Here is a 55,930-nt window from a genome sequence, read left to right on the forward strand (position 1 = left end):
CGCCGGGCTATCGATGGACGGCAAGGCGCTGCGGTCCAGAAAATTGCGCGCCACCCAGCCGCGCTGCACCAGGATGGCCGTGGCGCTACCCGCCAATTTGAACGGTGTGACAGCGTAAAAACCGGTCCGGTCGTGCATCTGGCGGTTGTCCAGAAACACGGTGTGCTGCGGCACCCACTGGCCACGCAGGCGGACCTGGCGGTGCAGCAGGTCTTGCGTTTTGGACGCGTCGCTGAGTTCGGCCACTGCGACCGGCGGGCGGGTGTTCTGCGACTGGATCGCTGCGGACAAGGCTTCTTTTTGGGCCGCGCGCGACAACTGCCAGCGGCCCGCAGCAAAAGTTACCACCAAGCCAATCACAGCCCCGGCGGTCAGCAAGGCAAAGCGCAGTTTGGGGCTCACGGGATAATACCGGTCATGACTTATCTCGCCCTTGTCGCTTTTGCGGCCATCTTCGCCAGCCTGGCGGCTGCCCTGTACTTCATGCTCAAGGGAGGCGGAAAAACCGAAGACGAACAGGCGGCCAAATCCGGCCGCATGGCCAAGGCGCTGGCGTTTCGCATCGGATTTTCGGTGGTGCTATTCATCTGCATTTTGGTAGGTTGGAAGCTGGGGTATCTGCACCCGACAGGCATACAGGCCGGTCAATAAAAAAGCGCCGGGTGGCGCTTTTTTATAGGAAGCCCTGGTGCCGGTCCATCAAGTCCAGTAGACGATGACGTACAGGCCCAGCCATACCACGTCGACGAAGTGCCAGTACCAGGCCGCACCCTCAAAGCCAAAGTGCTTGGAGGGCGTGAAGTGGCCCTTCATCAAACGCAGGGTGATAAACAGCAGCATCAGCATGCCGACCAGCACGTGGAAGCCGTGGAAACCGGTCAGCATGTAGAAGGTGGAGCCGTACACACCGGACGTCATCTTCAAATTCAAATCGTTGTAGGCATGGACGTATTCATAGCCCTGCACAAACAAGAATACCGTGCCCAGCAACACCGTGGCCCACATAAAGGCAATGGTTTTGCCGCGCTCGCCTTTGACGAGTGCGTGGTGGGCAATAGTCAAGGTGACACCTGAGGTCAACAGCAACGCCGTGTTGATGGTGGGCAGCCAGAACGGGGTCATGGTCTGGAAGGGTTCAATGATGTTGGCGGGCGATGCAGTCACACCCGCAGCAATACTCGGCCAGACGGCTTTGAAGTCGGGCCAGAGCAAGGCGTTGTCCAGGCTGCCCAGCGCAGGCACCGAATGGCCACGCGCCCACCACAGGGCGGTGAAGAAGGCACCAAAGAACATCACCTCGGAGAAGATGAACCAGCTCATGCTCCAGCGGTACGACAGGTCAATCTTGTAGCTGTACAGGCCGCCTTCGCTCTCATTGATGGCATCGCGGAACCATTGGTACAGCACACCCCACCAAAACAACAGGCCACCTGCCAGGGCGTACTTGCCCCAGTCTTCGCCGTTGATCCACTGGCTTGCGCCCAAGATCACAAAGAACAGACCCAGGGCGGCCATAGCCGGATGGCGCGAAGGGCCAGGTACAAAGTAGTACGGTGTTGCAGCGTGTGCGGTTGAACTCATGTCAGCTCCTTGCTCTCATCATTCTTGTGAAATCCATGTGGCAAAAATTTACTTTGCCACCACCCAATTAACCAAAAAAATCAACCCTAAGACGATCAGCAGCACCGCCACCAAACCCACCGCAATCACATGCAACGGGCTGATTTTGGCCAGATCGTCCTCGTAGCCGCTTTGCTTGCGGATACCCACAAACGACCACGCCACGGCTTTGACCGTTTGCAACACACTGGCTTGACCGGTGGGCGAACTCATGACCCCTGCCCAACGGATACATGGCGACTTGCATCCACCGTGGACGCAGGCGCAGGCGGTGTCTTGCCGCCCACTTCAAAGAAGGTGTACGACAAAGTGATCGTCGTCACATCTTTTGACAGCTTGGGGTCGATCACAAAGGCCACCGGCCATGCTTTCTTCTCGCCCGGCTCCAGCGTGTACTGGTTGAAGCAAAAGCATTCCAACTTATTGAAATGCGCCGCCGCCTGGCGGGGGGCATAACTGGGAATCGCCTGGGCCGCCATGCGCCGGTTTTGCGTGTTCTGAAATTCGTACATCACCGTGGTCAACTCGCCAGGATGCACTTGCACCGAGCGCTTGGCAGGCTTGAACTCCCAGGGGCCACGGGCATTGGCATCGAACTCCACCGTGATGGTGCGGCTCAGGTCCACCTGGGTATTGGCAGGCAAAGAAACATTTTTGCCTGCCGTGCCCACCCCGGAGGCTTGGCGCTCGGCAATCGACAAGATGTTGATGCCCGTCATTTCACAAATGGCTTTGTACAGCGGCACCAGCGCGTAGCCAAAAGCGAACATGGCTACGGTGATGACGGCCAGCTTGCCGACCATTTTGAAATTTTCGCTACGGACGTTCATACCCACTTAATACTCATTTATGGGTGGTTCAGCAGATACATCTTGGCGAAGAAACCGATGAAAAAAACCACTGCGATGGAGGCCAGGATCAGGCCGGTACGCAGGTTGGTTTTTTTTTGCTGGGGGGTCAACATGTTTAACCAATCACACGGGTTGCGGTGATGTCCAGCTTGGGCGGAGTCTCAAAGGTGTGGAACGGTGCGGGCGAAGGCACTTCCCATTCCAGACCTTCGGCTGCTTCCCAAGGCTTGGCGGAGGCTTTTTCCCCCTTGCCCAGCATGGCGGGCAAGACGATGAAAAAGAAGAAGTAAATCTGCGCAAAACCAAAGAAGAACGCGCCCACCGAAGCCACGGCATTGAAGTCGGCAAACTGTAACGGATAGTCGGCATAGCGGCGTGGCATACCGGCCAAGCCCAAGAAATGCATGGGGAAGAAGGTCACGTTGAAGGAAATCAGCGACCACCAGAAGTGGATCTTGCCGCGCCGTTCGCTGTACATCACACCGGTCCACTTTGGACACCAGTAGTAGAAACCGGCAAACATGGCATAGAGCGAGCCCGCCACCAACACGTAGTGGAAATGCGCCACCACGTAATAGGTGTCTTGCAGCTGGATGTCAATCGGTGCCACAGCCAGAATCAGGCCGGTGAAACCGCCCATGGTGAACACGAAAATGAAGCCTACCGCGAACAGCATCGGGGTTTCAAAAGTCATGGAGCCCTGCCACATGGTGGCGATCCAGTTGAAGATTTTCACGGCAGTCGGCACGGCAATCAGCATCGTGGCGTACATGAAGAACAACTGGCCCGTTACCGGCATGCCGGTGGTGAACATGTGGTGCGCCCAGACGATGAAGCTCAGAATCGCAATCGAGGAGGTGGCATACACCATCGAGGCGTAGCCAAACAGCTTTTTACGGGCAAACGCTGGCACGATGTGGCTGATGATGCCGAAGGCCGGCAAGATCATGATGTAGACCTCGGGGTGGCCAAAGAACCAGAAAATGTGCTGGTACATCACCGGGTCGCCACCGGCGGCAGGGTTGAAGAAGCTGGTGCCAAAGTGGCGGTCGGTCAGCGTCATGGTGATCGCACCGGCCAGCACGGGCATCACGGCGATCAGCAGGTAGGCAGTGATCAGCCAGGTCCAGCAGAACATTGGCATCTTCATCAGGGTCATGCCGGGGGCGCGCATGTTCAGGATGGTGACGATGATGTTGATCGAACCCATGATCGACGAGGCACCCAGCACATGCATCGCGAAAATACCCGCATCCATCGACGGACCCATTTGCAGGGTCAGCGGCGCATACAGCGTCCAGCCCGCTGCGGGTGCGCCGCCGGGCATGAAGAACGAGCTGACCAAGGTCAGTGCCGCCGGAATCATCAGCCAGAAGCTGAAGTTATTCATGCGGGCAAAAGCCATGTCAGACGCGCCGATTTGCAGCGGAATCATCCAGTTCGCAAAGCCCACAAAGGCCGGCATGATGGCACCGAACACCATGATCAGACCGTGCATGGTGGTGAGCTGGTTGAATAGCTCGGGGTTCACAAATTGCAGACCGGGCTGGAACAGTTCGGCACGGATGATCAGCGCCAAGATGCCGCCAATCACCAGCATCGTGAAGCTGAACAGCAAATACAGCGTGCCAATGTCCTTGTGGTTGGTGGCGAACACCCAGCGCCGCCAGCCGGTGGGGGCGTGGTGGTCATGGTCGTGGCTATCGTGGCCATGTCCGTCATGTGCGTGGTCGTGGGGATGGAGAACTGCACTCATCTTGGCTTTCCTTGGGGATCTTGTACGTTAACGAGAGCAGCTTACTTGCCGCGCTGGGCCAAGACATCGGCGGGCTGCACCAATTGGCCGGTCTTGTTGGACCAGTTGTTCTTGGTGTAGCTGATCACAGCCGCAATATCGGTATCGCTGAGTTGCTTCCAGGCAGGCATGGCACCGTTATTTTGGCCATTGAGCAACACGTGGATTTGCTTGCTCAGGTCGGTATCCAGCACGACAGCTGCGCCATCCAGCGGTTTGATCGGGCCAGCACCTTTGCCGTTGGCCTGGTGGCAGGCGGCACAGTTGGCGGCGTACACCTTTTCGCCGCGCTTGGAGATGTCGTCGAGGGTCCACACTTTGGCAGGATCGTCTGCCTTGGCGGCCATTTTCTTTTTCTCGCCATCCACCCAGGCGGAATAATCTTCGGCCGACAGCACCTTTACGTGGATGGGCATGTAGGCGTGCTCTTTGCCGCACAGCTCGGCGCACTGGCCGTAGTAGCTGCCGATTTTTTCGGCACGGAACCAGGTGTCGCGCACAAAGCCGGGAATCGCATCCTGCTTGATACCGAACGCAGGCACCATGAAGGCGTGGATCACGTCGTCGGCAGTGGTGATGATGCGGATTTTCTTGTTGACCGGCACGACCAGGGCGTTGTCTACCTTGAGCAGGTAGTCATCGCTCGCCTTGCTCACGTCGCCACTGTTGGACATGGCGCGCTGGCTGCTATCGAGCGTGGACACAAAGCCAATGCCTTCGCCCTCGCCCTTGATGTAGTCGTAGCCCCATTTCCACTGCATGCCGGTGGCCTTGATGGTCAGGTCGGCGTTGGTGGTGTCCTTCATGGCGACCACCACCTTGGTAGCGGGTAAGGCCATCAGGATCACGATAACAAACGGCACGATGGTCCAGATGATTTCTACCGTGACCGACTCATGGAAGTTGGCCGCCTTGTAGCCCTTGGACTTGCGGTGCTTCCAGATGGAATAAAACATCACGCCAAACACCGCGATAAAGATCACCGTGCACACGATCAGCATGAACCAGTGCAGCCACTGCTGCTCGGCAGCAATCTTGGTGACAGCAGGAGGCAGATTGGTCTGCATCACCGCAGGCCCACCGGGCAAATCATTGACCGCATATGCAGCAGTGCTGAGCCATGCGCCCGTCCACACGCCCAGCGTGGGAAGCAGTGAAGCCAACTTGTTAGGGATCATCTTCATCGTTTTCACTTATTCAACACCTCAATTGAACCAATCTTCCTGCGCCAGCCATCTGCCCCAAAGGGCTTGTCTCATGCGCTGCGCAGCGCCATCCGAATTTCCCGTGCCAAAGCCGACCGTAGCTCCGGGCTCACGTACCGCCCTACCTCCACTGACCGCCCCTGGCCAGACACCTCGATCAAGGAACGATCTCCCGTTTTGGGTTCGATACGGACCCATTCACGGCGAAATTCAGCCCGCTCCAGGCGACCTGCGTTTTCCAACTCAACCACCAGTTGCGTGCCTTGCAGCGAAATCCTCTCGCCATCGGTAGCGTGCCGGGAATAAACCAAAAATGCGGCCCCCACTGCAGCCAACTCTAGCCAGGCAAAAGGCAGCACCAGCTTGGCACCCTGAACCCAGAAAAACGTCGCAATACCCAGGGACACCACACAAATGGAGGCATACATCCAGCCCAACTGGGCCGGTGTCACCGAGCAGTTGCGCTTCAGGAACCAGTGGATGTTCTGGCCCGAAACTGTGGCGAAGCGAAATACCAGGTTCGGCACGTTTGGCACTCACAAAAATTAGGCAGACGTGCTGACGTGCGGGGCGTCTGGCAATCTGCCTAGCTGCGTGGGGGAATACCCAAATATTTATGTTTCTTGGCGTGAATTGTAGCCTTGCTTTCCGCAGCCAAGCCCCGTAGAGGGCTGGAAACACAGGGGGTCAAACCCCATGTGCCTTGCCCTGTTGCAGCATGTCGCGCATATCGCGCAGCGAAACCGCGCTGTGGGCGCTGACCCGCAGCTTCGGGCGGGGCTTGAGGGCATGGCCGTAAATCAGCTCGAAAGTCAGCGGCAAACGGCCGTTTTCCGCCGCATCGGCCAGTTGCAGGGCCAGTTCGCGCTCCAGCCGGTCACGCCACTGCCGACCCCGCAGACCCGCAAAACGCTGCGGATGCAGGTTGCGCCCGACCTCGCGCAGCTCTTGCAGCAAGCGCGCCGGGCTCTCATAAGTCAAGCGGATGCGCTCCATGTCCATCACCGGCTCGGCAAATCCGGCATGCACCAGCATGTCGCCCCAGTCGTGCATATCGGTGAACTGGTGGCCGGGCAGCGGCCAGCCCAGCGACCGGTACACGCCGCGCAGTTCTTGCACCGTGTCCGGCCCCAGGCACGAGAACATCACAAAACCATCCACCGCCAGCGCCCGGTGCCATTGGGCGATCAGCGCCTGCGGGTCGGCGGCCGAATGCAACACCATGTTGGCCCACAGCATCTGCACGCTGCCGTCGGGCGGCATCTGGGCCTGCTGCGCGGGCGCACGCCAGCCGCTGGGATTCCACCACGGTTTCGCTACAGATTGAATAGCTGCCTGTGCTTGTTCTATATGCGTTTCGACCACAAAACATGCTGAATTGGGATAGCGCTCGGTCAATTTCGCGTGCGCCTGCAAGCCACCGCGCGTGGGCTCCCAGTGGGCCCAAGACTCGGGTTGCAGCTTGATCCACTGCAAGCGGTCCTCCATGCGCCGGGCCACCTCTTCGTGTAGCCAGGGGGATTGGGCTGTGCGCAGGTGGGCCCAGCGGGCAGCGGCAGCGGGGTCGATAGTGGGTGGGAGTTGGGTCGTCATACGCTAGCCCGCGAGTATATTGATGCGATGTTCCGCGCGCTTTTACACAAAGCTGTAACCCTGCTCCCCAGCCAGTGCGCCGTCTGCCGCGCCTGGCCCAGCCAGCCGGTGTGCGGGGCCTGCGTGGCGCGCTTTGCCCAGCCCGTGCCGCGCTGCCGCAGTTGCGCGCTGCCCGTACCCGAGGGCGTAGCCCAGTGCGGCGCCTGCATCCGCCACCCGCCCGCGCTGGATGTCTGCTTGGCCGCCGTGGCCTACGCCTACCCGTGGTCGATGTGCATTGCGCAGTTCAAATTCAACCAGCAGGTCGGCTGGGCCGGCACCCTGGCCGACCTGCTGCGCCACAGCCCCTGGGTGGAGCCCGCCATCGACCAGTGCGACAGCGTACTGCCCATGCCTTTGTCGGCCCAACGCCTGCGTGAGCGCGGGTTCAACCAGGCGCTGGAGCTGGCCCGCCAGCTGGCCCCGCACAAAACCCGGGCCCACCTGCTGCTGCGCACCCGCCACACCGCACCCCAACCCACTTTGGGCCGGGCCGAGCGTCTGCGCAATGTGCAAGGCGCGTTTGCACTGGAGCCGCTGCGGGCCAACGCACTGCGCGGCCAGCGGGTGGTGTTGGTGGATGACGTGATGACCAGCGGCGCATCCCTGTTTGCAGCGGCGGCGGTGCTGCGGCAGGCCGGTGCCGCGCACATCACCGGGCTGGTGGTGGCCAGAACGCCAGTGGATTAAAACGCCCGAATCACCTCGGCCACGCGCCGCATGTCGGCCTCGCTCACGTCCAGATGCGTCACCAGGCGCAGTTTGTACAGGCCGGTGGCCAGCACTTGGTGGGCTTGCAAATGTGCCACCAAGGCCTCGGCCCGCGCGGGGTCGATGTGCAAAAAAACCATATTCGTGGGACCCGCTTCCACCTGCAGTCCAGGCACATCGGCCAACAAGGCCGCCAGCAGCCGGGCATTAGCATGGTCGTCGGCCAGGCGCGCCACGTGGTGCTCCAGTGCGTACAGGCCTGCGGCGGCCAGCACCCCGGCTTGGCGCATGCCGCCGCCCAGCATCTTGCGCCAGCGGCGGGCCTGATGGATGAAGTCCTTACCGCCCAGCAAGACCGAGCCCACCGGGGCGCCCAGGCCCTTGCTCAGGCAAATGCTGACCGAGTCAAAGCCCGCAACCAGGCGGCTTTCGGCCTGCGCCAAGCCTTCGCCCACTTGCTGGGAGGCCACCACGGCGTTGAAAAACCGTGCCCCGTCCAGATGGCATTGCAAACCCCGGCTATGGGCCAGCGCCAGCGCCGCCTCCACGTAATCTTGCGGCAATAGCTTGCCGCCGATGGTGTTTTCCAACGCCAGCAAACGCGTGCGGGCGTGGTGGAAGTCATCGGGTTTGATGGCCGCAGCAATGCGCTCTAGCGGCAGGCTGCCGTCGCTGGCGTGGTCCAGCGGCTGGGACTGCACGCTGCCCAGCACCGCAGCGCCGCCCGCCTCCCATTTGTAGCAATGCGCCTCCTGGCCGACGATGAACTCGTCGCCGCGCTGGCAGTGGGTCATCAGCGCCAACAAATTGCTTTGGGTGCCCGTGGGGCAAAACAGACCGGCCTCGAAGCCCAGGCGCTCGGCCAGCGTGGCCTGCAGCAGGTTCACGGTCGGGTCGTCGCCAAACACGTCGTCGCCCAGCGGAGCGTTAGCCATGGCGGCTTGCATGCCGGGGGTGGGACGGGTCACGGTGTCGCTGCGCAGGTCAATGGTGTGCATGGTGTCCAATCGTTTGAGGGAAGTGCCCGAGTCTCTCGGAGAGTCTCGGATAATGCACCCCTATGTTTAACATCGTCCTGGTCGAACCCGAAATTCCGCCGAACACCGGCAACGTCATCCGCCTGGCGGCCAACACCGGCTGCAACCTGCACCTGGTCGAGCCGCTGGGCTTCTCGATGGACGACAAGCACATGCGCCGCGCCGGGCTGGACTACCACGAGTACGCCACCCTGACCCGGCATGCCAACTGGGCCAGCTTTCTGGCCACCGCCCAGCCCGACCCCCAGCGCCTGTTTGCCCTGACTACACGCGGCACCGGCAGCGTGCATGGCACGGCATTCGCGCCGGGTGATTGGCTGGTGTTTGGCTCGGAAACCAAGGGCCTGGCCGACAGCGTGCGTGCCGCCTTTGCCCTGGAGCGCTGTTTGAAGCTGCCGATGCGGCCCGGCCAGCGTAGCCTGAACTTGTCCAACGCCGTGGCCGTCACGGTGTTTGAAGCGTGGCGGCAGTGCGGGTTCGAGATGCTATAAATTAAATAGCTACTAGCGCAGTTGAAATATGCGCCAGAGGCTTATTTCTTATAAATTTACGCGTCCAACCATGCCGCCAGTGGATGCCACTGCTCCAGGTCTTTTTCGACCCGGCTTGGGGCCACGTCAAACAGGCTCAGCCCGGCCGCTGCCAAGTGCACGTAGTTTTGCGTGTCGCGCAGGTTGGTGATCACCGGCACCTCCAGCCCGTCCAGGTATTCGCGCAGGCGGTCGGCGGCAAAGGTGCGCTCGTCCACCCGCATGCCGACCAGGCCGACCTGCATTTTGTCGATACGGCGGTGCTCGGCCAGGCGGTCCAAAAATTTGCGCGTGGCAAAGATGTCGAACACGCTGGGTTGCAGCGGCACCACGATCTTGTCGGCCAGCCGCATCACGTCTTTGAAGCGCTTGCCGTCCAGCCCGCCGGGGGTATCCAGCACCACCACGTTGCCCGCTTTGCCACCTTTGGGGGGTTTGGCGATCTCGTCCGCGCCCACGTCCCAGGCCTGGATGGGGTTGGCCGTGACCGGGCGCAGGCTCAGCCACAGGTGCGACGACTGCTGCGGATCGGCATCGCCCAGCAGCACGGTGTGGCCCTGCGCAGCGTAATAGCCCGCAATCTGGGTGGACAGCGTGGACTTGCCGACGCCGCCTTTGGGGCTGGCTACAACGACGATGGGCATGGGGAACTCCTCAAAAAGACGAACGGAAAAATTTTGCTATGTTAGCGGGATGCATCCAGCACCACTTTCCACACCGTTCTCACACCCCCCGAAGATCTACCTGCTCGCCGCCCACCCGAACTGGCGCGCCTCCCGCGTCAACCAGCGCCTGCTGGCAGCGGCCCGCCATCTGGCCAGCGACAACCCGCAGCTCGACGTGCAAGACCTGTACGCCAACTACCCCGACTACGCCATCGACGTGGCTGCCGAGCAAGCCCGCATGGAAGCCGCCGACCTGCTGGTGCTGGTGCACCCGATCCAGTGCTACTCCATGCCCGCGCTGCAAAAGCTCTGGCTAGACGAGGTGCTGACCTACGGCTGGGCCTTTGGCGCGGTATCGGCCGAGACCACCGAGTCCGCCCCCACCGGCGCCCCCGGCACCGCCCTGCGCGGCAAGGCCCTGTGGCTGGTAGTGACCACCGGCGGGCAGGAAGACTCGTACCACCCCGACAGCTACAACCGCCACCCGTTCGACGCTTTCCTGCCGCCCTACGCCCAGACCGCCGCCCTGTGCGGCATGCGCTTTTTGCCGCCGCTGGTGCTGCACGGTGCGCACAGCGCGGGCAAGCAAGAGGTGTTGGAACACATCGCCCTGTTCAGCCAAAGACTGCAAACCTATCTCCACTGGCCCACACTGGCTGCCGATTCCGCTTCTCATTCAGTCCGAGATTAGGCGCGAAGCCGCAGACAGTGCTTCAGCACGACAAGGCAAAGTAACGACATATCGGATTGAATGAGAAACGGAATCTATGGAACACGCACCTGCTTGGCTGATCAACAGCTTCATCTATCTGAGCGCCGCCGTCATCGCCGTGCCGCTGAGCAAGGCCCTGGGCCTGGGCTCCATCATTGGCTACTTGGCGGCGGGCATGGCGATTGGCCCCTGGGGTTTGGGGCTGGTCACCGAGGTGCAGGACATCCTGCATTTCGCCGAATTCGGCGTGGTACTGATGCTGTTTTTGATCGGCCTAGAGCTGGAGCCCAAGCGCCTGTGGAGCCTGCGCCGCCCCATCTTTGGCTGGGGCACGGCCCAGGTGCTGGGCTGCACGGTGGTGATTTTTCTGGGCGCTATGGCAGCGGGCGTGCCGTGGCGGATTGCGCTGGTGGCGGCGCTGGGCCTGGCCTTGTCCAGCACGGCGATTGCGCTGCAGGTATTTGGCGAGCGCAACTTGCTGCCCACGCGCAGCGGGCAGGCGGGGTTCTCCATCCTATTGTTCCAGGATGTGGCGGCCATCCCGATCCTGGCGTTGGTGCCGCTGCTGGGCAGTATTTCTGAACAAAATGAGGCTATAGCGCATACACCACCTGCGCTACAAGCTATTAAAACAATAGCAGTTATTGCGGGCATTGTGCTGGGCGGGCGCTTGCTGTTGCGACCTTTGTTCCGATGGATAGCGCGCTCCAAAACACCCGAAATCTTCACCGCCGCGTCCTTGCTGCTGGTAGTGGGCATTGCCTCGCTGATGCTGTCGGTGGGCCTATCGATGGCGCTGGGGGCCTTTTTGGCCGGAGTGCTGCTGGCCGAAAGCGAGTACCGCCGCGAGCTGGAAACCGACATCGAGCCCTTCAAGGGCCTGCTGCTGGGCCTGTTCTTCATCGCCGTGGGCATGGGTGTGGACTTTGGCGTGCTGCGCCAGTCGCCGGGGCTAATGGCGCTGGTGGTGGCGGGCTTTTTGCTGGCCAAGCTGCTGGTCATCTACGCCATCGCCAAGTGCATGGGCGTGCCGTTCCAGGAGCGACCCGTGTTTACCGTGCTGCTGGCGCAGGGCGGTGAATTTGCGTTTGTGGTGTTCCAGACCGCCACGGCGGCGCATGTGCTCTCTAGCCCAACCGCGTCACTGCTAATTGGCTCGGTAGCGATCTCGATGCTGGTCAGCCCACTGCTGCTGTTGGCCATCGACAAGCTGCTGCTGCCCCGCCTGGCGCAGCGTGGCGGCAGCCAGATGGAAGAGCTTGCCGAACAGCAGGAAGCCCCCATCATCATTGCCGGTTTTGGCCGCTACGGCCAGATCGTGGGCCGCACGCTCCTGGCGCAAGGGCTGCACGCCACGGTGCTGGACCACGATGCCGACATGGTGGAGACGATCCGCCAATTCGGCTTTCGGGTGTTTTACGGCGATGCCACCCGGCTGGACCTGCTGCGCCTATCGGGCGCGGCCACCGCCAAAATTCTGGTGGTAGCGGTGGACGACAAAGCGCAAAGCCTGAAGATTGTGGATATTGCGCGGGAGCACTTTCCGAACCTGGAGATCGTGGCCCGCGCCCGCGATGTGCCGCACTGGAACGCCCTGCGCGACCGGGGCGTGCTGCGGGTGGAGCGCGAGTTGTTCGAGTCCAGCCTGCGCAGCGCACGCTCGGTGCTGGAGCTTCTGGGCTACCCGCCGCACGAGGCGCGCCAGCAGGCCATGCGCTTTCGCCAGCACAACCTGGCCCTGTTCGAGCAGATGTACCCGCACCGCAAAGACCGGGCGAAATTTATCGCCGTGGCCACCGAGGGCCGCCAGCAGTTGGAGGAGCAAATGGCCCAGGAGCGCGCCGAGCAAGCGCAGCGGCGGCCCAAGGGCTGGGGCAAATAAAACAGGACTTCCGCAAGCCCCTCTGTGCGCCCAGTGGGCTGCACAAGGGCGCTGCGAATGTCCTGAGAAGATTAATCGAGCGCTGCGTCGTCCAATGCGCTGTCTTCGTCCAGCGGGGCGGCGGACTGGTAGGCAATAGCCATCAGCGCAACCTCATCCGCTACGGCCTGGCGCAGACTGGCAGGCCCGAGCACCTCACAGTGTGCACCGTGCTGGAGGATCTTTTCCAGCAGCTCACGCGGGTCCATATACGGCACGCGCAGCAGATAGGTGCCATCGTTTTGCTGCTTGCCCTGTTGCAAAGAGTGCCACTGCGTGTTGGCCGCGCTACAGGCCTTTGCGCCGCTGAACAGGAGCCGGGCCCAGCGGACACGGCCACTGGCAAACACCCCGTAACTCGGACCAAACTGGGCATCCAGCTTGTCGTCGCTGATGTCCATCGCGGCCCCCGCCTGTATCCGCGCATCGGTAATCGCATCGACCGAAAAGCTGCGCAGTTCAGCCTGTGGATGGCAGTAGGCCTCCAGGTGCCATCCGCCCCGAAAATGCACCAACCGCAGGGGCGACACGTCCCACTCCACCTCTGCCGCCGCGCCGCTGGCATAGGCCAAAGTCAGGCGCTTGCGCCGCACCAGGGCCAAGCCCACGCGCTCAAAATAACGCGGTGTGGCGGTTTCTTGCGCCAGCCCGACAATCCGCACCCGCTGCCGCAGCTCTTGCAGTTCGGGGTCCGCGCTGCCCAGAAGAGCCTGGATCCGATCGACCACAGGCACCGGATGGATGATCAGCCCCCCCGTGTCCAGGCACACCAGCAAATGCCGCATCGTCAGCAGCGCATGGATTTCGGTGGACGAAAACCACAGGCCGGGAAGCTCGTGCGTGCTGGCGGTTGGTTCACCCGTCGATGCCAATCGGTAGCCCCCCGCCGCACGACTCCACTCAATGGGCAGTTTGAGGCGGGTGCGCAAGTCGTCCAGATCACGCTTCAAAGTAGCCCGCGATACATCTAGCGCCGCTTGCAAGGCAGCAAAGCTGATGACCTTGTGCTGGCGCAGAAGCTGGTCAATTTTGTAGAGGCGCCCGGTCTGGTCCATGTCTTCACCGAAAGTGGAATTCGGATCTTTGTAATAGGTGTAACCATTTGATTCCATAGCGCGGCAGAGAGCAAGGCACTTTTGCAATGCCATTACGTTTTTAAACCCATCACACCCACAAAGTCGGGGTGGCTGGCGCGTGCAATCGGTATTCATTGGATTTAATTTGGGCTGTACAAAAAATTCTAATTTTTGACATGTCCCTGTCAGAAAAGCCTACGTGCTCACGCCAAAATCGGCGTGAAAAAAGAATCCAAACCATAGCGGCAGCCCTACCAGCCCCCGTTGCAGCCCCGCAGGCAGCAAGCACATTTATTTGCAACCAGCATGCCAATGCATGCGCCTGTGCCGCGTGTACAACAACCCCAAGAGCCCCAACGCCAGCCTCAACCCCATAAATAGGCCAACGCGGCCGATCATGGAGTGGTGGCCAGCCAGCCAGCCCCCCGGTTTCTCCGTGGTAGGCTCATGGCCATGTTCAATCCCTCGCAAGCCGATGTACGCCGTTTTTTTTGCTCTGTTTATGCCAAGGCGAAGGCGGGACAAGCGCTAGAAGCTATAGAAACTATAGCAAGTCAATGGCTCGACGAGCATCCCGAATACCACGCCGACATGCTGGACGTGGGGGCAGCAGTTGCCCGCAATTACGATGCAGAAGCCGGCAAAACCAACCCTTTTCTACACCTTTCGATGCATTTGTCGATCAGCGAGCAATGCTCTATTGACCAACCACGCGGCATCCGCCAGTCGGTTGAGCTACTGACGCGCCGCCGCGATTCGCTGCACGACGCACACCACGAAACGATGGACTGCCTGGGGCAAATGCTCTGGGAGAGCCAGCGTGCAGGCCGTCCGCCCGACGGCGCGGCCTATATTGACTGCGTGCAGCGCCGTGCCACACAGGACTGAACAGACGCAAAAAAGCCCGCATACAGCGGGCTTTTTTATGGAGGGCAGGCCGCTTTACCGGAAGCGCGACTGTGGCACCACCTTGAGTTCGCCGTCCAGCGAATGCACGTATCCGGCCAGCGCTTTGAGTTCGGCGTTCGAGAACTGCTTGGCCACACCGCCCATGACGGCGTTGGAGCGCCCCACCAATGGATTGTTCTCGACCTTGTAGGACTTCAAAGCCACAAACAGGTAGTCGGCATGCTGGCCCGCAATCTTGGGGTAGCTGGGATCAATAGGTTTGGAGAAATTGTCGCCATGGCACGACACGCACGCACCCTTGGTCAGCAATGCGGTGATCTGGGCGCTGGGCTCACGGCTTGATTTGGCCGCAGGGGCGGCACCCGCAACCACGCCACTGGCGCTGTAGTAGGCTGCCACATCGGCCATGTCCTGGTCGCTCAGCGAATCGGCAATGCCGCGCATCGTGGGGTGTTTGCGCTCGCCTTTTTTATAGGCATTCAGCGCCGCCACGATGTACTTGGCACCTTGGCCTGAAATTTTGGGGACTTTGTGCACTTCGGGAAAACTGGCTTGGTAGCCCACAATTCCATGGCAGCCGATGCACATATCGACCTTGGTGCTGCCGACCTTGGCATCCCCCACGATGTCCTGGGCACTTGCAACACTTGCTATCGAAACAGCAGCAAACACGAACACCGTGGTCAATAATTTTTTCATTTTTGTGCGCAAAATCTGGGGGAAAATCAAGCCTACATTCAGCCCTGTCTATCAGGCTTGCCATCAACAGTAGATTATATGCGGCAGCCTATTCACTCCCCCGCTTTTGCACCCACCACCATGAAGTTCCAAGGCTCCAATAACTACGTCGCCACCCAGGATCTGATGCTGGCCGTCAATGCCGCAGCCACCCTCAAACGCCCACTGCTGGTCAAGGGTGAGCCCGGCACCGGCAAAACCATGCTGGCCGAGGAGGTGGCTGCCGCTTTAGGCATGCCGCTGCTGCAATGGCACATTAAATCCACCACCAAAGCACAACAGGGACTGTATGAATACGATGCGGTTAGCCGTTTGCGCGATTCGCAGCTGGCCGGTGTGGAAGATTCGGCTCGGGTCAAAGATATCCACAACTACATCGTCAAAGGCGTGCTGTGGCAAGCATTTACGTCCGATACGCCCGTAGCGCTGCTGATCGACGAGATCGACAAGGCCGACATCGAGTTCCCCAACGACTTGCTGCGCGAAATCGACCGCATGGAGTTTTACTGCTACGAAACCCGTGAGCTGGTGCAGGCCAAGAACCGCCCACTGGTGTTCATTACATCGAACAACGAAAAAGAGCTGCCCGATGCGTTTTTGCGCCGCTGCTTCTTTCACTACATCCAATTTCCCGATGCCGCCACGATGCAGAAAATTGTGGATGTGCACTTTCCCCATCTCAAAAAAGAGCTGCTGGCAGCAGCCATGAAGACGTTCTACGACATCCGTAACCTGCCCGGCCTGAAGAAAAAACCCTCCACCTCGGAGCTGCTGGACTGGCTCAAGCTGCTGGTGGCCGAAGATATTTCAGCCGAGGCACTGCACAACCAAGACGGCATGGTTGCCGTGCCGCCGTTGGTAGGGGCATTGCTGAAAAACGAGCAGGATGTTGGCTTGTTTGAGAAGCTGGTGTTCATGCAACGCCACCACCGCTAACCATCCATCCGTGAACCAACCCGTCACCCCCCTGGAGACTTTGCATGGCCCGTTTTATTGATGCCGTAACTCTGACTGGCCACCACCACGTAGTGCTTGAGCCCTTGCAACGATTGCACGAGGAAGACCTGCTGGCCGCGGCTAAAGACGGCGAGTTATGGAAGCTCTGGTACACCAGCGTGGGCAGCCCGGATGGGGTTTTGGGCTACATTGACAATGCCCTGGAAATGCGTGAAAACCAAGGTGCCATGCCGTTCGTGGTGCGCCGTAAATACGACGGAAAAATTGTCGGCTCGACCCGCTACTTCCATGTAGATGCAGCCAACCGCCGCCTGGAAATTGGCCACACCTGGTACAGCAAAAGCACGCAACGCAGCGGCATCAACACCGAAGCCAAGCTTATTTTGCTTAAACACGCATTTGAAACACTGGACTGCATCGCGGTGGAGTTTCGCACCCACTGGTTTAATTTTGACAGCCGCGCGGCGATTGCCCGCATCGGCGCAAAACAAGATGGCGTGCTGCGCAACCACCAAATTGCACCCAACGGCACACTCCGCGACACCGTGGTGTTCAGCATCATCGCCAGCGAATGGCCCGCAGTGAAAGCCCATCTGCGCTGGCTTCTGAGCAAACCACGCGTGTAAAAACTCCCGCCATGCTGATCGACTTCTTCTACACCCTGCGCTCCGCCAAGCTACCAGTTTCGGTCAAGGAATACCTAAGCCTGCTGGAGGCCCTGAAAGCAGGTGTAGTGGGCCCCAACAGCGAAGATAGCTACAAAATAGACGATTTTTACTACCTTAGCCGCTGCACACTGGTCAAAGACGAAAAGCATTACGACAAGTTCGACCAGGCCTTTGCCAGCTACTTCAAGGGGGTAGAGACGGTCGCCGACTTCACCCAAGACATTCCGCTGGAATGGCTGCGCAAAAACCTGGAACTCGACCTCAGCCCCGAAGAAAAAGCCAAGATCGAAAAAATGGGCTGGGACAAGCTCATGGAAACGCTCAAAAACCGCTTTGAAGAGCAAAAAGAGCGCCACGAAGGCGGCAGCAAATGGATTGGCACCGGTGGCACCAGCCCGTTTGGGGCCTACGGCTACAACCCCGAAGGCATCCGCATCGGGCAAGACAAAAGCCGCCACAAAAGCGCCGTGAAGGTATGGGACCAGCGGGCTTTTAAAGACTACGACGACAGCCAGGAACTGGGCACGCGCAACATCAAGGTAGCGCTGCGCCGCCTGCGCAAGTTTGCCCGTGAAGGCCATGCCGACGAACTAGACCTGGCCGACACCATCCGCTCTACCGCAGCCAACGCCGGTTATCTCGACATCAAAATGGTGCCAGAGCGGCACAACAACGTCAAAGTGCTGCTATTGATGGATGTGGGCGGCAGCATGGACGAGCATGTGCAGCGGGTGGAAGAACTGTTCAGCGCCAGCAAAAGTGAATTCAAGCATCTGGAGTTCTATTACTTCCACAACTGCGTGTACGACTTCATGTGGAAGCACAACCGCCGCCGCTACACCGAGAAGTTTTCCACCTGGGACGTGATCCGCAAGTACAACAAAGACTACAAGCTGCTGTTTATCGGCGATGCCACGATGGGTCCATATGAGATTTTGCAGCCCGGCGGCAGCGTGGAATACAGCAACGAAGAGGCCGGTGCCGTGTGGCTACAGCGGCTGACCAGTGCCTTCCCCCAATTTGCCTGGATCAACCCCGAGCCCCAGGGCCTGTGGCAGTACCGCCAAAGCATCAGCATCGTGCAGCAACTGGTGGCCCAGCGCATGTTTCCCCTGACCTTGAAAGGTCTGGAAGAAACCATGCGCTTGCTGTCGAAATAAGCAATGACCAGATTCAGTGCGCGGGTGGCGGCGTGGTGCTTGCTGGGTTTACTGCCCGGCACGCTGTGGGCCCAGACACCCGCTACAGCAACCACGCCAGTACCGCCGTCCGCTTTCGACCTCGAAGTCGTTGCCCCCGACAAAATCCGTACGCTGCTTCTCAAGAACCTTGAATTGCAGCGCTACCGCAGCTTGACCGATCTGGATGCCACCGAGCTGGCGCGGCTGATGCAAGCGGCCGAGCGCAATACCCACGACCTGCTGGCCACGCAGGGTTACTTTGCCGCCACGGTCACGCTGAAACAGGTAGAAACGCCGGAGAGCACCAGCGCCCCGCACCACATTACCCTCACGGTAGAACCGGGTACGCCGGTGCGCATCGGCAGCGTGCAGCTGGAATTTACCGGCCCGATCAACGACGACCCGGCGGCGGCATCGCTGCGCGACACCATCCGCACCGATTGGCCACTCGGCCCCGAAACCCCCTTCACCCAAGATGCCTGGGACGATGCCAAAACCCAAGCCCTGCGCAACCTTACAGTCCAGCGCTTTCCCACCGGGGAGATCAGCAATAGCCTGGCCGACATCGACCCCGACGCACACACCGCCCAACTCAGCGTCACCCTGGCATCTGGCCCGGCTTACCGGTTTGGCCCGCTGGAGCTGCGCGGCCTGCAACGCTACAGCGCAGAACTGGTCACCCGCCTGGCCCAGCTGCCCACCGGGGCCGATTACAGCCAGGCGCAGTTGCTGCAAACCCAGCAACGGCTGGCCGACAGTGGTTATTTCGACTCGGTTTTTCTGACCCTGGACACCCAAGGCGACCCGCAGGCGGCCCCCGTAGTGGCCCAACTGCGCGAGGCCAAACTGCAAAAATTGGTGCTGGGCGTGGGCTTCAGCACCGACAGTGGGCCACGCTTGTCCGCCGAGCACACCCACCGCCAATTGCCTTGGCTGCCGTGGCGCGCCATCTCCAAGCTCAGTCTGGACAAAAATACCCAAACCCTGAACACCGAACTCACCGCCCCACCCGATACCAGCAACTGGCGCTGGGTGACATCGGCCCAGCTCCAGCACCAAAATTTGAGCGACACCATCACCCACAGCCAGCGCCTGCGGGCCGGGCGCACCCAAGGCAACGACCACATCGACCGCAACGTCTACCTGCAATACGACCACGCCTTGACCACCAGTGGCACCGACCCCACGGTCTCGTCCAGTGCCATCAGCGCCAACTATGCATGGACGCGGCGCAACTTTGACGACATCCGCACCCCCACCCAAGGCTATGGCGTGGCGCTAGAGCTGGGTGGTGGCTTCACCCTGGAAGCCAACCGCCAGCCCTACATCCGCACCCTGACGCGCTGGTTGGGCTACTTTCCGCTGGGCAAGCTGCTGCCCGGTGATGGCCTGTTCATTCGGGCGGGCCGCCTGGCGCTGCGGGCCGAAGCGGCGGCGGTGGTGGCGAAAGCCGAAGCCAACGTGCCCAGCACCCAACTGTTTTTAACCGGTGGCGACACCACGGTGCGCGGCTACGGCTACCAGGAAATCGGCGTGACGGGCAGCAGCGGCTCGATTACCGCCGGGCGCTACATGGCATCGGGCAGTTTTGAATGGCAACGGCCCATCGTCCTCAACGGCAAACCCAGCGCCTGGGAAACCGCCCTGTTTGTCGATGCCGGGGCGGTGGCCCCTACCGTGGGGGCGCTGGAGGCCAAGGTCGGCATCGGCGGCGGCATACGCTGGCGCAGCCCGGTAGGGCCGGTGCAAATAGACATTGCCTACGGTGTAGCGACCCACAAGGCGCGCCTGCACATGGGCGTAGGGTTCAGCTTTTGAGGTCCGAAATGCCCCCCGCCCCGCCCCGGCGCTGGATGCCCACGGGCAAGCGGCTGCTGTGGCTGCTGTGCGCCCCTCTGCTGGTGCTGGCGGCGCTAGCCAGCGTGGTTGGCGCACTCTGGGTCTGGCTGGGCAACGACACCTCGCTGGCCAGCACCCTGGCCCGCGCCGCCACCTACCTGCCCGCAGGCCACACACTGGAAACCAGCGCGGTCACCGGCTCGGTGCGCCAGGGCGGCCACATCGGCAAGCTGGCCTACCGCAGCCCCAGTCTGCAAATAGAAGCCCTGGACATCGCCGTGGACTGGCAACTCGACCGCCTGCTACAACGCGAACTGCACCTGGGCACGCTGCGCATCGCCCAACTCCGCATTGCGCAAACCCCGTCCACCGAGCCCTTGGTACTGCCATCCGAGATCGTGCTGCCCCTCCAGGTAGACCTGCCCTTCGAGATTGCCGATCTGCGCTGGCAAGGCCCCCCGGCTTTGCAACTGACCCAATGGGCCGGGCGCTACCGCTATGACGGCACGCAGCACCAGCTCACGGTCACTAGCGCCAAAGTCGCTGCGGGCCACTACACGGGCCAGGCCACCCTGCTGGCCCGCAGCCCGCTGACACTGCAAGCCGCCATACAAGGCAGCGTAGAGACCACCCTGCCCGGCAACACCCGCCCGACCACCGTGACGGCGACCGCCTCGGCCAATGGCCCCCTGGCGGGCCAAAATGCTTTACTGCACATCCAGGCCCAGCTCACACCCCGTACGCCCAACGCCTTGCAGGCTGCGCTGACCGCGCAAATCCACCCCTGGGCCGCACAGCCCGTGTACCAGGCCGATGCCACGTTCCGGCAACTCAACCTGGCCGACCTCTGGCCCGATGCCCCGCACACCCTGCTCAGCGGCAGCGCCCAACTGCGGCCCGAACCCCTGCGCAAGGGCAGCACTTGGCGCGCCGAAGCCACTATCGACAACCGCCTGAGCGGCCCGTGGGACACACACCGTGTGCCACTGGACCACGCAACCACCCGGCTGCAATACCAGCAAGGGGCCTGGGTCATCGAGTCGCTGCGTGCCCAGCTCGGCCAAGGCGACGTGCAGCTCCAGGGCCGCTGGACCGGCGCAGACACCACCGACTGGACGGCACAGGCCCAGCTCTTGCGCATCAACCCCGCCGCGCTGCACACCCGCATGGCCCCCGCCTTGCTGAATGGGCGGATGACCGCCAGCAGCACTGCCGCCGCCATCCGCTTTGATGCCGCCCTGGAAGCCTCGGCCAAAGCGCCCCGCATCCAAGTCTTGCAAGCCTTGCCAGGCCTGCGCATCCAGTCCGCCCAGGCCACGGGCCGCTGGGTTGCGGGCACGCTCAGCCTGTCGGCCCTGCAACTGCGCACCGACGACGCACAGCTACAAGGCCAGCTGGATCTGACCCTGGCGACACGCGCCGCCCAAGGCCAGCTGCACCTCACCCTGCCCGGCGCGCAGGCCGATGTGCAAGGCCGAATTAGCGCCTTGCAAGGCGCAGGCAACTTGGTCCTGCACGTGCCCGACGCCGGCCAAGCCACCCGCTGGCTGGCCCGTCTGCCCGGTGTGGCAGCCAGCCTACCCGGCAGCATCCTGGGCCAGGCCGAGCTGACCGGGCGCTGGACCGGCGGCTGGGCCAGCGCCCTCTCCACGGCCCCCCCTACAGCAGGTACGACCCCTTTCCAGTTCAACGCCCAACTGGCCGTGCCGTCGCTAGAGCTACGCCCCGCCACCGGCAACCCCGTCAGCCTGCGCAAACTGCAACTTGACGCATCCGGCAGTCTGGGGGCGCTAGACATCGCCTTACAAGGCGAACTGGCCACCGGCACCCAGCGTGCCAGCTTAACCACCCGCGCCAGCGGCGGCCTGGTCTCAGGCCAACAATGGCAAGCCCGCATCGCCAGCTTGGCAGTACAGATGCAAGACAGTACCCGCCCCGGCCCCTGGACGCTGCAACTCGACCAAGCCCTGGCCCTCAAAGGCACTAGCAGCTCTGTGGACACAGCCGCAGGCACCGCCAGCATGCAAGGCCCGGTGCCCGGCAGCGTGCGCATCGCCTGGCAGCCCGTGGCCTGGGCACACGACGACACCCGTACCCTGCTGCGCACCCAAGGCACGCTGCAAAGCCTGCCTATGGCCTGGCTGGAAACTTGGGCTGCTGGCAACGGACAACTCGCGCAACTCGGCCTCAAAGGCAACCTGCTGCTAGACGGCGACTGGAACGTGCAAACCGCACCCTCCCTGCAAGTCAGCGCCAACCTGTACCAAAAAAGCGGTGACCTGCAACTGCTGACCGGCGAAGAATCGGCCAACGGCACGCCCGGCACCATCAACGCAGGCATCCGCACCGCCCGCATCGGCCTGCGCACCGACGGTGACAAGCTCAGTGCCAGCCTGCGCTGGGACAGCGAACGTGCAGGCCAGGCCGAGGCCGACCTGAACACCCAGGTGCGCCAGACCGACGGCAGCTGGATCTGGCCCGCCGATGCAGCACTCAACGGCACGGTGCGCGCATCCCTACCCCGGGTGGGCATCTGGTCGGTGCTGGCCCCACCCGGCTGGCGGCTGCGCGGCACGCTGGCGGCCAACGCCACCCTCAGCGGCACCCGCCTGGCACCGCTGTGGACCGGCACCCTACAGGCCGACGACCTGGCACTGCGCTCGGTGGTCGAGGGCATCGAACTGCGCGATGGCCGCCTGCGCGCCAGCCTGGACGGCCAGCGCCTGAACATCAGCGAATTCAGCCTGTACGGTGCCCCCACTACCGCCAACACGACCACCGCCATCCCCAGCAACGACGGCGGCAGCCTCACCGCCAGCGGCACCGTCCAATGGAACAACACCCCCCCGGCAGGCATTCAGATGGACATCCGGGCCCAGGCCAAAGCCCTGCGCATCTCTGCCCGCGCCGACCGCCGCCTGACGGTATCTGGCAGCCTGCAAGCCACCCTGGCGCAGGGCAAGCTGGCGCTGCTGGGCGCGCTCAAGGCCGACCAGGCCCTGTTCATCCTGCCCGACGAATCCGCACCCACCCTGGGCAGCGACGTGGTGGTGCGCAAACGCAGCACCGCGTCCACCACCACGCGGCCCACCGCCCCCCCTGCCGCAGCCACCAACACCCCCGACGTCAACATCACGCTGGACCTGGGTGACGACTTCCACCTGGTGGGCAGAGGCCTGGACACCCGCCTCACCGGCAAGCTGACCCTGCGCGCAGGCCCCACCCTGGCCGGGCCGCGCGTCACCGGCGAGCTGCGCACCGCGCGCGGCAGCTACAAGGCCTACGGCCAGGCACTGGACATCGAAGAAGGCACCCTGCGTTTCAACGGCCCCTATGACAACCCGTCGCTCGACGTGCTGGCCATTCGCCCCAACCTCAGCGTGCGCGTGGGTGTGCAGATCAACGGCACGGCGCTGTCGCCCAACATCCGCCTGTACTCCGGCTCCGACCTCTCCGATGCCGAAAAACTGGCCTGGCTGGTACTGGGCCGCAGCGCCGCCAACGGCGGGGCCGAAGCCGCCGTGCTGCAACAGGCCGCGCTGGCCCTGCTGGGCGGTAATGGCAAAGGACTGTCGGGCGGGCTGGCCTCTGCCCTGGGGCTGGACGAACTATCCTTCAGCGGCAGCGCCAACAATGCCAACGGCAGCAGCAGCGCCGCCGCCGTGACCTTCGGCAAGCGCCTGTCGCGTAATTTTTATGTCGCCTACGAGCACAGCCTGGCCGGCACACTGGGCACGCTGTACATCTTCTACGACCTGAGCAAGCGCTTCACCCTGCGCGGCCAAACCGGCGAGCAAAGCGCCATCGACCTGATCTTCACCCTGCAATACGACTGAAAAACCAGCCCGTGCAGGCCCTACAATCCGCCCTCCCCTTCGTAGTTCAATGGACAGAACGAGTGCCTCCTAAGTGCTAAATACAGGTTCGATTCCTGTCGAGGGGACCAGCCGAAAATACCACCGCCCGCGCCAATACGGGTTGTGCTGCTATTAAAAATTCTTCTGCGTAGTACTTCTGTGGTGGGTCAACCTGCTCTACCCGCAGGCCATTCCAAAAGGCCTGTGGGGGTGCTCCCCGTCCAGCCTGGTACAGATCAACTCGGCCCACCCCCCGCCCAGGCTACTGCAACATCCGCACGCACACTGAATGTGCCCGGATAAGGTTCTTTACAAGGCTCTTTCAGAAACGTATTACGTTACAAATTAGCCACAAATAGAGAGAACTCCACCGGTTTTAAAGCGTTTGCTAGGTTTAGCGATACACGGCATCGGGAAAATTGATGCCGCCGGTCTATTGCGCTAAGCACATAGCCCTCGCATCACTATGATTTACATAGCTACTGGTTCGCAAGCAACATGTCTCAATGGCATATTTCATACCCCAATACTAGACAATAGCGACAAACCCTAGTGCGCTGCATTGGAAGCCTCTATGGATGTGTAACTATTCACATAGTTACATCAGGTTACATTCAATGTGATAAAACCCAAAACAACACCATTCCGAGCGCCTTCGTGATTCCATGCCCAAGACCCGAGATGTAGCCCCTGCGTGGCTGACGCTGAGTACCGCCACCCGCCTGCTGCTACCCCTGCTGCTGCTAATCGCGGTGGTTGCCACTGCGCGTTACAAATTACTGGTCAAGGTCGAAACCAATGCGGCCCATGCGCACTTTGCCCAAGAAGTGCAATTGGCCAAAAAATACCTGGTCCCCACATTGGCCCAGACCCTGGGCACGGCCAGCGCTTTGCCGCTGGCGGCTTGGCTGCAAACCGAGGTGCAATCACGCCCCGACATCAGCCTACTCCAGTGGCGCGCAGAAGGGCAGTTGATTGAAGCGCGTAATCCGCTGCAAACACGGGCCCAATACCCCCCTTGGTTTACCAGTTGGCTGGACATTGCCCCCTACACCACCCACTTAAACATTGTGGGTGCTGCCGGGCGCAGTGGCACATTAACCCTGGAGATCAGTCCGATTTTTGCGTTCAACAGCGCCTGGAGCCGGGTGCAGAACCAACTCTGGATCGCTGGCGGCAGTGTGCTGACGATTCTGACTTTGCTGGCCTGGGTGCTACGCGTCAACCGCCGCATGGTGCAGCGGCTGGCCGTGGCCACCCAGCAGTTCCAGCGCGGCAACCTAGACGCGCGCATGGCCTTGACCGGACCATTAGAAGCCCACACCCTGGCCCACACTTTCAACGACATGGCTGACGAGGTGCAGACGCTGGTGGCCTCACTCACCCGCACCCAGGCCGCCCTGCAAGCCGAAAAAGAGCGCGCCGAAGTCACTCTGTCGTCGATTGGCGATGCCGTCATCACCACCGACCTGGCCGGGCGCATCCACACCCTGAACGCCGTGGCCCAGCAGCTCACCGGCTGGACCCACCAGCAGGCCGTGGGCCACCCGCTGGGCGAGGTGTTTGAACTGCTGGAAGAACCCGGCTGGAGCGCTGCCCCAGCCAAACAAATACCGCTATACCAAACCACCAGCGTGGTGCACGCCGCCCACCAGACACTGCTGCACCCATCCGGCAAGCACATCGCCATAGAAACCACCGCCGCCCCGATACGCCAGCCCGACGGTACGGCGATGGGCTGCGTGTTGGTGTTCCGCGACGTGAGCGAAAAGCGCCAGCTGATCCAGGAAATTTCCTGGCAAATCGGCCACGACATGCTGACCGGCCTGCACAACCGCGCCGCGATGGAGGAACCCTTCAACTTGGCCATCCTGCAAGCCCGCCACCACCACAAGCTGCTGGCCGTGTGCCTGCTGGACCTGGACCACTTCCAGCCCATCAACGCCCGCTACGGCAGCAGCAGCGGCGACCGCCTGCTCCAGCAAGTGGCCCAACGGCTGGCCGAATTTGCCGGGGACGACCACGGCCTGGCGCGTCTGGGTGGCGATGAATTTGTGCTGCTGCTAAAAGACCAGACCGACATGGCCGAGGTACAGCAGCAGGTCGCACACGTGCAAACGCTGCTGTCCGCCCCGTACCAGATCGACGACCAAAGCATCCTCCTGACCACCAGCATCGGCATCGCCGTCACCTTGCGCGACGAGATGCACAGCGACACCAACCTGGACACCCTGCTGCGCCACGCCGACCAGGCCATGTACCAGGCCAAGCAAACCGGGCGCAACCGCAGCCACCTGTTCGATGCGCAGCTAGACCAAGAGGTGCAAACCCACCACCACCAGCGCACCCGCATCCGCCAGGGCCTGCTCGACGGCGAACTGCGCCTGTACTACCAGCCCAAGCTGAACATGCGCACCGGCACCATCTTTGGCATGGAGGCCCTGCTGCGCTGGCAGCACCCCGACCAGGGCGTGGTCGGTCCCTACCACTTTCTACCCCTGGTGGAAAACACCGACCTGATCATCGACATTGGCGAATGGGTGCTGCACCAGGCGCTACAACAAATGCAGCACTGGGCCGCGCAGGGCCTGCACTGGGTGGTCAGCGTCAACATCGCCGCGCGGCACTTCCAGCGGTCTGACTTTGTGGCCCGGCTGGGCAGCATCCTGGCGCGCTTCCCGCAGGTATCGCCCGACAAACTGGAGCTGGAGATTCTGGAATCCGCTGCGCTGGAAGACGTGCAGCACATGCGCAACGTAATGGCCGCCTGCCAGCAACTCGGCGTGCAGTTTGCGCTGGACGACTTTGGTACCGGCTACTCGTCACTGGCCTACCTGAAGCGCCTGCCCGCCAACACCTTGAAGATCGACCAGACCTTTGTGCGCGACATGCTGGAAGACCCGGACGACCTGACCCTGGTGGAAGCCGTGGTCGGCTTGGCCAAAGCCTTTAACCGGCAGGTGATTGCCGAAGGTGTGGAAACCGTAGAGCACGGCCTGCTGCTGCTGCAACTGGGCTGCGACCTGGCCCAGGGCTACGGCATCGCCCGCCCCATGCCCGCCGACAACGTGGCCACCTGGGCCGCCGATTTCATTCCCGGCAAAGCCTGGAGCGCCTGGGGAGCCAACCAATGGGATGCCGCCGACTTCCCCCTGCTGCTGGCCGAACACGACCACCAAACCTGGGTGGCCAGCATCGCCACCCACCCCGCCGATGCCGATGCCAACTACCCCGCCCGCTTTGGCTCCTGGTATGCCCAGCGCGGCAGCGCGCTGTACGGCCACCTGCCCGCGTTCACCGCCGTAGGCACGGCCATCGTGCGCCTGCGTGACCACAGCCAGGTACTGGCCAAAGGACGGGTCAACGGCCAAGCCATCGACATCCACGCACTGCACGACTTGCAAGCCGTACTAGCCGCCCAACTCGCCACCCTGCTGGTGGAAGCCACGCAAAAGCAAGCCCAGCGGCGTGCGGCACGGAACTTCATGGTGTATTCATAGGTACTCATAGGTACTCCCCCAGGCTACAGCGCAAGCGCTTTGCGCCACCCCCCTTGCAGGGGGCAACTGCAGCGGCCTGGCAGAGCCAGCTCCGCGCAGTTCACGAAGGGGCTGCGCTGCGCTTGCCTTGTATGGGCGACGCTATTTACTATTAAAAATATAGCTACACGCGCATATTCAATATGCGCAAAATGCCGATTTAATGCTTATTTTTCACCAGCCAGGCTGTCACCTTGGCCTGGTCCGTCTCGGCCCGTAGCGCCAAAAACGCCACCTCCGCCTCGGGGTACTGGCGGCGCAAAAAATTCAGCCACTGCTTGAGCCGCCCGGCACGTGCGCGGGGCTCCAAGCGACTGCACACCAACTCCCAGAAAGCCAGCATCAGCGGCTGCACATCGGCCCAGGGCAGGTGCGCCGTATCCGAATCCGCCCGGATGGCCAGGGCCAGACCGGGGTCGGTCACCATGCCGCGCCCCAGCATCAAAGTGTCGCAGCCCGATGCGGCGCGGCAGCGGCGGGCGTCGCCCACCGTCCAGATTTCGCCATTCGCCACCACCGGGATGGACACGGCCTGGCGGATGTCATCCACACGCGCCCAGTAGGCGGGCGGGCGGTAGCCGTCGGCCTTGGTGCGGGCGTGCACCACGATCTCGGTCGCCCCGGCCTCGCAAATCGCCAGCGCGCATTCCACTGCCCGGCTGTCGTCGTTGAAGCCCAGCCGCATCTTGGCCGACACCGGCTGCGCCATCGGCACGGCGCGGCGCACCGCCGACACGATCTTCACCAACAGCTCGGGTTCGTCCAGCAGCGCCGCACCACCGCCGTGGCGGTTCACCACCTTGGCCGGGCAGCCAAAATTCAGGTCCACACCCATGGGGCCCAGGCTGGCCAGCCGCCCGGCGTTTTCGGCCAGGCACACCGGGTCCGAGCCCAGCAGCTGCGGCCGCACCGGCACGCCAGACAGCGTGCGGCTGCCGTTAAGCAACTCGGGCACCGTGCGGATAAAGGCACGCTCGGGCAGCAGCGTATTGGTGACGCGGATGAACTCCGACACGCAGCGGTCAATGCCGCCCACGCGGGTCAGGATGTCGCGCAAAACAAAGTCCAGCAGCCCCTCCATCGGGGCTAGGAGCAACTGCACGTTAGAAGCTGCCTACGAAGTCCTTCTTGCCCACTTCCACGCCGTTGTGGCGCAGGATGTCGTAGGCCGTGGTGGTGTGGAAGAAGAAGTGCGGCAGGGTGTAATTCAGCAGGTAGCGGCTGCCCACCAAGGTCTGCTCCTTGGGCGTGCCGGGGCGCAGCACGATGCTACGGTCGGCACCGGCGTCGATGTCGGCAGCGGGCAGGCTCTGGATGAAGGCCAGGGTTTTGGCGATGCGGGCTTGCAGGTCGGCAAAGCTGGCTTCACTGTCTTCATAGGCCGGCACGTCCACACCGGCCAGACGGGCGGCACCGCCCTTGGCGAAGTCGGCGGCGATCTGCACCTGGCGAATCAGCGCAAACATGTCGGGAAACAAGCGCGACTGCAACAAGACGCTGGGGTCGATCTTCTTGTCCGCCGCGTGGGCTTCGGCTTTGCGCAACACGGCGCTCAGGCCGCCCAGCAATTGGGTAAACAAAGGGACGGAGGCTTGGTAGAGAGACAGGGACATGGTTTTTTACGGCAAGTGGATGAAAAGAGGGCGCAAGTCTACGGTGTTCACGCCCACCCGGCAGGAAGCGCTGCCAAATCCGGGAAAATAGCCGTGATTCTCTTTTTTTGAAAACCTCCATGACCGACACCACCACCCGCCCCGCCCTGCCCGACCACCTGTCCGCCGACCCACGCAGCCCCCACCACCTTGCTGCCGTGTTCGAGCACGACATCGGCATCCGCCTGAACGACCAGGAGCGCATGGACGTGGAGGAATACTGCGTCAGCGAAGGCTGGGTGAAAGTGCCCTCCACCAAAACCCGCGACCGCAAAGGCCACCCGCTGCTGCTGAAAATCAAGGGCAAGGTCGAGGCGTATTACAAGTAAGGAATGCGGAAATTCCCCACGTTCCGTTTTTGGGGCTGCTAGCGGGATGCAGTGCGAAGCGGTTAGAGCGCCTGTACTTCACGAAGCCATGCCCTGGTGGGTTTGGACTTACGCAGCGCCCCTGAAGCACCGCTTATGAATAACCCCGCAGACCAACTCAAACGCATGGCCATCTTTGCCGAGGTGGTGGCGGCAGGCTCGCTGACCGCCGCCGCCCGGCAGCTCGGCATGACCCCGTCGGCGGTCAGCCAGCATCTGCGCCAGTTGGAGAAGTCGCTGGGCCTGGCCCTGCTGCACCGCTCCACCCGCAAGCTCACATTAACGGAAGCCGGAGCCCGCTACCACGTGGGCTGCGCGGCGATGGTGGCAGCAGCACGCGCGGCCGAGCAGGCGCTGACCCGGCTGCGCGACGAACCCGAGGGCGAGCTGCGGCTGGCCGCCCCCATCGGCTTTGCCAGCCTGCTGGCCGTGGCCTTGCAGCCGCTGCGCAGCTACCCCAAATTGACGCTGCGCCTGCTGCTGGACGATGCAGTGATCGACCTGATCGAGGCCCGGGTAGACATTGCACTGCGCGTGGGCAGCCTGGCCAACTCCAGCCTGGTGGCGCGCAAGCTGGGCAGCATGCCGCGCCAGCTCTGCGCCGCGCCCAGCTACCTGGCCGAACACGGCTGGCCCGCGCAGCCGCAAGACCTGCGGCAACATGCCTGGCTGGGCAGCGGCTCGGCCCACTCCAGCTTCGACACCGTGGAGCTATCGGGGCCGGGCGGCGCACAGCAGTCGGTGCAGCTCGAAGGCCGGGTGCAGGCCACCCAGGTGTCGGCCCTGCACGCGCTGTGCGTGGCGGGCTGGGGCATCTGCATGGCCGTGCGGACGGAGGACTTCCAGGCGCTGGCCGATGGCCGCCTGGTGCCCGTGTTGCCCGGCTGGAGCCTGCCCAACCTGCCGGTATACGCCGTCACCCCCCGGCGCGGCGAGCAACCGGCCAAGGTGCGGCATGCGCTAGACGTGCTGGGCAGCTACTTTGCGGCCCCGGCGTAAATTCCTGTTTTGATAGCTGCCAGCGCAGTCTATATAAGCGCTAGCGGCCTAAAACATGCTTAACTTTTACGTAACTCCGCTGTACCGCCGCACCCCTTGCCCACAGTAAGATAGTTGACCGCTTTTTCCGCACCACACCACTGAGACACACCATGCCCGACATCCGCATTGCCATCGTTGGCGAATCCCTGATCGACTTCACCGCCACCGGCGGGCTGCATTTTGAAGGCCACGAAGGCGGCGCGCCCACCAACAGCGCCATCGCCACCGCCCGCCTGGGCCAGGCCATCGGCATGGTGTGCCAGCTCTCCACCGACATGTTTGGCGAGCGCCTGCTCAAGCACATCGAAAGCAACGGCGTGGACACCCGCTGGGTGCTACGAAGCGATGCCCCCAGCACCCTGGCCTTTGTGGAACGCACGCCCACCACCAACCGCTACGCCTTCTACATGAATGGCACGGCCGACACGCAGTGGAACCCCAGCACCCTGCCCGCCCTGCCCGAGAGCTGCCGCTTTTTGCAGTTTGGCTCGATCTCGCTGCTGTTTGAACCCGCTGCCAGCCGCATCATCGACCTGGTCAAAGCCCAGCAAGGCCAGCGCATTGTGTTGTTTGACCCGAACGTGCGACTCAGCCTGATCAAAGACCTGCCCGCCTACCGCGCCAACGTGTACCGCTGGTCGGCCTACAGCAATTTAATGAAATTCAGCGACGAAGATGCTGCCGCGCTAGCCCCCGGCCTAGGCTTGGCTGAGGTAGCCGCCAGCTTCATGCAAACCGACAACGGCCCGCGCGCCGTGGTTATCACACGCGGTGGCGACGGGGCCACGCTGTTCCGCCGGGGCCAGCCCGCGCTGGAAATCCAGGCCCCCAAGATCACCGTGGCCGACACCATCGGCGCGGGCGACACCTTCGACGCGGGCCTGACCGTGGGCCTGCTGGAGCACGGCGTGGAGCACGTCGCCCAGCTCGACAGCCTGCCCGATGCCAGCTGGCTGGCCGTGCTGCGCTTTGCCGCCCAGGCCGCCGCCATCAACTGCACCCGCGAAGGTGCCAACCCGCCCACCCGCGCCGAGCTGCAAGTGGCGCTGGACGCGCAGGCACAAGGCGTGAAGTAAAGCAATGGCCGCCTTCCACCTCTACCTCGACAGCGCCGATCTGGCCGATCTGCGCACTTGCCTACCGCACCCCGCCGTGCACGGCATCACCACCAACCCCACGCTGCTGCGCCGTGCCGGTATTACCCGCCACACGCTGCCCACGCTGCTGCACACCGCCATCACTTTGGGGGCCCGCCAAGTGCAGGCCCAGGTGCATGCCGCCGATACCGACGGCATCCTGGCCGATGCCTACCAGCTGGTGCGCGAGTTCAACCCCGGCCAGCTGGTCGTGAAAATCCCCGCCACCCGCGACGGCCTGCGCGCCGGGGCCGAGCTGAGTGCCGGGGGCATCCCGGTCACCTACACCGCCGTCTACGCACCCGAGCAAGCCCACTTTGCCGGCCAACTGGGTGCCGCCTACGCCGCGCCCTACCTGGGCCGGCTGGAGGATTCCGGAGTGGACGGCCTGGCCCTGATCGGCCAGATGCAAAGCCTGCTGGCAGGCACCACCACCCGCCTGCTGGTGGCCAGCATCCGCAGCCGCACCGCCTACCTGGCGCTGCTGCACCTGGGCGTGGGCGCCATCACCATCCCCCCGAAGCTGTTCACCGAGCTGTTTGACCACCCGGCTACGCTGGATGCGGAACGCGGGTTTTTGGCCGACGCAGCGGCGCTGTAAAGCATCCGCATTCCTGCAAAATGGGGCCATGACTGATCGCACTGTTTTTTTCATCTCTGATGGCACCGGCATCACCGCCGAAACTTTTGGCAATGCCATCCTGGCGCAGTTCTCTATGGCCGCGCGCCATGTGCGGCTGCCGTTTACCGACACAGTAGACAAGGCCCACCAGGCGGTGCGCCAGATCAACCACACGGCAGAAATCGAGGGCAAGCGGCCCATCGTCTTCACCACGTTGGTGAACATGGACGTGCTAAAGGTGATTACCGAAAGCTGCAAGGGCATGCTGCTGGACATGTTTGGCACCTTTGTGAACCCGCTAGAGGCCGAGCTGGGCATCAAGTCCAACCACCGCATTGGCCGCTTCAGCGATGTGAGCAAAAGCCAGGCCTATACCGACCGCATCGAGGCCATCAACTTCAGCCTGGAGCACGACGACGGCCAGACCCACCGCGACCTGGGCCAGGCCGATGTAATCCTGGTGGGCGTAAGCCGCAGCGGCAAAACCCCCACCGCGCTGTACCTGGCCATGCAGTACGGCCTGAAGGCGGCCAACTACCCGCTGATCCCCGAAGACTTTGAGCGCCGCCAGCTGCCCCCGGCGCTGCTGGAGCACCGCAAAAAGATCTTCGGCCTATCGATCCAGCCCGAGCGCCTGAGCGAGATCCGCAACGAGCGCCGCCCCAACTCCAAATACGCCGCACTCGACAACTGCCGCATGGAGGTGAGCGAGGCCGAGGCCATGATGCGCCGCAGCGGCATCCGCTGGCTGTCCAGCACCACCAAGTCAATCGAAGAGATTGCGACCACCATCCTGCAAGAAATTCGCCCGGAGCGGCTGGTGTACTAATGCTAGTATTTTTATAGCTGTGTGCGCATATATAACATGCGCCAAACGGCTAAAAAGCTTACAAAAAAGGCCGGTCAATACCGGCCTTTTTTTACGCCCTCGCAGAGCGTTCACGTGCCATGCAGGTTAAGACTTGCCGAACTGGGACTTGGCCGCCGCAATACAACTGTCCTTGGCATTGCCCGCCAAGGCATCGCACTTCTGCACCGCCACCTTGTAGTCGGCATCGCGCTTGTCTTCAGCGCCGTCCTTCTTGGCTTCGCCAATTTTCTCGCTGGTGCGGGCATCGGCCAAGGCCTTGACTTCGATGGCTTTGGCTTCTTTGACGCACACCGATTTGTCGTTACCAGCCTTGTCGTCGCACTTTTCCTTGGCTACGGCGTAGGCGGTTTCGGCCTTCACTTCCAGGGCTTTGGTGTGGTCAGCGGGCTTGCCGGAATAAGCGTACTTCAACTCGGCGCTAGCCAGCTTTTCTTTGCCCTTGGCTTCTTCCATGCAAACGTCTTTGGCGTTTTTGGCCAGCGATCCGCAGGCGGTCTTGTCGGTCTTGTAATCCGCGCTGATGCGGGTCTTGCCAACGGCGTAGTCGTCCTTGCTGATATTGGCCGCGTGGGCGGCAGACAGCACCAGCATAGAGGCCACCAGAAGGGATGCTTTGAAGCTAAAAAGTGTGCGCATAAAAGTCCTTTGAAAACGGGTTGAAAGTCAGCCCGTAGTGTGTTTGGCGGCCTGCATCCGGCCTAGCGGACAGCGCCGCAGATCGGTGTAGCGGATGTCCTACACGCGCCAGTTTCCCATCAAAAAAGGCCCCGAAGGGCCTTTGCATGGATGCGCCACATCAAGCGCGTGGTTCGCCCTGGCGGTTCACCGTCACGGTGTGGCCTGGCTGCGAGGCCATTTGCACGCGGTGCTCCTGGCCCCGGAAGATGTAGGTCACGTCCCAGTAGGCGGGGCGTGCTGGTGGCTCGTTGACACAGCGTTGCACATTTTGCGCAGGCTGGCCGCCGTTGCGCCCCACTTGCGAACCCACGGCCGCACCGGCCACGGCACCACCCGCCGTGGCGATGTCCTGGCCACGCCCGCCGCCCACCTGGTGGCCCAGAATGCCGCCCAGCAAAGCGCCGACTACGGCACCACCAATATTGGTACCGCTTTGTTGCTGCACCTCTTCTTTTTCCATCCAGCAGCGCTGCTGGGGCGGACCCACCACGGCACGCACCGAGGTCACATCGGCCTCGTACAGGCGTTCGTTGTTGCGGCGGCGGTTGTCGTACACCTGCTCGGGCTGCGGGGCATAGCGGTCATCGTCCACCCGGGTTTTTCTGCCGACCACGCGCACCGATGACACGCGGTCGTTCAGCCCCATTGCCGCCAGCGACGGGTAGCGGCCAGGGCGCAGCACCACGCAGCGACCGTGGAATTGCGCGTCCTCACACACCTCGTGGCGCTCGCCCAGCACCACCACCGAAGAGGCACGGTCGTTGAAGCCCGTGCGCTGAAAGTTATCTACCCGGTTCTGGCTGGTAAACGCCCGGCCTTGAAAGCCCTCGTTCTCGTAAAAAGTGGCCTGGGCAGCGGCTTGCGCAGCGATGGCCAAAGTGGCAATGGCTAGGGCGGTTTTGAAGGTGGTGTGCATGGATGCCTCGTGTAGATAGGATGAGAATCCCGGACACATGTGCCTGCGGGACCGGTGGCCCAGTATCCTGGGCCCACACTATTTAGCCCAGCAGACGGTGCCGCGTTGTGCGGTAGTGTTTATCCTACGCAGCGGGGGCATGGCGCGTCTTTGTAAGAAACGTCCTACGCACGACTGGGTGGGTGCCCGATGGCTGGAGGCTTATTTCAAGGGCATACTGGGACAGTGTTTTTGTATTTGTAATTTTTCTCCGGCGTGGATTGTTTCCACACCGCAGAACCAGCATACCCCCGTGCTGGAACCCAGGAAGTAGTGTCAGAGACCATGTCCCCACTCAAAACGTACATCGTCGAAGACAGCCCCGTCATCCGCGAAAGCCTGATTGCCACACTGGAAGAGCTTGTTCCCGTCAAGGTGATCGGCACCGCCGAAGACGAAAGCACAGCCGTGCAATGGCTCACCGCGCCGCAAAACCACGCCGATCTGGTGATTGTGGACATTTTCCTGAAAGCCGGTTCCGGCCTGGGTGTGCTGCGCTCGGCACACGCCATGCCCGCACGGCGCAACCTGGTGGTGCTAAGCAACTACGCCACCGCCGATATGCGGCGCAAATGCCTGGAACTGGGTGCCAACCGGGTCTTCGACAAATCCAACGAAATTGACGCGCTGATCGCCTACTGCAGCCGCTTGGCCGAAGGCGGCACCGGCGATACCGTCCCCGCCTCTTTAACATGAACTTTACGGCGGGCTGCTGTCTATTGGATGAGCCCGTTTTTCAGCGCGTAGTAGGTCAGGTCGCTGTTCGATGCGAGCAGCATTTTCTCCATCACCCGCGTGCGGTAGGTGCTGACAGTCTTCACGCTAAGCGACATGCTGATGGCCATGTGGCCAATGGTTTCGCCCTTGGCCAAACGCAAAAACACCTGCAATTCGCGCTCGGACAACTGCTCATGCAGCGGCTTGTCGCCCCCGCCGCTCAGGCCCTCGGCCAGCCGCTCGGCCACCCCGGCGGTGATGTACTTGCGGCCCCGGCAGACGGTGCGGATGGCCTTGACGATGTCTTCGGGGTCGCAGTCTTTGTTCAGGTAGCCGCTGGCACCCTGGCGCAGCAGGGTGGTGGCGTAATGCTCTTCGGCAAAGCCGCTGAGGATCAACACCGGCAGATCGGGTGCACGGGCCTTGATGGCCACCAGCGCATCAACACCGCTGTGGTCGGGCATGGAAATGTCCATCACCACCACATCGACCTCGCCCTTGCGCACGATGTCCAACGCCTCGCGGCCATTGGTGGCTTCGGCCACTACGGCGAAGTCAATTTGGTCGGCAAAAAACTGCCGCAAACCGGCGCGGACCATGGCGTGGTCATCAACTATGGCAATTCGGATCATGGTGTGGGGGGTGTTCTTTCTGGATACTTTGCCTGCGCATGATCACACATTTTTGACGGATCCCAAAAGATGAGTTTTATCAAAGTCATGCGCCACAACCGGGTCGCATTTTTTATGGCCGGGGCGGTAGCGCTGTCGATTGTGCTGATTAGCGAGGGCTCGTATATGCAATCCGTGGGCCGGCTCGATGCCACGCCAGCCATGGTGCAGGCGCGCAACAGCATCCAGGACCTGGCCGATGGCCTGGTGAGTGCCGAAACCAGCCAGCGGGGCTATCTGGTGACCGGCCGCAAGGAATACCGTGTGCCCTACGACGCAGCGGTCGCCAAAGCCAACACATCGCTGGCCAACGTGGTGCCGTATTTCCGACAGAAGCCAGAAGCCACCGCACTATTGGCCCAACTGCAAACCGCTTCTGAGACCAAGCTGTCCGAGCTGGCGCTCACCATCCAGCTGATCGACCAAGGCAAGTCCGAAGCCGCCAGAGACATTTTGATGAGCAATATCGGCATGGAGCAAATGGAAACCGTGCGCACCGCAAGTGCCGCGCTGCTGCGCTACCAGGCGCAAAGCATCGTGGAAAACCGCCAAGGCATCTATGACTCTTTGCTGCTCAGCCGCGTCGGGGTGGCAGGGCTCACGGTAATGGGCTTGCTGTCGCTATTTATGTATTTGCGACAGATCTTTCTGTTCACCCAGCAGCAAATCGAATTGCAGCGCATGTTGCAGGCCGAGCGCGACCGGCTGGAAGCCGAAGTGCTGGAGCGCACCGCGCAACTCACGCAACTGGCCCAGCATTTGCAAACCGCCCGCGAAGACGAGCGCAACCGGCTGGCGCGCAACCTGCACGACGACCTGGGCTCGCTGCTCACCTCGGCCAAGCTGGATGCCGCCCGCATCAAGTCGCGCCTAGCCACCGCCGCCCCCGAGGCCCTGGACCTGCTGGCCCATCTGGTGGGCACGCTCAACAGCGGCATTGCGCTGGGGCGGCGCATCATTGAAGACCTGCGCCCCTCGGCCCTGAGCAACCTGGGGCTGGTCTCCACGCTGGAGATTTTGGCGCGCGAATTTGCCGACAGCACCGAGGTGCAGGTACACACCACGCTGGCCCCGGTAGCGCTGAACCCCGCCGCCGAACTCATGGTCTACCGGCTGGTGCAAGAGGCCATTACCAACATCACCAAATACGCCAAGGCACAGCAGGTGTGGATTACATTGGGCGAACATAACGGCGAGGTGGAGGTGTCGGTGCGCGACGACGGCATGGGCTTCGACACCAGCGCCAAAACCCAGTCGGCCTACGGGCTGGTGGGTATGCGTTTTCGGGTCGAGTCCGAGGGCGGCGTGCTGTCGCTGGCCTCGGCGCCGGGGCAAGGCACGCTGATCCGTGCCAAGCTGCCAGTGTTTGTTTTGGCCCATTAACTGCCTGTCGGCGCAGTCCTACAGCAGCGCCCGAACTCTCCCCACAGGGCTGCGGCCATGCCGCCTATCGCCCGCAACCGCCGTCCAGAAGACACTGGGTTTATCGCAGCAACACCGGCTGCGAGCCACAAGAACCCGGGCGCCCAAGCCGCCCACATCGCAAGGAACTGCCATGTTGCATTACGCCGTTGTCTTCTTCGTCATCGCATTGATCGCCGCCCTGTTCGGCTTTACCGGCATTGCCGCCAGCGCCGTGGGCATTGCCAAAATTTTGTTCGTCGTGTTTGCCGTGCTGGCCATCGCCAGCTTCTTGTTCGGCCTGATCAAGAAAAGCTAATAGGACTGGACGCAGCCTCCGTTTTTATCCTCCCTCACCGTACTCCAAGGAACCACCATGTTTAATACCAAGCCCACTGAATCCACCAGCACCCTCGCCGACCAGGCTGCCGATACGGCGACCGACGCGATCAACACGACCCAGCGTGCCGCCAACAGTACGCTGGACAGCCTGAACAACACCGTGCAAGACCTGCGCAAACAAGCCGCCCCGCTGCTGAACCACGCCGCCGAAACCGCCAACGCCTACCTGCACCAAGGCATGGATGCCGTGCACAACGGCTCCAACAAAGTGCGCGCCCAGGCCCGCCGCGCCTCGGCCTGCACCGTCAACTACATCAAGGACGAGCCGGTCAAGTCGATTTTGATTGCTGCCGCCGCAGGTGCCGTGCTGACCGCCCTGGTGCGGATGGCCAGCCGCTCGCACGACGACCGCTAAGCCCTCTGCCCAAGGCCTGCCCACATGGTCCATCCCCTGCTCCGCCTGGTGGCAACCCAGCCCCAGTTGCTACTGGACCACGCCGAGGCCTACGCCAATCTGCTGTCCGAGGAAATCGGCCACCTCTCGGGGGCCTGGAAACGGCGTGCCCTGCTGCACGCCCTAGCCCTGTGCAGCGTGGTGGTGGCCACTGTGCTGGCAGGGGTGGCCCTGATGCTGTGGGCCATCGTGCCGTTTGCTGAAATGCAGGCACCTTGGGCCCTGGTAGCCGCCCCGCTGCTGCCCATCGCCGTGGCCATCGGCTGCCTGGCTGCCGCACGCCAGCCCAGCAACCAGGCTTTTGACCAGCTGCGCAAGCAGCTCAAGGCCGACATGGGCATGCTCCGCGAAGAGAGCGCAGCGTGAACACCCGACTGGCAGCCCCCGCCAGCACGGCGACAGAGCGCCTGGAGCAATCCCGCGCCCGGTTGCGCCAAGCCCTGCGCGGCAGGCCCAGCGGCACAGAGTCCCCGCCCCAACCCACCCCGGCATGGCGGGTCCACCTGCAATCCATTCCCGTGCTGACTGTGCTAGTAGAGGCCGTCAGCAGCTGGTGGATGCAGCACCCGCTGCGCGTCGCCAGCACGCTGGTGGTAGACACCACCCGTGCCGTGGTGCAGCCGCTGGCGCGGCGCAATCCTATGGGCCTGGTCGTAGGTGCCTTGCTGGTCGGCGGCCTGCTGGCCTGGAGCCGCCCTTGGCGTTGGGTGCTGAAACCGGCCCTGTTCGCCGGGCTATGGTCGCAGTTGCTGTCCAAAGGCATTGCCCATGTGCCGTTGGAGTCGTGGCTGGCGGCACTGGGTTCGCTGGTCTGGCAAAAGAAGCCCGCCGCAACCGGTCCAGACTCCTAGCGTAAGAAAAACCGGTCCATCACCAGCTTGCCCGCAGTGGCTGCCGCCGCGCTTGCTGCACTACCCCAAGCCATATCCACCACGGCCAGCCACAGCGGCCAGGCCTGAAGCGTGGCCAGGTTGGACAAGTCATAGGTCGCATAGGCCACAAAGCCAAACAAAGCCGCCATCCCTGCCGTGCGCTGCCAGCCCGCAGCATCCGCATGGGGTGCCACGGTAAACACCACCAGCCCCACGGCGTACACCGCGTAAAACGCCAGCGCGGCCCCAACCCGGGGCTGCTCGGCCATCAAATGCCCAATGCCGTTCTGGTACAGCGACTTGGCTATAAAGCCCAGCCACAGCACATCCAGCGCCACCATCACTATGGCTACCACGCCACCTGCCACAAGGTATTTATTCATAACCGTATCGCCTCACAAAAATGTCTCAGCCAGAACGCACATAGTCCAGGAACACCGCAGAACTCGCTTTGCCAGGCTGCTAGTGTTGCCCCCTGCATGTCGTGTCTGTTTTTAAACCGATACGAGGGGGGTTGGCGAAAAGTGCGCAGCGCTGTAGCCTGGGGGTGAGCCTATGCCTATAACCAATACTCCCAGGCCCGCGCAAACCACTCTTTGAAACGCAAGTCGATGCTGCGGCGCTGCCACTCGGCCAGCAGCACCAGGTCGGAGGCAGCCAAATCCTTGTCGAACATGGCCTGCACCTGGCTGCCAAAGTCGGCCCCCAGCACCACCGCATCCAGCTCCTGGTTGTGCAAAAAGCTGCGCCAGTCCAGGTTGGTGGAGCCCACCGTGGCCCACACGCCGTCGATCAGTGCGGTTTTGGAATGCAGGATGACCCCGCGCCGCTGGTAGATCTTGACCCCCGCCCGCAGCAGCTGCTCGTAGTAACGCCGCCCAGCGTGGAACACCAGCCACGAGTCGGTCTGGCTGGGCAGGATCAGCGCCACATCCACCCCACGCGCGGCGGCGGCCTCTAGCGCGGCCAGCAGCTGCGGGTCGGGGGCAAAGTAGGCATTGGTCAGGCGCACGCTGGTTTCGGCACTGGCAATGGCCGACAGCAGCGTGGCATAAATGTGGCTGTAGGCCGCGTCGGGCGAGCTGCCAATGGCCCGCACCACCTGCTGGCCGGCGCGCTCGGGCGGCGGAAAGTAATTTTTAGCCGCCAGCGGCGGGCCTTTTTGCGCCTCCCAGGTGTCCATGAACAGCTTTTGCAACTCGGCCACCACCGGCCCACGCAGTTGCAGGTCGGTGTCGCGCCAGGCCAGGCTGGCGTCGGTGGGCGCGCTGCTGCGGGGTTTGCGCGAACCGCCCGAGTACACACTGCTGATATTGATGCCACCCAAGAACGCGGTGCGGCCGTCCACCACCAGCAGCTTGCGGTGGTCGCGCTGGTTCAGCTCCCAGGCTTTGCGTGCCAACAGCGGGTTCACGGGGTTGAATTCCAGCACCTGGATGCCGCTGTCGGCCAGTTGCTGAAAAAACGCCGCCGGGGTGCCCAGCGTGCCCACGCTGTCGCGGATCACATTTACCTGCACGCCCTGGCGTTGCTTGGCCATTAGCGCCTGGGCAAACTGCTGGCCCACCGCGTCGTCTTCCAAAATATAGGTTTCCAGGTTGATGTGGTCTTGCGCCCCCGCGATGGCCGCAAACATGGCCCGGTAGGTGGCCGGGCCGTCTTGCAGCAACACCACCTGGTTGCCCGCCGTCAGCGGGCTGCCCACAATGGCCTCTTCCAGCGCCAAGTGGCGGTCAAAAATATTGGTCGGTGTGCCCTTGCTCTGCAAGCGGGCCAGGATGGCCTGGCTTTGCACCGCCGTCAGCGCACCCTGCGGGCCCGCCACGCGCACCGGCGTGCCACGCGGCTGGGCGATGTCGGGGTGGATAGTGGGCAGGCTGCTACAGCCCGTAAGCACCACGGCGGCCAAGGCACCCCAAGAAAAATCCATACCCTGCACTCCTCAGTATTTGGCCGTCACCCGCCAGATGGTGTTGGCCACATCATCGGCCACCAGCAGTGCGCCCTGCTTGTCCAGTGCCACGCCCACCGGGCGGCCATGCGCCTTGCCGTCGGTGCTTAAAAAGCCCGTCAGCACATCCACCGGCGCACCGGCCGGTTGCGCCCCGCTAAACGGCACAAAAACCACTTTGTAGCCGCTGTGCGGCTTGCGGTTCCACGAACCGTGCTGGCCCACAAACATGCCGTGGGCAAAGGCCGCTGGCAGGCTGGTGCCCTCGGCAGATGCCAAACCCAGCGACGCAGTATGCGGCCCCAGGGCGTAGTCGGGGGCCAGTGCCGTGGCCACCAACGCGGGCTGGGGTGGCTGCACCCGCGCATCCACATGCTGGCCGTAGTAGGTGTAAGGCCAGCCGTAAAAAGCGCCGTCGCGCACCGAGGTCATGTAGTCGGGCACCAGGTCGCTGCCGATCTCGTCGCGCTCGTTCACCACCGTCCACAGCGCACCGCCGGGGGCAAACGCCATGCCGTTGGGGTTGCGCAGGCCGCTGGCAAAAACCCGGTGCGTGCCGGTGCGGGCATCTACCTGCCAGATGGCCGCCCGCTCCGCCTCAACCGCCATGCCGCGCTCGGCCACATTGCTGTTCGACCCCACCGTAACGTAGAGCTGCTGGCCGTCCGGGCTGGCCACCAGGTTTTTAGTCCAGTGGTGGTTGATGGGGCCAGCGGGCAGGGCCACCACCTGCGTGCTGGGCGCGCTGATGCGCGTGTCGCCCGGGGTGTAGGGGAAGCGCAGCACGGCATCGGTATTGGCCACGTACAAACTGTTGCCCACCAGCGCCATGCCAAAGGGCGAGTGCAGGCCGCTCAACAGCACGCTGCGCACATCCACCACGCCGTCGCCCTTGCTGGAGCGCAGCAGGGTGATGCGGTCGGCACTGGCCGTGGCCGCACCGGCGCGTTGCATCACCAGGCCCATCACCCAGGCCTTGATGCCCTTGCTGTCCTCGGGCTTGGGTGGGGCGTTGGTTTCGGCCACCAGCACGTCGCCATTGGGCAGCACATACAGCCAGCGCGGATGGTCCAGCCCGGTTGCAAACGCCGCCACCTGCGTGCCCGGGGCAGCGCTGGGGCCCATGCCGGGTGGCCAGGGCTGGGCCGGTGCGATGTGCACGGTGGGCAGCATCGACACCACCGGGGGCGGCAGCGTGGGCTGCGGGCCGGTGCCTTCCGATACCGTCAGCCGCGCCCGGTCCCCGCAGGCCCCCAACACGGCCACGCAGGCCAGCGCAACGGCGGCCTTCACGCTAGATCCGTCCCATCAGCAGCAGTACGACCACGATCACCACCAACAGCCCCAAGCCGCCGGTTGGGCCGTAGCCCCAGTTGCTGCTGTGCGGCCAGGTGGGCAGCACGCCGATCAGCATCAAAATTAAAACGACCAAGATGATGGTGGTAAGGCTCATACAAACTCCTTTGGGGGGTAACCGCAGCGAAATGCTGCATGGCCTCAATTTAGGGCTTGGCCGCCCGGCTTACCGTGCGTTAACGCACATAGGCCAAAGTCAAGGGATGCGACTGGCGCAATTGCTCCAGCGTGGCCAAGCATTCCAGTACCACCGGGCACACCGCGTGGCCCGCAGCATCGCGCACCACGGTGTCTCGCAAGCGCGTCAGCACCGCACCAAACAACAGGTTCCAGTCGTCGATCGCCAGCCCAAGGGCCGGGGCTGGCATGCGGCTAGGCAGATAAGATGCGTACATAAAAGGACGTGAAGTAAACGTAATAGACCACTGTATGAGCGTTATTACCTAGACAAAATGTCAAAAGACATGGTTGTTTTATCCCAACACAGCCCCGCCCTCCCCACACACAGAAAGCCCCCTTGCCATGGAAGAAGTCCCGTGCAGCGCCTGCCAATTGCGGCCACTGCCCTTGTTTATTGAACACAACGGGGACGAGTTGGCGCTGGTGCAGTCGCTCAAACGCCGCGAGATACATCTGCGTGCAGGCGAAACCCTGATCCACGAGGGCCAGACCGATGCCCCGCTGTTCACCCTACGCACCGGCTGGGCGTTTCGCTACAAAACCCTGAGCGACGGGCGGCGGCAAATCTTGTCGTTTCTGCTGGCGGGCGACTTCATTGGCGTGCAGCAAAAAATGGGCGATGCCTCGGCCCACGGCGTGCAAACCCTCACCGATGCGCAGCTCTGCGTGTTCCAGCGCGATGCCCTGTGGGAGCTGCACCGCCAGTCGCCCACGATGGGCTTCAACATCACCTGGCTCACCGCGCACGAGGAGTCGATGGTGGACGACACCCTGCTGTCGGTAGGGCGGCGTAGCGCCGAGGAGCGCATCGCCATGCTGCTGATTATTTTGTTCAAGCGCGCCGCCGCTTTGCAGGCCGATGGCGGGGCGGCGGGCGTGCCGTTTCCGCTCACGCAGCAGCACATTGCCGACGGCCTGGGCCTGTCACTGGTACACACCAACAAAACCCTGCGCAAGCTGGAGCGCCGGGGCCTGCACGCCATGCACGACGGGCGCTTGGTGATGCGCGACGTGAAGGCCCTGGCCCGCCTGGCCGACCTGTACGGCGATGGCAAGCCCACACCGCGCCCCTTGATTTAGCTATTTATTCAATAGCTACTGGCGCATGATTCATATGCGCTAGAGGCCTAAAAAGCTTATTTATTACCCGCCGTTCGCTGGGCCAGTGCCGCGCACCCCGCCGCGCCGCGCTGGGCCGCATCGGCATCGCCCAGGTCGATCCACGGAATCAGCGCCGCCAGCGGGTTCACCAGGGCCAGCAGCAGCGAAGCCGCCACCTTTTGGGCCAGCGGAGTTTTCTCTAGCGACACAGCAGGCTTGCTGAACGGGCCTTGCACGCGCACGGGCGTGCGCAGGGTCAGCGGGCTGAAGTCTTTGGGCACCACCACGGCGCGCAGGTCCAGCGTCTCGGTGGCCAGCGACAGCGAGCCGTCGATCCACACCGCCGAGTCGGCGGTATCCACCACCATCACCTTGGGGCGAAACATGCCGCCCTGCACCACCACATCGGCCACGGCACACTGCACCGGCAGCGCATCGTCGCCCTTCACCAGCATGCCCAGGCCTTGGGCAAGGTCCAGCCCGGCCAGCTCGATGCCCAGGTGCGACACCGTGCCGTTGCGCAAAGTGGTGCGGGCGGTGCCTTGCAGGCTGGCCAAAATCTCGGCCGTAGACCGGCCCTGGCCCGCCAGCGTGGCCTGGCCAACCAGCTGGCCCGACACATAGGGCGGCGCGCCCGCCGTGCGGGTGATTTTGAGCCAGCGCTCCAGGCGCACCGCGTCCCAGCGCACATCCGCCGTCCACAGAGCGGTGTCGGCCCGGCCATCCAGCGCCAAATTACCGCGCAACTGGCCCTGCGCGGTGCGGGCCAGCAGGTCTTGCAGCGTGAGCACACCGCCCACCAGTTGCAGGTGCACGTGCAAGGGCTGCAAGGGTTCCAGGTAACTGGTGTTGAGGTTCACCTCGGCAATGTCGATTAGCACATTCGCGTCCATCGCCCGCAGTGCGGCCAGGTCGAACGGGCGGTCGGGCAGCACTTTGCCTTTGGGCTGGGTGTTGGTGGCCACCGGCGCGGCGGCATCGGCCATCGCGGCGGACGTGGTGCCCACCACCGGCCCCAGGTCGGCCAGCAGCAGGCGGCTGCCGCCCAGCTTGCCGGTCAGCAGGGGTTTGTTGCCCGTGCTGGTGTAAATAAATGCCCCGTTCAAGCGGCTGGCCCCCACGGTGGCATCGTCGATCTGCACCTGCCACAGGCCGCCTCGCTTGACCAGCGTGCCCCGGGTTTTGAATGCCGCCGTGGTGGGCAGCGTGACCCCCAGCGGGTCGCCCACGGCGGCTAGCGACGGGCCATCCAGGCGGAACTGGCCGCTGAAGTTTTGCGGTTGCAGGGCATCCGGCGCGGTGCCCTGAAAGTCCAGGTGGGCACGCCCCACCGTGGCATTGACGGCCATAGCCACGGGCAGCGCCGGGGCATCGCCCGCCTCAGACGGCAGCACCGCCGACGTGGCCAGCACCGCCTTCAGCGGCTGCTTACGGTAGGTGCCCGTGGCCTGCACCTTCAACAGGCTGGTGGCAGAACCATCGGCCCGGGCCAGCGACAAACGGGCCTCCAGCTGGGTGGCCAGCGGCGCATCGGTGTAGCGCACCAGGCCATCGCTAACCTGCAAGCTGCCAAACAAAGGCAGGCGTGCGGGCTGGTCCGGTGCGGTGGGCTCTGGGGTTTTGCCAAACTGCCAAGATGCCCGGCCATCGGCCAGCCGCTCCACATGGCCGTCCAGCGTGCGGGCGTGCAGGCTATGGATGCGCAAAGTTTGGCCCCGGTAGGCGCGCCACAGGTCGGCATAGCGCAGCTCCAGCGCCACGTCTTCGGCCCGCAGCAGGTAGGGTGCGGTGCTCCAGGCCGGGGCGGCAATCTCCAAAAGCGGTGTGTTCAGGCGGATACCGCCGATAAAGCGCACGGCAAAGCCGCTGGGCCCACTGCCCTCTCGGCCCCCGTCAGCCAAGCGCACCGGGCGCTCCAGCGTGCGGGAGAGCTGGTTTTGCAGCGGTGCGGCCAACCACGGCCAGCCCCGCCATTCGCCCAGCGCCACTGCGCCCGCCAAACACAAAAGCCCGGCGGCCAAAACCCAGCGCCAGGGTTTGCGGACCGGGGAAGGGGAAGGTGCAGAAATAGTCATAAGCCCATCGTAAGCGGCCAGCGCCCCGGGTCGCCATCGGTGGCCACCGGCACTGCGTGTGGGCCTGCGCCTACAGCCTGTCAGCCCAGCGCCACAAACCGGTCGGCCCGGGCAGCGTTCAGCACGTCGGCAGCGTGGGACACCAGCACATCGGCCGGGCGCTCGCCCTCTAGCCAGGGGTTGGACTGGGCAAACCAGGCCGCCAGCGCCCAGGGCGAATACACCGCGTTCAGCTCGGCCTGCACCGGTGCCAGTTGCGGCAGCGGTGCCATCGCCGCCAGGTCGAACTGGAACATCGGCATCCAACTCTGCCCATGCCAGTCCAGGCTCACCACCTCGCGGCGCGCCACCCAGCCCGCCAGCGTGGGCGGGCTGGGCCCACCGCGCCGCTGGAACGCACCCAGCGTCTCCTGCGCCCGCGCCAACCCACCACTGGGCCGGTAGCTGTCGAGCAGGGCGATGAATTGACCATCCACCCCCAACGGAACCGGCGCGCGGCAGTCGCGGACCGAAAAATAGGGTGCCAACGGCACAGGCATAGACGACGGCATGGCAATGGACGGCATGGAACACCTCCAAGGTGTGGTTAAAAGTGCCCCCACGGTAAAAGCGCCACCCCGCTTGGTCTGTGCGCTGGCACACGTAAACGGGTGGGTTTGCATAGATAGCGGCTTATTCACGCGAAAATATTTACATCAAATAGCCAATTAGCCCATATTCAATATGCGCAAGCAGCTATGAAAATAATAGTAATTAATTCCGCACCCCTTATGTGCCTTACCGCACGGACAGGCGGGAAAACGCTGTGTAACGTGAAGTATTCCAACTTTAGTGAGGCTGCACCATGTCGATTCCTTCTACTTTGCCGAATACGCGTTTCGGTGGCCCATCGGCACCGCTCGGTGACCCGGTACCAGGGCTGGCCAGCGCGGTGTCTTGGGGGGCCGTGGTGGCCGGGGCAGCAGCGGCGGCGGCGCTGGCTTTGATTTTGCTGATGCTGGGTTCGGGGCTGGGGCTGACCGCCGTGTCGCCGTGGTCCAGCGCCGGGCTGAACGCGGCCACGCTGGGCGTGACGGCGATTGCGTGGGTGGCGACCACCCAGATCATTGCGTCGGCTATGGGCGGCTACCTGGCCGGGCGGTTGCGCACCAAATGGCCCGACGTGCACCGCGACGAGGTGTACTTTCGCGATACCGCACACGGCTTTTTAAGCTGGGCGGTGGCCGCGCTGGCAACAGCGGCACTGCTGGCATCTGCGGTGGGCTCCATCGTCGGCACGGGCGTGCAGGCCGGGGCCACGGTGGCCAGCACGGTATCGGCAGAGCCCCTGGGCTACGCGGTGGATAGCTTGCTGCGCAGGTCGCCCGGGGCCACCACCACCGATGCCACCCACACGGCCGACAGCGCCGAAGTCACCCGCATTTTTGTGCACGCAGGCACAGCGGCCACGCTGCCAATGCAAGACGTGCAGTACCTGGGCCAGCGGGTGGCGCAGCGCAGCGGCCTGGCCGCGCCCGAGGCCGAAGCCCGGGTGCAGAGCACGTTCACCGCACTGCAAACCCAGGTGCAAACCGCCCAAGCCCAGGCCAAAGATGCGGCAGACCGGCTGCGCAAAGCCGCCGCGTATTCCACCCTGTGGCTGTTTGTGGCGCTGCTGGCGGGCGCGTTTGCCGCCAGCCTGGCCGCCACGTTTGGCGGCCGCCAGCGCGATCTTTAGATCTTTATTAACCCCCCACTGACCCAAGGAGACCCCCATGCGTTCATTGCTACTGCTGTTTCTGGGCATTCCCATCCCCATCGTAATTTTGATAGCCCTGTTTGTGCGCTAGGAGCCCCCATGCCCAAACGAACCACCCCCGCCGTGCGCTCGGTCAACACCGCCACACGGGCCAACCGCAAGCCCAACGCGACCACGCCCAAGCTGCCGCACGAGCGCGACGAATCGGTCGGCATGACCGACGGCAACCCCAGCAAAACCGTGCAGCAGGCCTACCGGGATGTGACCCAAGGCCAACAGGACACCGGCCTGGGCCCCGTGACCCAGCGCACCTACCAAAAATTGAAAAAGTAAACCTATTCAACTGAGGATTCCCCATGACCCGTACCACCCCAAAAACCCAGCCCCCCGCCACGCCACTGACCACCAACCAGGGCCTGCCCTTCCCCGACAACCACAACTCGCTGAAAGCCGGTGCGCGTGGCCCCACGCTGCTGGAAGACTTCATCCTGCGCGAAAAGATCACCCACTTCGACCACGAGCGCATCCCCGAGCGCGCAGTACACGCCCGGGGCGCAGGCGCGCACGGCTTCTTCGAGGTGTATGAAGACATGGCCGGACTGACCAAGGCGGGGTTTTTGTGCAACCCCGGCGTGCAGACCCCGGTGTTTGCCCGCTTCTCTACCGTGGCCGGCTCGCGCGGCTCGGCCGATACGGCACGCGATGCACGCGGCTTTGCCGTGAAGTTCTACACCGCCGAGGGCAACTACGACCTGGTGGGCAACAACATTCCGGTGTTCTTCATCCAGGACGCGATCAAGTTCCCCGACCTGATTCACGCCGTCAAGCCCGAGCCGCACAACGAGATTCCCCAGGCCGCCAGCGCCCACGACACATTTTGGGACTTTGTGACGCTGATGCCCGAGTCCACGCACATGCTGATGTGGGTCATGTCCGACCGTGCCATTCCGCGCAGCCTGCGCATGATGGAAGGCTTTGGCGTACACACATTCCGCATGGTCAACGCGCAGGGCGACGCCAGCTTCGTCAAGTTCCACTGGAAGCCGCTGCTGGGCATACACGCCCTGGCCTGGGACGAGGCGCAAAAGCTAGCCGGCAAAGATGCCGACTTCCACCGTCGCGACCTGTGGGAGGCGATTGAGGCCGGGCATTTCCCCGAATGGGAACTGGGCGTGCAGGTGGTGCCCGAGGAGGACGAATTCCGCTTCAGCTTCGACCTGCTCGACCCGACCAAGCTGATCCCCGAAGAGCTGGTGCCGGTGCGCCGCATTGGCCGCATGGTGCTGAACCGCAACCCCGACAACTACTTTGCCGAAACCGAGCAGGTGGCCTTCCACCCCGGCCACCTGGTGCCGGGCATCGACTTCTCCAACGACCCGCTGCTGCAAGGGCGGCTGTTTTCGTACACCGACACCCAGCTCTCGCGCCTGGGCGGGGCCAACTTCCACGAGCTGCCCATCAACCAGCCTAAATGCCCGATGCACAACTTCCAGCGCGACGGCATCCACCGCCAGCAGGTCAACACCGGGCGGGTGGCCTACGAGCCCAACACCCTGGCCTCGGGGGTTGAATTCCGCGCCGATGGCCGACAAGCCAGTGGCTTCACCAGCGTGCCTGAACTACTGGAATCGCCCAAGATCCGCCAGCGCAGCCCCAGCTTTGACGACCATTTCTCGCAGGCCCGCATGTTCTGGATCAGCCAAAGCCCGGCCGAGCAAGACCACTTGGTGGCCGCCTTCCAGTTCGAGCTGTCCAAGCTGGGCACGCCCGCCATCCGCCAGCGCATGGTGGACAACCTGGCCCATGTGGATGCCGAGCTGGCCGCCCGCGTGGCCGCGCCGCTGGGCATTGGCGTACCCGACGCGCAGGCCGCTACGCAGTGGCCCGGCTTCCGGCATGCCCCGCACCCGGTGGACGTGGTGGCCTCGCCCGCACTCAGCATGCGGCCCACCGGGCCCGGCAGCATCGCCACCCGCCAGGTCGCCATCTTGGTGTGCAACGGCGTGGATGCCACCGCCGTGGCCACGGTGCAAAAAGCCCTGGCCGAGGCCGGTGCCAGCTTTAAGGTCATCGCCGCCACGCTGGGCACAGTGCAGGTAGCCGACGGTGGCTACCTGGCGGTGGACTGCACGCTGGTGACCACGCCGTCTGTCGTTTTTGATGCCGTCTTCCTGCCCTGCCTGGGCGTGCACGCCGCCGCGCTGGTGGCCGATGGCGACGCAGTGCACTTTGTATTAGAGGCCTACAAACACTGCAAGCCCATCGCCGCCTCCGGCTCGGGGGCCGGGCTGCTGGCCAGCCTAGGCATCAGCATGCCCACCGACCCCGGCGTAACGCAGCCGCAGCCCGGCGTGGTACTTGCTTCGGCAGGTGAGCTGCCCAAGACCTTCGCGCCCGAGTTCATCCAGGCGATGGCCCAGCACCGCCACTGGGACCGCAGCGGCCTGGCCACCGTACCCGCCTGAAACTCCTATATTGATAGCTACTAGCGCATATAGAACATGCGCTAGAGGCCGATTTGGCACTTAACCCGAAGGAAACCGCCATGCACACCATCACCACCCAAGACAACACCCCGCTGTATGTAAAGGACTGGGGCACTGGCCGCCCGGTCATCCTGCTGCACGGCTGGCCACTGTCGGCCGACAGCTGGGACGACCAGGCCATGGCGATTGCCGAAGCCGGCTACCGCGCCATCGCCTACGACCGGCGCGGCTTTGGCCGCTCGGCCCAGCCCTGGAGCGGCTACGACTACGACACCCTCGCCGACGACCTGGCGGCGGTGGTCAACTACACCGGCGCTGCCGACACCACGCTGGTCGGCTTTTCGATGGGCGGCGGCGAAGTGGCCCGCTATATGTCGCGCCACGGCGGCAAGGGCGTGGTGCAAACCGCGCTGGTCTCCAGCGTGCTGCCGTTTCGCTTGCAGACCGCCGACAACCCCGACGGCGCACCGCAAGCCGGATTTTCAGCCATTGCCGAGGCGCTGCGCACGGACCGGGCGGCGTTTTTTACCGACTTCTTCAACGACTTTTTTGGCGTGGGCCTGCTCAGCCAGCCGGTCAGCGACGAGCTGCTAGCCTGGGCCCGCAACACCGCCATGCAGGCCAGCCTGCGCGCCACGCTGGAATGTCTGAAGTCGTTTAGCAGCACCGACTTTCGCCCCGACCTGCCCGCCTTCAACGTGCCCACCCTCATCATCCACGGCACCGAAGACCGCACCGTGCCCATCGCCAGTTCGGCCCGGTCCACGGCGCAGGCGATAAGCACCTCGATCCTGCTCGAATACGAGGGCGCACCGCACGGCCTGTTTGCCACCCACAAAGACCGGCTGACCCGCGACCTGTTGGGCTTTTTGGCCCGTTAACCCCGCCATGCCCCACCCACCCAACTCCACCTTCAGCGGGTCTATCCAGGACACGCTAACCCAGCGTGCCGGGGGCACGCCCGACGCCAGCGACGTGGTGGAGGCAGTGGTGCGCACCTGGCAGTTCATGGCGGCCCAGTTGGAGCCGGTAATTGGCGTGCGCGGGGTAGACGTGCTGCTGGAGCGTGCGCTGCACCTGACCGGCAAAAATTTCCCCTGGCTAGCACGCACCGAACCCACCGGGGCCACCACCCTCATCCAGCTGCAAGCCCGCTTCGCCCGCCGCGAGGCCACCGAAACGGCAGAGGCCGGCTGCGCCCTGCTGGTCACCTTTACCGAACTGCTGGCCAGCCTGATTGGCGACCCCTTGACCGAACGACTTCTGGCCACTGTCTGGCTGGATGTACCGCCCCCCCCTACACAGGAGACCACGCCATGACGCAACCCGTACATATCCGCCGACTCGCCACCGGCGTGCCGGGGCTAGATGCCATTTTGGGCGGTGGCCTGCCCGAGTTCTCTTTCAACGTGCTGACCGGCCCGCCCGGCGCGGGCAAAACCACACTGGCGCACCAGCTAATGTTTGCCCTGGCCACGCCGGAACAGCCCGCGTTGTTTTTCACCGCCCTGAGCGAACCGCCCTGGAAGATGCTGCGCTACCAGCAGCAGTTCTCTTTTTTTGCGCTCAATAAAGTGGGCAGATGCATCCGCTTTGTGCATTTGAGCGACGAGATGGCGGCGGGCAATTTCGACCAGGTGCTGGCGCGCATCTTGGTGGAGGTCAAGGCGACAGGCCCGGCCTTTGTGTTCATCGATTCGTTCCGCGCGGTCTTGGCCGATACGCAACAGCAAGACGGCAGCCACACCAGCCTGCGGCGGTTTACCCAGCAGCTGGGTATCGCGCTGGCCGGGTGGCAGGCTACGACTTTTCTGGTCGGAGAATATTCACCGCACAGCGACCCGCACCCGGTGTTCACCGTAGCCGACGGCATTCTGGCGCTGGACCAAAGCGTGCAGCGCAACTCCATGGTGCGCAAGATCCAGGTGCTGAAAATGCGCGGCCAGGCCCCCAGCCCCGGCGTACACACCCTGCGCATCACCCGCGATGGGCTGACCATCTTTCCGTCCGCCGTGGTGCCCGACGACAACAGCACCGCCGCCGCATCCCAAGACACCACCCCCGTGCGTACCGAAACCCGCATCCCCATGGGCGTGCCACTGCTAGACGAGATGCTGGGCGGGGGCCTGCCCGCAGGCTATTCGCTGCTGGTGGCCGGGCCGTCGGGCTCGGGCAAAACCATTTTGGCCACGGCCTTTTTGGCCGAGGGCGTGCGCCTGGGCGAAACGGGCGTGATCGTGGCTTTTGAGCAAACCCCCAGCCGCTCCCGCACCCACACCATTGACGACATGGTGCGCGCAGGCTGCCTGGGGCTGATCAACACCCGCCTGATGGATTTGTCGGTGGACGAGATCGTGCAGCAGATGGTGCAGCGCATCACCAGCATGCGCGCCACCCGGGTGGTGATCGACTCGCTGTCGGGCTTCGAGCTGGCGGTGGCCCCCACCTTCCGCGAGGACTTTCGCGAGTCGCTGTTTCGCATGGTGGCCGTGCTGTCGGGCATGGGGGTCACGGTGCTGATGACCTCGGAGCTGGAAGACCGCTACACCGACCTGCGCTTTAGCCCCTACGGCACGGCGTTTTTGACCGATGCCATCATCGTCCAGCGCTATATCGAGGTAGACAGCAGCCTGCGACGCGTGATGGCGGTGGTCAAGGTGCGCGGCAGCGACCACAGCAACGCCATACGGCGCTACGAGATCACCCCAGACGGGATTGTGATGGGCGAACCCATCTGCCATTACGAAGGGCTGCTGGGGGGCCGCCCCATGCGCACCCTGGAAACCGCCCGCATGTACAAGGGAGCACCATGAACTACCGAACACCGTACCTAGAACACAAACCGGTGCCGGACGACAGCCTGGCCTACCACGAGGCCAGCCGGTTGGCCAGCGAAGCCGCAGTCAACCTGCGCGACGCCAACGAGCGCCTGGTGATGGCGACAGTGCACGCACAAACCATGACCGAAGCCGCCGAAGCCGCCACCGCCCGGATGTCGTACATGGCCAAGCACGACATCCTGACCGGGCTGCCCAACCGCTCCCTGCTGACCGATCGGCTCGCGCAGTCGATGGCGCTGGCGCAGCGCCATAGCCACAAAATCGCCCTGGTCTTCATGGACCTGGACAACTTCAAGCGCATCAACGACTCCCTGGGCCACACCGTGGGCGACGCGCTGCTGCAAGCCGTGGCCCAGCGCTTGCAAGAATGCGTGCGCCAGTCCGATTCGGTGTGCCGCCAGGGCGGCGACGAGTTTGTGTTGCTGCTGGCCGAGCTGGAAACGCAGGCCGATGCCGCCCGCACCACCGCCATGCTGGTCGAGGCCGCCGCCCAGCCCTATCTGGTGGGCCCGCACCGGCTGTATGTGTCCGCCAGCTTCGGGGTCAGCATCTACCCGGACGACGGCAGCGACGTGGAAACCCTGCTGCGCAACGCCGACACCGCGATGTACCACGCCAAGAAAAACGGCCGCAACAACTACCAGCGCTTCACCCCCGACATGAATGCGCGCGCGGTGGCCCACCAGACCATCGAAGTCGCGCTACACCAGGCCTTGGAGCACAACGGGCTGCTTTTGCACTACCAGCCTAAGGTGCACCTGGCCACCGGCGCCATCCTCGGTGCCGAGGCCCTGGTACGTCTGCAACGGCCCGAACACCCCCTGCTCTACCCTGGCTATTTTGTGGGTGTGGCCGAAGAGTGCGGCCTGGTGCTGCCAATGGGCAAATGGGTGCTGCGCGAAGCCTGCCGCCAGGCGGCGGCCTGGCGGCAGGCGGGGTTGCCGTTTGGCCAGATGGCGGTCAACGTATCGGCACAAGAGCTGCACGGCAAAGACTTTCTGCACGGAGTGCGGGCGGTGCTGGAAGAAACCGGCCTGGACCCCTGCGCCCTGGAGCTGGAGCTGACCGAAAGCGGGCTAGTGCAAGACACCCAGCCCACCACCACGATTTTGCGCACGCTGAAAGACATGGGCGTGTGCATCGCCATTGACGACTTTGGCACCGGCTACTCCAGCCTGAGCTATCTGCGCCGCTTACCCGTCGACACGCTGAAGATCGACCAGTCGTTTGTGCGCGATATTGGCAACGGCCAGGGCGATGCCAAGCTGGTCAACGCCATCATCGCCATTGGCAAGAGCCTGGACCTCCGGGTCATCGCCGAAGGTATTGAAACCCGGGAGCAGCTTGACCACTTGCAGTCGCAGCAGTGCGCAGAGGGCCAGGGCTACTACTTCAGCCGGCCTGTGGCGGCCGATATTTATGCCGATGTGTTGCGTGCGCAGGCCCTGTAGGCGGCGTGGCACCCTATGAACCCAATCGGCCTGTAGCGCATATGTCTATTGCACTAGAAGCTATATTTTCAGGAGCATTTTTACTTATTATTAACAAAGAACTACACTGATCCTCGTTGAGGTGCAAGCAAGACCTTTTGTCACACTGAGAGACCCCTTATGGCTACAAAGGAGCACGGCACCCACGGCACCCACCACCGCCTGGCAACTGCCCCCGCCGCCGCCCTACCGGCGGCAGAAATACACCACTTTCCCATCGTCGGCATCGGTGCTTCGGCCGGAGGGTTGGCGGCGTTTGAAGCCTTCTTCTCGGGCATGCCCAAAGAGCAAGACCCCGGCATGGCCTTTGTGCTGGTGCAGCACCTGGCGCCGGACCACAGCAGCATCCTCGCCGAGCTGATGCGGCGCCACACCCGCATGCAGGTGTTTGAGGTGGAAGACGGCATGGTGGTGCAAATCAACTGCGCCTACATCATTCCGCCCAACCGCGACATGGCGTTTCTCAACGGCACGCTGCAATTGCTGGAGCCCACCGCGCCACGCGGCCACCGCCTGCCCATCGACTACCTGTTTCGTTCGCTGGCGCAAGACCAGCATGGGCTGGCGATTGGCATCGTGCTGTCGGGCACCGGCAGCGACGGCACCTTGGGCGTGCGCGCCATCAAGGGCGAAGGCGGCATGGTGATGGTGCAAAAACCCGAGTCGGCCGAGTTTGACGGCATGCCGCGCAGCACCCTGGCCACGGGCCTGGTGGACTACAGCCTGCCCCCGGCCGAAATGCCCACGCAGTTGATGGCCTATGTGGCCCATGCCTTTGGCCGCCTGCCCCGCGCCGGGTCTAGCAGCGCACCGCAAACGGAAAATGCGCTGAAAAAGATTTTTATTCTGCTGCGCACCCAGACCGGCAACGACTTCTCACAATACAAACCCAGCACCATCTACCGGCGTATCGAGCGGCGCATGGCGGTACACCAGATCGACACGCTGGAAGGCTATGTCAAGTACCTGCAACAAACCCCCGTCGAAGTAGAGGCGCTATTTCGCGACCTGCTGATCGGCGTGACCAATTTCTTTCGCGATACCGAGGCCTTTCACATCCTGGAGCAGCAGGCCATCCCGAAGCTGTTTGAGGGCCGCCCACCGGGCTCGGTGATCAGGGCCTGGTCTACCGGCTGCTCGACCGGCGAAGAAGCCTATTCGCTGGCGATTCTGTTGCAAGAGCGGCTGGATGTGCTCAAGCTCAGCTACCGGGTGCAGGTGTTTGCCACCGACATCGACAGCCGCGCCATTGCCACCGCCCGCGCCGGGCTGTACCCGGCCAGCATTGCCGACGACATCAGCCCCGAGCGGCTGGCCCGCTTCTTTACCGCCGAGCCCGCAGGCAGCGCCTACCGGGTGCACAAGGGCATCCGCGACATGCTGGTGTTTTCAGAGCACAACCTGATCAAGGACCCCCCGTTTTCCAAGCTCGACCTGATCAGTTGCCGCAATCTGCTGATCTACATGGGGTCGGAGCTGCAAAAGAAGAT

The 55,930-nt window shown here is 63.1% G+C and carries 57 protein-coding genes and 1 tRNA gene (2 of these 58 cut by a window edge); 33 read left to right on the forward strand and 25 right to left on the reverse strand.

Annotation, left to right across the window (positions count from 1 at the left end; translation table 11 throughout):
- Nucleotides 1-402, reverse strand: partial view of an SURF1 family protein gene (locus tag AC0969_RS02710; RefSeq protein ID WP_479622586.1) — the 5' portion only. It extends 330 nt beyond the left edge of the window; 402 of the gene's 732 nt are visible here — the first part of the coding sequence; the start codon lies at nt 400-402; its stop codon lies beyond the left edge, outside the window.
- Between the two features lie 15 nt (nt 403-417).
- Between AC0969_RS02710 and AC0969_RS02715 the strand changes: the two genes are divergently transcribed.
- A complete protein-coding gene (locus AC0969_RS02715) occupies nt 418-651 on the forward strand; it encodes a twin transmembrane helix small protein (protein ID WP_479622587.1) in 234 nt (77 codons plus the stop codon).
- Between the two features lie 48 nt (nt 652-699).
- Here AC0969_RS02715 and AC0969_RS02720 read toward each other — a convergent pair whose 3' ends face one another.
- From AC0969_RS02720 to AC0969_RS02755, 8 genes are all read right to left on the reverse strand, one after another.
- Nucleotides 700-1,581, reverse strand: a complete 882-nt coding sequence (locus AC0969_RS02720; protein WP_479622588.1) for a cytochrome c oxidase subunit 3 — start codon at nt 1,579-1,581, stop codon at nt 700-702.
- A gap of 48 nt (nt 1,582-1,629) precedes the next feature.
- Nucleotides 1,630-1,833, reverse strand: a complete 204-nt coding sequence (locus tag AC0969_RS02725; RefSeq protein ID WP_479622589.1) for a DUF2970 domain-containing protein — start codon at nt 1,831-1,833, stop codon at nt 1,630-1,632.
- Nucleotides 1,830-2,450: a cytochrome c oxidase assembly protein gene (locus AC0969_RS02730; RefSeq protein ID WP_479622590.1), complete on the reverse strand. Its 621-nt coding sequence runs from the start codon at nt 2,448-2,450 to the stop codon at nt 1,830-1,832. Before AC0969_RS02730 ends, AC0969_RS02725 begins: the two co-directional genes overlap by 4 nt.
- A gap of 17 nt (nt 2,451-2,467) precedes the next feature.
- A complete protein-coding gene (locus AC0969_RS02735) occupies nt 2,468-2,584 on the reverse strand; it encodes a cytochrome oxidase small assembly protein (protein WP_479622591.1) in 117 nt (38 codons plus the stop codon).
- Nucleotides 2,585-2,586: 2 nt separating this feature from the next.
- A complete protein-coding gene (ctaD, locus tag AC0969_RS02740; protein WP_479622592.1) occupies nt 2,587-4,227 on the reverse strand; it encodes a cytochrome c oxidase subunit I in 1,641 nt (546 codons plus the stop codon).
- 41 nt (nt 4,228-4,268) lie between these two features.
- A complete protein-coding gene (gene coxB / locus AC0969_RS02745) occupies nt 4,269-5,450 on the reverse strand; it encodes a cytochrome c oxidase subunit II (protein WP_479622593.1) in 1,182 nt (393 codons plus the stop codon).
- A 71-nt stretch (nt 5,451-5,521) separates the two neighbouring features.
- Entirely contained in the window at nt 5,522-5,998 is a 477-nt protein-coding gene (locus AC0969_RS02750; protein WP_479622594.1) for a DUF2244 domain-containing protein, read from the reverse strand.
- A gap of 160 nt (nt 5,999-6,158) precedes the next feature.
- Complete coding sequence (locus AC0969_RS02755) at nt 6,159-7,064, reverse strand: biotin synthase (RefSeq protein ID WP_479622595.1); 906 nt, start codon at nt 7,062-7,064, stop codon at nt 6,159-6,161.
- Nucleotides 7,065-7,091: 27 nt separating this feature from the next.
- Here AC0969_RS02755 and AC0969_RS02760 point away from each other — a divergent pair, with 27 nt between their 5' ends.
- On the forward strand, nt 7,092-7,793 hold the full coding sequence (locus AC0969_RS02760; protein ID WP_479622596.1) for a phosphoribosyltransferase family protein: 702 nt from the start codon (nt 7,092-7,094) through the stop codon (nt 7,791-7,793).
- Here the strand turns inward: AC0969_RS02760 and ltaE are convergent.
- Nucleotides 7,790-8,812, reverse strand: coding sequence for a low-specificity L-threonine aldolase (ltaE, locus tag AC0969_RS02765; protein WP_479622597.1), 1,023 nt, complete (start codon nt 8,810-8,812; stop codon nt 7,790-7,792). The genes AC0969_RS02760 and ltaE overlap by 4 nt on opposite strands.
- A 62-nt stretch (nt 8,813-8,874) precedes the next feature.
- Between ltaE and AC0969_RS02770 the strand changes: the two genes are divergently transcribed.
- On the forward strand, nt 8,875-9,342 hold the full coding sequence (locus AC0969_RS02770) for a tRNA (cytidine(34)-2'-O)-methyltransferase (protein ID WP_479622598.1): 468 nt from the start codon (nt 8,875-8,877) through the stop codon (nt 9,340-9,342).
- A gap of 56 nt (nt 9,343-9,398) precedes the next feature.
- On the opposite strand, the gene AC0969_RS02775 is transcribed toward AC0969_RS02770, so the two are convergent.
- Nucleotides 9,399-10,025 carry a ParA family protein gene (locus AC0969_RS02775; protein ID WP_479622599.1) on the reverse strand — a complete coding sequence of 209 codons (627 nt, stop codon included), beginning with the start codon at nt 10,023-10,025 and terminating at the stop codon, nt 9,399-9,401.
- Nucleotides 10,026-10,074: 49 nt separating this feature from the next.
- Here AC0969_RS02775 and kefF point away from each other — a divergent pair, with 49 nt between their 5' ends.
- Both kefF and kefC read left to right on the forward strand, forming a co-directional pair.
- Nucleotides 10,075-10,737, forward strand: coding sequence for a glutathione-regulated potassium-efflux system oxidoreductase KefF (gene kefF / locus AC0969_RS02780; RefSeq protein ID WP_479622600.1), 663 nt, complete (start codon nt 10,075-10,077; stop codon nt 10,735-10,737).
- Nucleotides 10,738-10,813: 76 nt separating this feature from the next.
- Complete coding sequence (gene kefC / locus AC0969_RS02785; RefSeq protein WP_479622601.1) at nt 10,814-12,640, forward strand: glutathione-regulated potassium-efflux system protein KefC; 1,827 nt, start codon at nt 10,814-10,816, stop codon at nt 12,638-12,640.
- Between the two features lie 71 nt (nt 12,641-12,711).
- On the opposite strand, the gene AC0969_RS02790 is transcribed toward kefC, so the two are convergent.
- Nucleotides 12,712-13,791 (reverse strand): helix-turn-helix transcriptional regulator, encoded by a 1,080-nt coding sequence (locus AC0969_RS02790; RefSeq protein ID WP_479622602.1) that lies wholly within the window; start codon nt 13,789-13,791, stop codon nt 12,712-12,714.
- A gap of 417 nt (nt 13,792-14,208) precedes the next feature.
- On the opposite strand from AC0969_RS02790, the gene AC0969_RS02795 reads away from it, so the two are divergent.
- On the forward strand, nt 14,209-14,643 hold the full coding sequence (locus AC0969_RS02795) for a DUF1841 family protein (protein WP_479622603.1): 435 nt from the start codon (nt 14,209-14,211) through the stop codon (nt 14,641-14,643).
- Nucleotides 14,644-14,697: 54 nt separating this feature from the next.
- Here AC0969_RS02795 and AC0969_RS02800 read toward each other — a convergent pair whose 3' ends face one another.
- Nucleotides 14,698-15,363 carry a c-type cytochrome gene (locus tag AC0969_RS02800; RefSeq protein WP_479622604.1) on the reverse strand — a complete coding sequence of 222 codons (666 nt, stop codon included), beginning with the start codon at nt 15,361-15,363 and terminating at the stop codon, nt 14,698-14,700.
- Between the two features lie 120 nt (nt 15,364-15,483).
- Between AC0969_RS02800 and AC0969_RS02805 the strand changes: the two genes are divergently transcribed.
- From AC0969_RS02805 to AC0969_RS02835, 7 genes are all read left to right on the forward strand, one after another.
- A complete protein-coding gene (locus AC0969_RS02805; RefSeq protein WP_479622605.1) occupies nt 15,484-16,338 on the forward strand; it encodes an AAA family ATPase in 855 nt (284 codons plus the stop codon).
- Between the two features lie 44 nt (nt 16,339-16,382).
- The gene (locus tag AC0969_RS02810; RefSeq protein ID WP_479622606.1) at nt 16,383-16,985 is read left to right on the forward strand and encodes a GNAT family N-acetyltransferase; all 603 of its coding nucleotides are present in this window, start codon (nt 16,383-16,385) and stop codon (nt 16,983-16,985) included.
- A gap of 11 nt (nt 16,986-16,996) precedes the next feature.
- Nucleotides 16,997-18,187 carry a vWA domain-containing protein gene (locus AC0969_RS02815; protein WP_479622825.1) on the forward strand — a complete coding sequence of 397 codons (1,191 nt, stop codon included), beginning with the start codon at nt 16,997-16,999 and terminating at the stop codon, nt 18,185-18,187.
- A gap of 3 nt (nt 18,188-18,190) precedes the next feature.
- On the forward strand, nt 18,191-20,026 hold the full coding sequence (locus AC0969_RS02820) for an autotransporter assembly complex protein TamA (RefSeq protein WP_479622607.1): 1,836 nt from the start codon (nt 18,191-18,193) through the stop codon (nt 20,024-20,026).
- Between the two features lie 8 nt (nt 20,027-20,034).
- On the forward strand, nt 20,035-23,883 hold the full coding sequence (locus tag AC0969_RS02825; RefSeq protein WP_479622608.1) for a translocation/assembly module TamB domain-containing protein: 3,849 nt from the start codon (nt 20,035-20,037) through the stop codon (nt 23,881-23,883).
- Between the two features lie 35 nt (nt 23,884-23,918).
- Nucleotides 23,919-23,993: transfer RNA gene (locus tag AC0969_RS02830), tRNA-Arg, on the forward strand.
- Nucleotides 23,994-24,569: 576 nt separating this feature from the next.
- Nucleotides 24,570-27,404 carry a putative bifunctional diguanylate cyclase/phosphodiesterase gene (locus AC0969_RS02835; RefSeq protein ID WP_479622609.1) on the forward strand — a complete coding sequence of 945 codons (2,835 nt, stop codon included), beginning with the start codon at nt 24,570-24,572 and terminating at the stop codon, nt 27,402-27,404.
- 199 nt (nt 27,405-27,603) lie between these two features.
- Here the strand turns inward: AC0969_RS02835 and AC0969_RS02840 are convergent, their stop codons facing one another.
- Complete coding sequence (locus AC0969_RS02840) at nt 27,604-28,545, reverse strand: tRNA dihydrouridine synthase (protein WP_479622610.1); 942 nt, start codon at nt 28,543-28,545, stop codon at nt 27,604-27,606.
- 1 nt (nt 28,546) lies between these two features.
- On the reverse strand, nt 28,547-29,056 hold the full coding sequence (locus AC0969_RS02845; RefSeq protein WP_479622611.1) for a DUF1993 domain-containing protein: 510 nt from the start codon (nt 29,054-29,056) through the stop codon (nt 28,547-28,549).
- A 119-nt stretch (nt 29,057-29,175) separates the two neighbouring features.
- Here AC0969_RS02845 and AC0969_RS02850 point away from each other — a divergent pair, with 119 nt between their 5' ends.
- The 5 genes from AC0969_RS02850 to ppsR all read left to right on the forward strand — a co-directional run bounded on the left by AC0969_RS02850 (nt 29,176) and on the right by ppsR (nt 33,091).
- On the forward strand, nt 29,176-29,424 hold the full coding sequence (locus AC0969_RS02850; protein ID WP_479622612.1) for a DUF3297 family protein: 249 nt from the start codon (nt 29,176-29,178) through the stop codon (nt 29,422-29,424).
- A 135-nt stretch (nt 29,425-29,559) separates the two neighbouring features.
- On the forward strand, nt 29,560-30,462 hold the full coding sequence (locus tag AC0969_RS02855) for a LysR family transcriptional regulator (RefSeq protein ID WP_479622613.1): 903 nt from the start codon (nt 29,560-29,562) through the stop codon (nt 30,460-30,462).
- Between the two features lie 161 nt (nt 30,463-30,623).
- Complete coding sequence (locus AC0969_RS02860) at nt 30,624-31,580, forward strand: carbohydrate kinase family protein (protein ID WP_479622826.1); 957 nt, start codon at nt 30,624-30,626, stop codon at nt 31,578-31,580.
- Nucleotides 31,581-31,584: 4 nt separating this feature from the next.
- A complete protein-coding gene (locus AC0969_RS02865; RefSeq protein ID WP_479622614.1) occupies nt 31,585-32,241 on the forward strand; it encodes a transaldolase family protein in 657 nt (218 codons plus the stop codon).
- Between the two features lie 28 nt (nt 32,242-32,269).
- The gene (gene ppsR / locus AC0969_RS02870) at nt 32,270-33,091 is read left to right on the forward strand and encodes a posphoenolpyruvate synthetase regulatory kinase/phosphorylase PpsR (RefSeq protein WP_479622615.1); all 822 of its coding nucleotides are present in this window, start codon (nt 32,270-32,272) and stop codon (nt 33,089-33,091) included.
- Between the two features lie 126 nt (nt 33,092-33,217).
- Here the strand turns inward: ppsR and AC0969_RS02875 are convergent, their stop codons facing one another.
- Both AC0969_RS02875 and AC0969_RS02880 read right to left on the reverse strand, forming a co-directional pair.
- Nucleotides 33,218-33,769, reverse strand: a complete 552-nt coding sequence (locus AC0969_RS02875) for a hypothetical protein (RefSeq protein ID WP_479622616.1) — start codon at nt 33,767-33,769, stop codon at nt 33,218-33,220.
- A gap of 160 nt (nt 33,770-33,929) precedes the next feature.
- Complete coding sequence (locus AC0969_RS02880) at nt 33,930-34,727, reverse strand: beta/gamma crystallin-related protein (protein ID WP_479622617.1); 798 nt, start codon at nt 34,725-34,727, stop codon at nt 33,930-33,932.
- Nucleotides 34,728-35,051: 324 nt separating this feature from the next.
- Here AC0969_RS02880 and AC0969_RS02885 point away from each other — a divergent pair, with 324 nt between their 5' ends.
- Complete coding sequence (locus AC0969_RS02885; RefSeq protein ID WP_479622618.1) at nt 35,052-35,462, forward strand: response regulator transcription factor; 411 nt, start codon at nt 35,052-35,054, stop codon at nt 35,460-35,462.
- Nucleotides 35,463-35,482: 20 nt separating this feature from the next.
- On the opposite strand, the gene AC0969_RS02890 is transcribed toward AC0969_RS02885, so the two are convergent.
- Nucleotides 35,483-36,115, reverse strand: coding sequence for a response regulator (locus AC0969_RS02890; RefSeq protein WP_479622619.1), 633 nt, complete (start codon nt 36,113-36,115; stop codon nt 35,483-35,485).
- Between the two features lie 69 nt (nt 36,116-36,184).
- Between AC0969_RS02890 and AC0969_RS02895 the strand changes: the two genes are divergently transcribed.
- The 5 genes from AC0969_RS02895 (at nt 36,185) to AC0969_RS02915 (ending at nt 39,202) form a co-directional block, all read left to right on the forward strand.
- Nucleotides 36,185-37,537: a CHASE3 domain-containing protein gene (locus AC0969_RS02895; RefSeq protein WP_479622620.1), complete on the forward strand. Its 1,353-nt coding sequence runs from the start codon at nt 36,185-36,187 to the stop codon at nt 37,535-37,537.
- 172 nt (nt 37,538-37,709) lie between these two features.
- Complete coding sequence (locus AC0969_RS02900; RefSeq protein WP_479622621.1) at nt 37,710-37,874, forward strand: DUF1328 domain-containing protein; 165 nt, start codon at nt 37,710-37,712, stop codon at nt 37,872-37,874.
- Nucleotides 37,875-37,931: 57 nt separating this feature from the next.
- Nucleotides 37,932-38,312, forward strand: a complete 381-nt coding sequence (locus AC0969_RS02905; protein ID WP_479622622.1) for a hypothetical protein — start codon at nt 37,932-37,934, stop codon at nt 38,310-38,312.
- A gap of 24 nt (nt 38,313-38,336) precedes the next feature.
- On the forward strand, nt 38,337-38,717 hold the full coding sequence (locus tag AC0969_RS02910; protein ID WP_479622623.1) for a hypothetical protein: 381 nt from the start codon (nt 38,337-38,339) through the stop codon (nt 38,715-38,717).
- On the forward strand, nt 38,714-39,202 hold the full coding sequence (locus tag AC0969_RS02915) for a hypothetical protein (RefSeq protein WP_479622624.1): 489 nt from the start codon (nt 38,714-38,716) through the stop codon (nt 39,200-39,202). Before AC0969_RS02910 ends, AC0969_RS02915 begins: the two co-directional genes overlap by 4 nt.
- Here the strand turns inward: AC0969_RS02915 and AC0969_RS02920 are convergent.
- The 5 genes from AC0969_RS02920 to AC0969_RS02940 all read right to left on the reverse strand — a co-directional run bounded on the left by AC0969_RS02920 (nt 39,199) and on the right by AC0969_RS02940 (nt 42,925).
- The gene (locus tag AC0969_RS02920) at nt 39,199-39,606 is read right to left on the reverse strand and encodes a DUF2177 family protein (protein WP_479622625.1); all 408 of its coding nucleotides are present in this window, start codon (nt 39,604-39,606) and stop codon (nt 39,199-39,201) included. The genes AC0969_RS02915 and AC0969_RS02920 overlap by 4 nt on opposite strands.
- 176 nt (nt 39,607-39,782) lie before the next feature.
- Nucleotides 39,783-41,153: a phospholipase D-like domain-containing protein gene (locus AC0969_RS02925; protein WP_479622626.1), complete on the reverse strand. Its 1,371-nt coding sequence runs from the start codon at nt 41,151-41,153 to the stop codon at nt 39,783-39,785.
- Nucleotides 41,154-41,165: 12 nt separating this feature from the next.
- Nucleotides 41,166-42,467: a PQQ-dependent sugar dehydrogenase gene (locus AC0969_RS02930; RefSeq protein WP_479622627.1), complete on the reverse strand. Its 1,302-nt coding sequence runs from the start codon at nt 42,465-42,467 to the stop codon at nt 41,166-41,168.
- Nucleotide 42,468: 1 nt separating this feature from the next.
- A complete protein-coding gene (locus AC0969_RS02935; protein ID WP_479622628.1) occupies nt 42,469-42,627 on the reverse strand; it encodes a DUF3309 family protein in 159 nt (52 codons plus the stop codon).
- Nucleotides 42,628-42,706: 79 nt separating this feature from the next.
- On the reverse strand, nt 42,707-42,925 hold the full coding sequence (locus AC0969_RS02940; RefSeq protein WP_479622629.1) for a hypothetical protein: 219 nt from the start codon (nt 42,923-42,925) through the stop codon (nt 42,707-42,709).
- Nucleotides 42,926-43,052: 127 nt separating this feature from the next.
- On the opposite strand from AC0969_RS02940, the gene AC0969_RS02945 reads away from it, so the two are divergent.
- On the forward strand, nt 43,053-43,790 hold the full coding sequence (locus AC0969_RS02945) for a Crp/Fnr family transcriptional regulator (RefSeq protein ID WP_479622630.1): 738 nt from the start codon (nt 43,053-43,055) through the stop codon (nt 43,788-43,790).
- 56 nt (nt 43,791-43,846) lie between these two features.
- Here AC0969_RS02945 and AC0969_RS02950 read toward each other — a convergent pair whose 3' ends face one another.
- Together AC0969_RS02950 and AC0969_RS02955 are read right to left on the reverse strand one after the other, a co-directional pair.
- Entirely contained in the window at nt 43,847-45,886 is a 2,040-nt protein-coding gene (locus tag AC0969_RS02950; RefSeq protein ID WP_479622631.1) for an AsmA family protein, read from the reverse strand.
- An 80-nt stretch (nt 45,887-45,966) separates the two neighbouring features.
- Nucleotides 45,967-46,452, reverse strand: coding sequence for a hypothetical protein (locus AC0969_RS02955; RefSeq protein ID WP_479622632.1), 486 nt, complete (start codon nt 46,450-46,452; stop codon nt 45,967-45,969).
- 278 nt (nt 46,453-46,730) lie between these two features.
- Between AC0969_RS02955 and AC0969_RS02960 the strand changes: the two genes are divergently transcribed.
- The 8 genes from AC0969_RS02960 to AC0969_RS02995 all read left to right on the forward strand — a co-directional run.
- Nucleotides 46,731-47,603, forward strand: coding sequence for a hypothetical protein (locus AC0969_RS02960; RefSeq protein ID WP_479622633.1), 873 nt, complete (start codon nt 46,731-46,733; stop codon nt 47,601-47,603).
- A gap of 120 nt (nt 47,604-47,723) precedes the next feature.
- Nucleotides 47,724-47,957, forward strand: coding sequence for a hypothetical protein (locus tag AC0969_RS02965; RefSeq protein WP_479622634.1), 234 nt, complete (start codon nt 47,724-47,726; stop codon nt 47,955-47,957).
- Nucleotides 47,958-47,980: 23 nt separating this feature from the next.
- A complete protein-coding gene (locus AC0969_RS02970; RefSeq protein WP_479622635.1) occupies nt 47,981-50,089 on the forward strand; it encodes a catalase in 2,109 nt (702 codons plus the stop codon).
- Between the two features lie 80 nt (nt 50,090-50,169).
- Nucleotides 50,170-50,991, forward strand: a complete 822-nt coding sequence (locus AC0969_RS02975) for an alpha/beta fold hydrolase (protein ID WP_479622636.1) — start codon at nt 50,170-50,172, stop codon at nt 50,989-50,991.
- A gap of 7 nt (nt 50,992-50,998) precedes the next feature.
- Nucleotides 50,999-51,430, forward strand: a complete 432-nt coding sequence (locus AC0969_RS02980; RefSeq protein WP_479622637.1) for a hypothetical protein — start codon at nt 50,999-51,001, stop codon at nt 51,428-51,430.
- Nucleotides 51,427-52,923 (forward strand): ATPase domain-containing protein, encoded by a 1,497-nt coding sequence (locus AC0969_RS02985; RefSeq protein ID WP_479622638.1) that lies wholly within the window; start codon nt 51,427-51,429, stop codon nt 52,921-52,923. Before AC0969_RS02980 ends, AC0969_RS02985 begins: the two co-directional genes overlap by 4 nt.
- Complete coding sequence (locus AC0969_RS02990) at nt 52,920-54,401, forward strand: putative bifunctional diguanylate cyclase/phosphodiesterase (RefSeq protein WP_479622639.1); 1,482 nt, start codon at nt 52,920-52,922, stop codon at nt 54,399-54,401. Before AC0969_RS02985 ends, AC0969_RS02990 begins: the two co-directional genes overlap by 4 nt.
- Before the next feature lie 159 nt (nt 54,402-54,560).
- Nucleotides 54,561-55,930 carry the 5' end (the start) of a chemotaxis protein CheB gene (locus AC0969_RS02995; protein ID WP_479622640.1) on the forward strand. 1,681 nt of this gene lie beyond the right edge of the window, so only the first 1,370 of its 3,051 coding nucleotides appear in the window; its start codon is at nt 54,561-54,563; its stop codon lies off the right edge, out of view.

The organism is Rhodoferax sp. LB1P47, assembly GCF_056521445.1.

Excerpts from the sequence above, each read along its gene's own strand:
- AC0969_RS02945 (WP_479622630.1), top strand. The coding sequence starts at position 43,053 with ATGGAAGAAGTCCCGTGCAGCGCCTGCCAATTGCGGCCACTGCCCTTG.
- coxB (WP_479622593.1), bottom strand. The coding sequence starts at position 5,450 with ATGAAGATGATCCCTAACAAGTTGGCTTCACTGCTTCCCACGCTGGGC.
- AC0969_RS02770 (WP_479622598.1), top strand. The coding sequence starts at position 8,875 with ATGTTTAACATCGTCCTGGTCGAACCCGAAATTCCGCCGAACACCGGC.
- kefC (WP_479622601.1), top strand. The coding sequence starts at position 10,814 with ATGGAACACGCACCTGCTTGGCTGATCAACAGCTTCATCTATCTGAGC.
- AC0969_RS02845 (WP_479622611.1), bottom strand. The coding sequence starts at position 29,056 with ATGTCCCTGTCTCTCTACCAAGCCTCCGTCCCTTTGTTTACCCAATTG.
- ppsR (WP_479622615.1), top strand. The coding sequence starts at position 32,270 with ATGACTGATCGCACTGTTTTTTTCATCTCTGATGGCACCGGCATCACC.
- AC0969_RS02760 (WP_479622596.1), top strand. The coding sequence starts at position 7,092 with ATGTTCCGCGCGCTTTTACACAAAGCTGTAACCCTGCTCCCCAGCCAG.
- AC0969_RS02865 (WP_479622614.1), top strand. The coding sequence starts at position 31,585 with ATGGCCGCCTTCCACCTCTACCTCGACAGCGCCGATCTGGCCGATCTG.
- AC0969_RS02735 (WP_479622591.1), bottom strand. The coding sequence starts at position 2,584 with ATGTTGACCCCCCAGCAAAAAAAAACCAACCTGCGTACCGGCCTGATC.
- AC0969_RS02965 (WP_479622634.1), top strand. The coding sequence starts at position 47,724 with ATGCCCAAACGAACCACCCCCGCCGTGCGCTCGGTCAACACCGCCACA.
- AC0969_RS02800 (WP_479622604.1), bottom strand. The coding sequence starts at position 15,363 with ATGAAAAAATTATTGACCACGGTGTTCGTGTTTGCTGCTGTTTCGATA.
- AC0969_RS02805 (WP_479622605.1), top strand. The coding sequence starts at position 15,484 with ATGAAGTTCCAAGGCTCCAATAACTACGTCGCCACCCAGGATCTGATG.
- AC0969_RS02990 (WP_479622639.1), top strand. The coding sequence starts at position 52,920 with ATGAACTACCGAACACCGTACCTAGAACACAAACCGGTGCCGGACGAC.
- AC0969_RS02855 (WP_479622613.1), top strand. The coding sequence starts at position 29,560 with ATGAATAACCCCGCAGACCAACTCAAACGCATGGCCATCTTTGCCGAG.
- AC0969_RS02825 (WP_479622608.1), top strand. The coding sequence starts at position 20,035 with ATGCCCCCCGCCCCGCCCCGGCGCTGGATGCCCACGGGCAAGCGGCTG.
- AC0969_RS02885 (WP_479622618.1), top strand. The coding sequence starts at position 35,052 with ATGTCCCCACTCAAAACGTACATCGTCGAAGACAGCCCCGTCATCCGC.
- AC0969_RS02985 (WP_479622638.1), top strand. The coding sequence starts at position 51,427 with ATGACGCAACCCGTACATATCCGCCGACTCGCCACCGGCGTGCCGGGG.
- AC0969_RS02725 (WP_479622589.1), bottom strand. The coding sequence starts at position 1,833 with ATGAGTTCGCCCACCGGTCAAGCCAGTGTGTTGCAAACGGTCAAAGCC.
- AC0969_RS02935 (WP_479622628.1), bottom strand. The coding sequence starts at position 42,627 with ATGAGCCTTACCACCATCATCTTGGTCGTTTTAATTTTGATGCTGATC.
- AC0969_RS02775 (WP_479622599.1), bottom strand. The coding sequence starts at position 10,025 with ATGCCCATCGTCGTTGTAGCCAGCCCCAAAGGCGGCGTCGGCAAGTCC.
- AC0969_RS02900 (WP_479622621.1), top strand. The coding sequence starts at position 37,710 with ATGTTGCATTACGCCGTTGTCTTCTTCGTCATCGCATTGATCGCCGCC.
- AC0969_RS02955 (WP_479622632.1), bottom strand. The coding sequence starts at position 46,452 with ATGCCGTCCATTGCCATGCCGTCGTCTATGCCTGTGCCGTTGGCACCC.
- AC0969_RS02880 (WP_479622617.1), bottom strand. The coding sequence starts at position 34,727 with ATGCACACCACCTTCAAAACCGCCCTAGCCATTGCCACTTTGGCCATC.
- AC0969_RS02920 (WP_479622625.1), bottom strand. The coding sequence starts at position 39,606 with ATGAATAAATACCTTGTGGCAGGTGGCGTGGTAGCCATAGTGATGGTG.
- AC0969_RS02820 (WP_479622607.1), top strand. The coding sequence starts at position 18,191 with ATGACCAGATTCAGTGCGCGGGTGGCGGCGTGGTGCTTGCTGGGTTTA.
- AC0969_RS02755 (WP_479622595.1), bottom strand. The coding sequence starts at position 7,064 with ATGACGACCCAACTCCCACCCACTATCGACCCCGCTGCCGCTGCCCGC.
- AC0969_RS02850 (WP_479622612.1), top strand. The coding sequence starts at position 29,176 with ATGACCGACACCACCACCCGCCCCGCCCTGCCCGACCACCTGTCCGCC.
- AC0969_RS02715 (WP_479622587.1), top strand. The coding sequence starts at position 418 with ATGACTTATCTCGCCCTTGTCGCTTTTGCGGCCATCTTCGCCAGCCTG.
- AC0969_RS02875 (WP_479622616.1), bottom strand. The coding sequence starts at position 33,769 with ATGCGCACACTTTTTAGCTTCAAAGCATCCCTTCTGGTGGCCTCTATG.
- AC0969_RS02950 (WP_479622631.1), bottom strand. The coding sequence starts at position 45,886 with ATGACTATTTCTGCACCTTCCCCTTCCCCGGTCCGCAAACCCTGGCGC.
- AC0969_RS02910 (WP_479622623.1), top strand. The coding sequence starts at position 38,337 with ATGGTCCATCCCCTGCTCCGCCTGGTGGCAACCCAGCCCCAGTTGCTA.
- AC0969_RS02815 (WP_479622825.1), top strand. The coding sequence starts at position 16,997 with ATGCTGATCGACTTCTTCTACACCCTGCGCTCCGCCAAGCTACCAGTT.
- AC0969_RS02810 (WP_479622606.1), top strand. The coding sequence starts at position 16,383 with ATGGCCCGTTTTATTGATGCCGTAACTCTGACTGGCCACCACCACGTA.
- AC0969_RS02720 (WP_479622588.1), bottom strand. The coding sequence starts at position 1,581 with ATGAGTTCAACCGCACACGCTGCAACACCGTACTACTTTGTACCTGGC.
- AC0969_RS02790 (WP_479622602.1), bottom strand. The coding sequence starts at position 13,791 with ATGGAATCAAATGGTTACACCTATTACAAAGATCCGAATTCCACTTTC.
- AC0969_RS02730 (WP_479622590.1), bottom strand. The coding sequence starts at position 2,450 with ATGAACGTCCGTAGCGAAAATTTCAAAATGGTCGGCAAGCTGGCCGTC.
- AC0969_RS02795 (WP_479622603.1), top strand. The coding sequence starts at position 14,209 with ATGTTCAATCCCTCGCAAGCCGATGTACGCCGTTTTTTTTGCTCTGTT.
- ctaD (WP_479622592.1), bottom strand. The coding sequence starts at position 4,227 with ATGAGTGCAGTTCTCCATCCCCACGACCACGCACATGACGGACATGGC.
- AC0969_RS02940 (WP_479622629.1), bottom strand. The coding sequence starts at position 42,925 with ATGTACGCATCTTATCTGCCTAGCCGCATGCCAGCCCCGGCCCTTGGG.
- kefF (WP_479622600.1), top strand. The coding sequence starts at position 10,075 with ATGCATCCAGCACCACTTTCCACACCGTTCTCACACCCCCCGAAGATC.
- ltaE (WP_479622597.1), bottom strand. The coding sequence starts at position 8,812 with ATGCACACCATTGACCTGCGCAGCGACACCGTGACCCGTCCCACCCCC.
- AC0969_RS02980 (WP_479622637.1), top strand. The coding sequence starts at position 50,999 with ATGCCCCACCCACCCAACTCCACCTTCAGCGGGTCTATCCAGGACACG.
- AC0969_RS02925 (WP_479622626.1), bottom strand. The coding sequence starts at position 41,153 with ATGGATTTTTCTTGGGGTGCCTTGGCCGCCGTGGTGCTTACGGGCTGT.
- AC0969_RS02835 (WP_479622609.1), top strand. The coding sequence starts at position 24,570 with ATGCCCAAGACCCGAGATGTAGCCCCTGCGTGGCTGACGCTGAGTACC.
- AC0969_RS02905 (WP_479622622.1), top strand. The coding sequence starts at position 37,932 with ATGTTTAATACCAAGCCCACTGAATCCACCAGCACCCTCGCCGACCAG.
- AC0969_RS02975 (WP_479622636.1), top strand. The coding sequence starts at position 50,170 with ATGCACACCATCACCACCCAAGACAACACCCCGCTGTATGTAAAGGAC.
- AC0969_RS02970 (WP_479622635.1), top strand. The coding sequence starts at position 47,981 with ATGACCCGTACCACCCCAAAAACCCAGCCCCCCGCCACGCCACTGACC.
- AC0969_RS02960 (WP_479622633.1), top strand. The coding sequence starts at position 46,731 with ATGTCGATTCCTTCTACTTTGCCGAATACGCGTTTCGGTGGCCCATCG.
- AC0969_RS02890 (WP_479622619.1), bottom strand. The coding sequence starts at position 36,115 with ATGATCCGAATTGCCATAGTTGATGACCACGCCATGGTCCGCGCCGGT.
- AC0969_RS02895 (WP_479622620.1), top strand. The coding sequence starts at position 36,185 with ATGAGTTTTATCAAAGTCATGCGCCACAACCGGGTCGCATTTTTTATG.